This is a genomic window from Chitinophaga niabensis, assembly GCF_900129465.1.
GTDB lineage: Bacteria > Bacteroidota > Bacteroidia > Chitinophagales > Chitinophagaceae > Chitinophaga > Chitinophaga niabensis.
In genome coordinates, this window is sequence record NZ_FSRA01000001.1 from 1,730,144 (window position 1) to 1,787,814 (window position 57,671).

Genomic DNA, 57,671 nt, shown 5'->3' on the forward strand with positions numbered 1-57,671 from the left:
AAATGATACATTTGACACCTTTCTTGAACAGGCCACATGTTTTCTGAACTGTGAAGGTGAACCGAAATCAGCACCTCCACACCAGGGTATTCGCCTCTGTGAACGCTTGTCCTCCAAACCCATCTTTTTAGACCTTTATGATTCCGTTCGTGAAGCAGGTGTCACGAGTAACATGGGCACACTCATTGTAGGTGCCAGTGGAACTGGTAAAAGCATGCTGGCCAATACGATGCTGCATTCTCTCTATAATCAAGGCGCACATTGCGTTACAATTGATATTGGAGGTAGTTACAGGGGGCTTTGTTCCATGTTGGGCGGGTATTACTTTACATACGAGGAACATGACCCGATCAAATTTAACCCCTTCTATCTTTCAGAGGGGGAAATGCTGGATACGGAGAAAAAAGAAAGCCTGAAATCTCTGCTGGTAGCTCTCTGGAAGCAGGAAAATGAAAGTGTTTACAGAAGTGAATATGTAGCCCTCTCCAATGCTCTGAGTGGGTACTTCCTGTTCCTGGAGACAAATCCTCAGGTATTTCCATGTTTCAATACCTTTTATGAATACCTGCTGAATGAGTATCAGGGAATCCTGAAATCCCATAATGTCAAAGACAGGGACTTTGATCTCAATAATTTCCTATATGTCCTCAGGCCATATTACAAAGATGGAGAATTTGACTTCCTGTTAAATGCAACAGAAAACCTGAACTTGTTACATCAACGCTTTATCGTCATAGAATTAGATAACCTGGCCGGGCATCCGGTTCTTTTTAGTGTTGTAACGCTACTGATCACTGAGGCTTTTATATCCAAGATGAGAAAGCTAAAAGGATTAAGAAAGGTATTGACGATTGACGAAGCATGGAAAGCTATCATGAACGCCGGTATGGCTGGTTTCATGCAATATGCTGTGAAAACCTTCCGCAAGTTTAACGCTATTCCCAACATCATCACTCAGGAGATAGATGACCTGATCAGTTCTCCTATCATTAAAGAAGCGATAATTAACAACTGCGACGTCAAGATCCTGCTCGACATGCGCAAATTCATGAACAAATTCGATAAGGTTCAGGACACATTGGGCCTGTCTGAAAAAGCAAAATCAATGTTATTGTCTGTGAATAAAGACCAAAGGGAAGTGTTTATTGATTTGGGAGGACAAGTGCAGAAGGTGTATAAAAATGAACTGTGTCCGCAGGAATATTATGCGTTTACTACTGAAGGTAAAGAACGCGTGATGGTGATGGAATATGCAGAACGCTATGGCAGTATGGAAAAAGGAATTGAACGGCTTGTTGGCGAACTTAATAGCAATTAGGAAATGAAAGATTTTAGAAAAGACTTTGATGCTGCTCTTGTGAGAATGTGGGGGAAATTAGAGAAAAAGGGTTACCAGCCAATAAAGTATCAGTTTCAACGGCTCATGGGAAAAGAAAAGGGTGACCTGCTGAGTAATATCAGATCGGCGTGGAAGGAATATGCGGCGGATGCGAACAATTTCAACAATGATGGAACGCTGAAAAACAAATCGAATCTTTTTCCAACCTTTCTGTGTGTACCCCTCCAGGGCAGGGAAAAAGAAGAGGTGCTAGATTCTCTCGATTTTACGCTGGACTATACTCCGGAAAAAGGGTTATGCATTACAAATATGTACATGATGAGAACTTACAAAAACCTTGACCATATTGAAATAAACATCAAACATAAGCCTGACGACCCTCCAGCTGTTAAAGACCTTAAGAAACTTATGGATAAAACAGATAAACAGCGCATCAGAGCGACTGGAGGGAGCATCATTAAAGAAGTTGATTTAACCAGAGCAAGAAAAGTTAGCATGCGAACGTAAAATGGAAAAGGAATAGATGAAGATGAAAGAACAGGAAAGGAAGAAGCGATGAAAGACTATCGGAAAGAAACAGAAGGAGAACTGATGCGCTTATGGAACAGATTGGGCAAGAGCGGTTTCCGGTTTATCAAATTACAATTTGATTTCTTCACAGAGACGGAAAGCAATGCCACTTTACAATTTATCCTGTCTGAGGTGAAGAATCATATGGAAGCTCAAGGGCGCTTTAATGCCAATGGTACTTTAAGAGACACTGCTGATCTTTTTCCGTTCTGTTTATATGCGCCTCTTCCAAAGGTGAGGCCAACCAATGTGACAACATTTGTCGATTTTAAACTTGATTATTCTCCTGAACACAGGTTTCACGTATCGGAGTTAGTTGTTAAAAAGGAATATGATGATTATGAGTTTACAGAGATAAAAGTCCGGATTAAGCCAGGCGAGATACCAACTACCCGGCAATTAGCTCTGCTCACCGACAAAGCAGATAAGGAAAGGATCAGAAAGAAAGAAAAAATGGCTACCACTACTGTTAACGCATCAGACGTTAAAATGAAACTAAAAAGACGAATGTAATAATATAGAAAAAAGGAGGTGGAAATGAAACGGTGGGGATTGGTTATCCTTTTGATGACAGCAATGGTGATTGCGCCAACACAAAAGAGCCATGCTATTTGGTGGCTGGTGGTTAAAGCAGCGGTAAAGAAAGCAATAAAGGCAGCAGATCTCGCCATACAGCGGCAACAGAACAAAGTCATCTGGTTGCAGAATGCGCAGAAGGTGATTGAAAATACGATGTCTAAACTGAAGCTGACCGAGATCAGTGACTGGACAGCCCGGCAGCGAAACCTGTATAAAGAATATTTCGAAGAACTGAATAAAGTAAAGCTGCTGATTACCTATTATCAGCGCATCCGCGAAATTACTGCTATGCAGATTGCGCTTGTAGAGGAATACAAGCAAGCCTGGAGACAGATCAGAAATGATAAACATTTTACTCCCCAGGAAATCATCGATATCGGCAGGTATTATGATGGTATCCTGAACGAAACCATACAGAACCTGGAACAGCTGGGAATGGTGATCAATTCATTCAAAACCCAAATGAGTGATGCAAAGCGCCTAATGATCATTAACCAGGTAGCTGACCAGGTAGAGCAGAATTTTACTGATCTGAGGCGCTTTACTGCCAGCAACAAATCCGAAAGCCTGAAGCGTGCGCATAGCCTTCAGGAAATTGAAACCGTGAAAATGATGTATGGATTGGAAAGAAAATAATTGTGATATGGATAGTGAAATGGTAATATCAAAGAAAGCTGTGGCAGAATTGGAGCAGATGTTTGAAGATAAAGGATACTCAAAATTTGCACTTCATGACGATGCAAGGCATTTAACAATTGAGGGCCGCCTGGGAGAAATATTATTGGAGTTTATAGAAAACACACCATTAGATAACTTAGTCGCAGAAATTGAGTGTGTTTCCAGTTGGGGGGCATCTGACAATGAATTCACTGCATTAAACTTTATTGTTGATATCAGTAGTAAATCTGGCCCAAATGTGATGGAAATGGGAATTCATAAGCACAGTCAGTATTTATCGGTAGCTAAATCATTCTTCATAAAAAGCTTAGATGATATTCCTACCAAGGAGCGGGCGACTAAAGAAGCAGAAGCACTTTTTAAATACGTCAGTAAGCAAAAGAAGTGCATAAAGATGTGAGATGGATCAAACAGTATAAAGTATTGAGAATTTAGGTACGAATGAAAATGGAAAGATGATGAAAAGTGTTGTTGTGATGTTTGTATTAATAGTTATTTGTGCCGCTGGCACGAATGCACAGGGTATATTTAATCAGAAAGGGACGCAACTAAAGCGGCTTGCAGAGCAGGTTGCCTTGCTGCATACTTATTCCGGCTATTTAAAAAAGAGCTACCGGATTGCCAGGGATGGACTGAATACCATTACCGATATTAAGAATGGAGATTTCAATATCCATAAGACCTTCTTTAATTCACTGAAGGCTGTTAATCCGCATATACGGAAGTATTCCAGGGTGGCAGAAATTCTCCTGATACAGGTACAGACGCTGATCTCTTTCCGCAGGACAATGATTCTTATTGAACGCTCAGGTATGTACGGGGAACAGGAACTGGAATATATCAAAAGGGTGTTTGATAAAGTAATTGACAGCTGTGCACTGATCCTGGAAGAACTGGATGATCTGGTAAAAGATGGCCGTCTGGAACTAAAGGATGACGAACGCATACAGCGCATAGATCATTTGTATAAAGAAATGGTTAGTACCCATGCTTTCAGCAAGGAGGTTTGCAGGGAAGCAATTCATCAGGTATCCTGCATGGAACATGAGAAAGAGGAACTGGAGCTGGAGAGGCGTCTCCATGGTGTGGATATAAAATAGGCTCTGGGATTATTATAAGGGAAATGTGGAAGAGATATGAGGTGTATAATAATAATGCTGCTATTGTCCATAGTGGGCAACGGCAAGACCAGGGCACAGGCGAACGAACTCGCCCAACTCGCCCTGAACATAGAGAAGCTGGCACAGTTCAAAAGCATTCTCAGAGATCTGAAGAAAGGCTATGAAATTGTAAGTAAGGGTTATGGTACTGTAAAGAGTTTAACGGAGGGGAATTTCAATATCCACAAGGTTTTTCTCGATGGCCTAATGGAAGTGAGCCCTACAGTGAAGCGGTATCGGAAAATTGCAGGTATCGTTGAATATCAGCTTGTGCTGGTGCGGGAGTACAAACGGGCTTTTCAGCAGTTCAAACAAACCAATCTATTCAGTCCTGATGAAGTTGTTTATCTGGCCAGGACTTATGATAACCTGATCCGTAGCAGTCTCCGGAACCTGGATGAACTGGCTATGGTCATCACCTCAGGTAAGCTTCGAATGAGTGATGATGAGCGGCTGGCCGCAATTGATCACCTATTCGGAGAAATGGAGCAAAAAGTATTCTTCCTGCGGGATTTTAATCTCAAGGCAGGTAGCCTTGCATCGGGCCGGACAAAGCAACGGCAGGATATTGCAGGGATGGAAATGATTTATGGGTTAAAGAATTAAGCATAGCGGTATGAGGAAGTGTGGAAGAGCTGTATTAGTAGCAGCAGTGTTGTTGGGATTGCCATTACTCGGGCAGGCTCAGGATGTGGCCGATAAGATACATAGCCTGAACGGTATCCTGGATAAATTATTGGAAACCATGATGCCAATGTGTAAGGATCTGATCAGTGTCGCTATGGGCATTGCAGGTTTTGGGGCTTTGTGGTATATCGCTGGCCGATGCTGGAAACATCTGGCCAACGCAGAACCGATAGACTTCTATCCTTTGTTCCGCCCATTTGTCCTGGGATTTTGTATCAGTTTTTTCCCGTTGTTGCTCGATACAGTAAATTTTTTGATGAAACCCATTGTAACCGGCACAGGCGAAATGGTTCACAATACTGATGAAGCAGTAAAGGTACTACTGGAACAAAAGAAACAGGCAATGAAAGGCACTGTTGGATGGGAAATGTATGTGGGAGAAGATAATAATGGGGACAGAGAAAAATGGTACAAGTATGCATATGGCGATAAAAAGGAACACTGGACTGAGTATATAGATCATAGTCTCCAGTTTATGACGGCAAAGGCTATGTACAACTTCCGGCAGAAGGTAAAAGAATGGATGTCGGAAATTTTAAAAGTACTGTTTCAGGCGGCTTCATTATGTATCAATACCATCCGGACTTTTCAACTGATCGTACTGGCCATCCTCGGCCCCCTTGTTTTTGGTCTGGCAGTGTATGACGGCTTTCAGCATAGTTTGACCGCATGGTTGAGCAGGTACCTGAATGTGTTCATGTGGCTACCAGTCGCAAATATCTTTGGTGCCATCATCGCTAAAATCCAGGAAGAGATGCTCAAGCTCGACCTCGATCAGATAAAGAATTCCGGGGATACCTATTTCAGTGCCAGCGACACCGGTTACCTCATCTTCATGATCATTGGGATTGTAGGCTACTTTACAGTACCTACTGTTGCCGGTTATATCATCAATGCCGGTGGTGCCGGGGCTATGGTATCTAAAGTTACCAGTGTGATGTCCAGCATACCAGGGGCGCCGGTTTCTGCTGCTACTTCTGCGATTGATACTATGAAAAGCTTTCAGGACGGCAAGAAATACGATGCCGGTACCGGAATCTCAGGCGCTATCGGCCGTGCATTTAAGACTGACGATGGTGATGGGAGTTTTCAGCACAGCAAACTGTCTGGCCGGGCGAAGTGAGTAATGTAACGTGACTGGATAAGAATTAAAAGCACTGTGAAAATGAAATGTGTGATGGAGAAAGACAGGATATTTTTAAGTGACGCCCTTCAAGGGATGAAACAGCTTCCAGATAACAGCATTCAATGCTGCGTAACCAGCCCCCCTTACTGGAAAGCACGTGACTATAATATTGATGGACAATATGGCATGGAGGCATCTCCGGCATTATACGTTCAACAGCTTGTTGCAGTCTTTAATGAGGTGAAACGGGTTCTTAAGCCAAACGGGACGCTGTGGCTGAACGTAGCCGATGTATATTGGACTGATGCTCACCGAAAAGGTAGAAATGGCCATCACAATCCAAAATATAAAAAGCCGGGCCAGTCCAATGCCAGTATAGACGTTCAGGATTCCATCTTCGACAATCTAAAAGCAAAAGATCTGATAGGTATCCCATGGATACTTGCATTTGCTTTGCGTAATGCGGGGTGGCATTTGAGACAGGATATCATCTGGCACAAACCCAATGCTATGCCTGAACGTGTTGTTGACCGGTGCGCAAAGAGCCATGAGTATCTATTTCTTTTCAGCAAGTCTGCACGTTATCTGTTTAATCCAAAGGCCATTCGTGAACCAGCTGCATATGACGGTCGGAAAGATACCATTTGCAAAGGCTCTCCTAAATATAGAGGCCAGAATATAACATTCAGTGGAAATGCCCATCCCAGGTGGCAGCTGGATGATAACGGCCTTTTTGTGAGAAATAAAAGATCGGTCTGGAGCATCCCTTTAAAACCATTCTCAGGGCCACACGTTGCACCATTTCCTGAACAATTACCATTGACCTGCATTATTGCGGGAACTGACGAGGGAGATACTGTTCTTGACCCTTTTATGGGCGCGGGAACAACTGCCATTGCCGCTAAAAGACTGAAGCGGTATTTCATAGGATTGGAATTGAATCCGCAATCTATCAGCATTGCGGAAAAAAGGCTTTTGGATTCATTTGGCTTATTTCAAAAAGGCATGTACTAATAGCAGAATACTATGAAGAATACAGAAATGAAATTTCCTCTTGCCCGGTCTAAAATAATGACATATTGACAAAGTAGTCGAAATGAAGTGATAAATAATTGAACTGTGAGAATGAAATGTGTGAGTGATGTTCAAAATGATGAAAAATGTAGATGTGGCCTTCCGCTACATTAGAGCTATAAGTTTGTTAACAGCTGGTGGCTGTATAGTGATCTGTTCATTGATCATTTATAAAAGCTATGAGTTGGCCGGTAAAACCCAGGACAGGATCTATGTGCTTGCCGGAGGAAAGGTATTGGAAGCCTTTGCTTCAGAAAGAAAAGACAACATTGGTGTAGAGGGCCGTGATCATGTAAAAATGTTTCATTTCTATTTCTTCACCTTAAGCCCAGATGAAAAGGCCATTCAGCAAAATATCAATAAGGCTTTGTACCTGGCAGACCGATCTGCCAAGAGCCAGTATGATGACCTTAAGGAGCGGAATTATTACAGCAATCTTATCAGCGGCAATGTCAATCAGACTATTCAGGTAGATTCCGTAATGCTGGATACTCAGCAGTACCCCTACTACTTCCGCTGCTTTGCCAGCCAGGAACTTACCCGCCCAACTTCAATCGTGCAACGTAGGCTGGTCACAGAAGGTTTTCTCCGGAATGTCAGCAGAAGCGAAAACAACGCGCATGGATTCCTGGTGGAGCGCTGGAATGTAATTGAAAATACGGATGTCAATATTAAAAGCAGGTAACAGTCATGAAAAGGAATATAGAAAAGCCATTGTCAGACCAAAAGGCCAAAATCGCCAGGCAGATTGCAGCGCGGGTCATTTATGTGCAACAGAAATGGGCAGGTACTATGACTTCTCTTGCGGGTAAGTTCAGTATTTCCGCGCAAAAAAAAATACTGGTAACAGGTACTGCACTTGCAGCGGTTTTTTGCTTTAGCCTCATCATGAGAACATTTTCTACTGGAAAAGTTTCGAACACCAAGGATATTCTCCCTGTATCAGGCGCCCCGGTGCAGCAACAAAAGCAGAACAGAGCCAGAAATGCAGATTGGGAAAAAATCCGGGAAATGAATCCTGCTTTAGTCGATTCTCTTTGGGCAGCATTTATTAATAAACAAAAGAACATTAAACTCAATAACAATGGAAAATCAAACTAAAGAAATGCAGCAGCGGAGGTTTCAGTTTATGCTCCCTGTGCTTGTTATCCCCTTTCTTACTTTATTGTTCTGGGCGCTGGGAGGCGGTACCGGGAATAATGTGGTGGCACAGGCTCCAATAACAAAAGGTATAAAAACTGAACTGCCCGTAGTTAATATAAAGCAAGATCCGGCTAACAAAATGAGTTATTATGACCTGGCTAATGCCGATTCTCTTGCAAATAATGAACTGAAGAAGAATGACCCTTATTACCAGGGCAATGCCAGTACTGGAATAGCAGATCAATTAAATATATACGGGCGCATAAATCAGCCCGGCATCAATACTTCCAGCTTTGGCGGAAATGGTTTTAATGCCAATGAAGCAGCAATTTATCAGCGGGTCAATGACATTAATACCGCCCTCAATCAACCAGCTATGCAGCCTTCTGTACCATTTAATCAGGGAATGAATCCTTATGCCGGTCAAGGCGCTACAAAAGCAGACCTGGACAGGCTGGAACAAATGATGAAAATGATGGAATCCGGAGAAAGAAAGCCGGATGCTGAAATGCAGGAGGTGAATACCATGCTGGAGCGCATTATGGATATACAGAACCCCGGTGTTGCGCAGGAAAAAATACGTGCTGCCTCTAAGAAGAAAAAAGAACAGGTATTCCCAGTATCTGCTGAATCGCGTCCCGAACCAGTGGCATTATTGAAAACTGAGGCTAGTGCACACAATGAGGCGTCGGCAGAAGGATTCTTTTCCCTGAAGCCGCGTAAATCCAACGAAGAATTTCCTTCCAATACCATTAAAGCTGTGGTACATGGAACACAAACCCTGCTTTCTGGTGCGGAGCTGAAAATGAGGCTGTTAAAGCCCGCCTTCATTAATGGGGTTAAAATTCCTAAAGACAACATTATAACCGGTATCGCGACCCTGAATGGTGAACGTCTGATGGTTAGTGTGGAGCAGATCCAGTATGGTGATCATTTGTTTCCTGTGAGCCTATCAGTATTTGACCTCAGTGGTCTGGAAGGTATCCGTATTGAAGGGGCTATGTCGCGTGATGTAGCAACACAATCTGGTGCAGGTGCCCTTCAGGGTATAAACCTGCCAATGCTCGAGCCTTCTATTGCTGCCCAGGCCGCATCCGCTGGTATTGAATTTACCAAAGGTCTGATCGGCAAAAAATCGAAACTTATTCCTTTTACCGTAAAAGCTGGCCATAAGATTTTGCTGAAGGATGAAAACCAGCGCAGTGAAGTACAATAGCAAATAACATAAAAACAATTAAAATGAACATGAAAAGGAAATGTGTAAAAAGGATGGTATGGATATTCATGTTATTCTTTACAGTATCGGCAGGTGCCCAGGATGCTGTTAAATTGAAGTCTGTTGCCGCCCCGATTTCGATTGCGGTTGGAAGGTACAAAGCTACCAACCTTATCTTCCCATTCGGAATCAAAAGCGCCTACTGGGTAAATAAAGACTTATCGGTATTGCAGATTGATGGGCTGGAAAACGTGCTGATGGTGAATGCTAGGAACGATTCTTTAAAAGAGACGAACCTGACTGTAGCAACGAATGACGGATCGCTGTATTCATTTAATGTCAGTTATACCACCAATCCTAACGTGTTAAATCTAAAGGTGAACGAATCAGGTAGTACCGCACAGGCGTCCGGCTTGTTAAGCCCTGATGACCTCAACGAAGTCAGGATAAACAGTCTTGCAGAGCGGCTGGCTACAAAGAAAGCCGTAATAGGTAACATCAGGGACAGAAATTTTGATATCGCTATGGAACTGACAGGTATCTATGTTGATGGGGATGTACTGTATTTTCAACTGGCTTTAATGAATAACAGCAACCTGAGGTATACCGTTGATCAGCTCCGCTTCTTTATCAGGGACCAGAAGAAGTCCAAACGCACATCTTCACAGGAGGTTCAGGTAATACCATTATTTGTATTCGGAAACCGAAAGATGATAGAACCGCAGTCCAGTCAGGTATTGGTTTATGCAATTGAAAAATTTACCATACCTCTCAATCAAAGCTTAAATGTCCAGTTGCTAGAAAAAAATGGTGGCAGGAACGTTTCTATTAAAATTGGAAACAGGTCGATTATAAAGGCAAAGCCTGTGAATTAAACAGTTTATCAACTGCAAACAACTAAAACAAATAGATTAATAAAAAATAATAACATGGAAGAATTGAATTATGTGGGCGTAGAAAGAAGGGTTTTTTCTACCGGTGTGGGTAACGATTTAGATTTACCACTAAGAGTTAACATGGAAAAGGGTTTGGACGAATTCTCATTGCCATACACAAAAACCTATGGCGAAGTCAAGGCAGATGCAGAATATAACTTCAAAAAAAGCGATAAGGGGAATTATTTTTTCAATTCAATGGAAGTTACCGCGAACATTGGGGATGAAAAGTTCTCTCAGAAATTTTACGTGGATAACACCTATGATCCAAAGCTCCGGGAACAATATCCTGACCTAAATGCAAATTTTACTTTGAAAGAGGCTGTGAATTTCCTGTGTGGCCGTTTTGTAATGAAACTGCATGTTTCGAGAAAAATAAAAGATGATACTAAGGAGTTTTCAATTGCAAATTCTACAAAGGTCATTGAGCCTGCATTTTTGGAGATAGACCTTACAGATAAGGACAAGTACGGTAACTATTTGGTAAAAACGTTTAAAGGCGATCATCTTGACGCTTTCGAAAGAAAGCTCAACGAAATGCCATTGAAAAACCTTCAGAATCCAGCACAGAAAGCAGCCTTAATGAAATCATTAAGGAGAGGTGACCCTAAAATCCCAGTGACTTTTGTAGCTGATGGAAAAGAGTACAAACGGTATATCGAGTTCAATGCCAGGTATAAAAATTTCAAAGTATCAGACAGCTATCTGTCAGTTAAGGAAAAGAAAGAACAGGAAAAGGAGTTGCAGCAGTCTGTACCGGAGGTTAAGCAGGATAATGCCAAGGAAAAGCAAAAAGGTTCAAAGCAAACAAAGCCCTCTTCCAGTGCAAAGGTCACTGGAAAGCCTGCAGCAGCAAAGAAGCAGAATATAAAAACTGGAAAGGCTGCTTCCACAGCATCGGTGCCGAAGAAGCCGGCAATAAAAAATGGGAAACCTGCTTCTAAAAAAAGACGAGGCTCAAAAGTTGGGGGCTAATCCCCCAACCCCTGTACATGTGGCACCAGTAAATGAAGCAAAATGGAAAATCTAAATGATAGGATAGCTGATGATCTTAGGGTTTGGGAAGAAAGGAATGTGGCAGATGCCAAAATTTACTCACCTGAAGAACGTGCAACTACCAAATATCAATCCGATCAGCTAAAGGAGCTTAAAAAAATATACCTGAAATATTACGCGATCAAGGAACACCGGAGTGATATCGCGCTGAAAAACCTGAAGAACAAGATAGAATTAATGGAAAGCAAACTTCATAAGGGGTATTTCTCCCGGCTTTGGGAAAAGATTAAGGATGCTGTTCGATTCCGGGGTTTTGTAAAAAGTATCCAGGTGAGGAATGAGCAGGATTATGATCAGGTCAGGTCTTTTCTTAGCCAGACAAACCAGGGTCAAGATTTCAAACCTCAGTATATTTTAGGGGCAAGGGAAATTAAGATTCCAAATAACGACTATTATCAGATGTCCCCGACTGAAATTATGAATTCCAGTTTTGACCTGACAAGAAGTGACGATGGTTTTAACATGACCTCTTATAAAGTCCGGATTTTATCTACAGTTGATCCTTCAAATGTAAAAGAAGTAACGTTTCAGCATAGGTCTCACCAGTGGTTGAATAGAGAACAAATATATGGCTTGGCATCAGGAGAACCAGTGTTACATGTTGATCATAAGGGGAATAGAGTATGGCTTAAGCTGAATCAATTTGATAAGGATAAGGACGGGAATACACAGATGATGCGTGTTAGCGGTGATGACTTTAACATCAGGGATGCCATTCAACATTCAGCACTTAAAGATAAGCTATCGGAAAACGCTGAAGCGGCCTTGACGAAAAAGCTTCATAACGGAAATGTGGTTGATCTGACTGTTTCCCAAAATGACGGTGATCGTGTATTTCGTGTCCGGGCAGATCCTTTAGGAAGATCACTAATCGTAAAATCACTTGGGGCAGGGAATACTACCGTGAAAATGGGTAATACCGGCAGCTCATTAAAAGTGCGTTATAAGGCAAATACCGGGCAGAAGATCCCCGCCAACAAAGCCGGGCAAGCTGGTAAAACACCAAGGAAACCGCATATGAAAGTTGTAAAAAGATAGTGAAGATGGAAAGTTGTGGTATTCTTATGAATTTCTTTTCGGTGTCCGAACATGATTGTAGAATAGGTAAAGGGCACCTCGCACTATACGTGGCACTTTTTCTGCATTGGAGAAAGTCAGGTTACCCCGTTCCTTTCAGAACCTTCAGCCAGCAAGTCATGCCGCTGGCAAAGATTTCAGCTGCTTCTACCTATCACAGGCTGCTGAAGGATTTATGTGAGTTTGGTTACATCGGGTATACGCCTTCCTTCTATAAAGGCAAGGCTAGTGAACTGTACTTTAATTGTGAGAGTGAAAGAGTGAAGGATGAGAAAGGAGCAGTTGATTACGCTGGAGGATCTGGATAATTTCAAAGTGGAATTGTTAGACGGTGTAAAGCAGTTATTAAAAGAATGCAAAGGTCAGCCTGCAAAGCAATGGATCAAGACCTCTGAGCTGGTAAAGAGCTACAAATTTTCCCCTGGTAAACTTCAAAAAATGAGAGATCAGGGCCTACTGGCATTTACCCGCATCGGAGGTGACATCTATTATGATCAGGATGATATCAAAGCTATGTTTGAGCAGCTTAAAACTCCAGCATTGAAATGACAATGGTGATGAACAACAGAAAGGGGCATGGCAAAGACGTGCCCCCTAACAAAACCCATGTGCTGATATACTTTATCCAACAAGGAAGCACCGCTGTGGAAGGTACCTCATTTTATGAATACTATGACAATCTCAAATGGAAAAACCCGCAGGGCATTACTCTTACCAACTGGAAGACGGCTGCTTGGCAATGGATATGGTATTTATAATCTTAATCTTCCCAACGTTTCATATGTCTGCTTTTTTAACCCTATAAATTCAAATTTTAACTAAATTATTATATGAAAAATTTAACCATTGTTTTGTTAATTGTAGTTAGCCTGTTCATTTTTATGAGCGGCTGTTCCAGGAAAGATCAGGATTTTCAGCGGGAAAAACCTTTGACGGCATTTCCTGCCCCGGAAAACCTTCAGTTACTGGACCTCCGGCTTCAGAAAATCATCAAAGCGGTACAGAGTAAACCTACGATCACGGCCGACTTTTGTACTTCAATTGATGGTAAGGGAGATTTAGCATGGAATAATTCACTGATATCCCTGCGTGGGAACACTGTTGTTGCCCTCATTCCCTTAAAACAGGAGGAAGAAAACAGTTTTGAGCGGTTTATGGCCGTTGAACTGGATAGCGCCCTTCGGTTCAGGATTTTTGATGCGAACAGTTTTTCTACCTATGCATCAAATGCAAAGGCAGGTGATCCAACCCTATTTGAAATCAATCACGCTTTGAACGCCTTAAACAATATTGGTTTCGGGCGCAAGGTATACCTTACAAAAGGCTTGCCCCAAGCGGAACTCAAAAAGCTGGAGCAGTACAAAGGAAGTAGGAAAATGGCACCCATCCAACAAAAGAAACTGGCAGCTGTCATTACGATAACGAATTGTTATTCCTGGTCTGCCTGTACCGGGGACGGGAATGGGAATTGTGTTGGGGAGATCTACTATTTTACAGAGTGTGTAAGCGAGACCATCTGGTTTAAATCCGATGATGTTGGTTACGATATGGGGGGAGGTTACGAAACTGGTGGCGGAGGGGCTGACCCAAATATCCCATCGTCGCCGGAGGATTTGCAAAAAGTACAGGTATTTCCTCCACAAGTTCCAATCAATGATCCCAAAAAATACCTCTCCTGTTTCGATACCTCTCAGCCTGCAAAAGTGATTATTTATGCGGATCAGCCGGTGCCAGGTACATCGGAACCGTTTAGCATTCTTGGTGGGATTGGCCATGCATACATGAGTTTCGAGCAGAATGTGAATGGGAATACCATCAGACGCACAGTTGGGTTCTATAATGGGACAAAAGTAGATCCGTTTTACAATAAATCGGCTCCCGGTACACTTGGTAACGATTCCACGCATGAGTACAATGTCAAATGGGAAACCAACCTTACATCAGATCAGTTTGATAAGATGATACAGGCTACCATTAGCCATGCCCCTGAGTATAATATCGAAAGTTATAACTGTGCTAATTTTGTGCTCGATGTGACCAGTGCCGGGGGCATTAATCTGCCCCGTACCAAAGGGTGGTGGTATACGGGCAGCGGCCTCAACCCTGGCGCTTTAGGCGAAGACCTTCGCAAGCAGCCCGGCGCTGTCAGTGGCAAGGGTCATACAGAAAATAATGTGGGGGAATGCCAGTAGTTACGGTGATACTCCCAATGAATTTTTCTGATGAGACCTTTCCTTTTATGGCCGTTGTATAATTTCTTATTCATCAATATGTAGCAAAGCCGGAAGTTCTTCCGGCTTTGATGCTTTCTACCATCACAGCTCTACGCCACTTTCTTTAGTTTTCCAGCACTGCTGAAAAGCGTTTTCCGGGCTATTTTCATGTTACCTGATATGCGGATCTTACGCACTTTACAATAACGCATCGTTGTCCTGATGTTTTTATGCCCTAACATTTTACTTACATCTTCAAGAGGCACATTGCAGATGTTGAGCATGATATCTGCGAAGGTGTGGCGGCCTAAATGCGTTTTAAGCACACGGTTTATTCCGCATATGTCAGCGAGTTCTTTTAAATAGCTATTGTACTTTGTATTGCTCGGAATGGGGAACAGCCTGTTATTGGCAATACAAAAAGGATCATTTTGATATTTCTTGATGATATCTTCAACAACCGGGAGAATAGGCACCTGTTCGGAAATTTCCGTTTTCCCTCTATCCTTAATTAGCCATCTTTCTCCATTAAGGCCAACCCTAATTATATTTTCAGGCGCAAGGTTTGCGATATCCTGAAAGGCAAATCCTGTGAAGCACTGCACAATAAATGCATCTCGTATTCTATCCAGCCTTTCAATATCTATTTTCTTATTATAGATTTTGAAAACTTCAAACAATTCAAGCGGTTGAACTTCCTTATCCCCACCACTGGATTTATATCTGGAAATCGGATTTTCCGGCAGCCAATTTTTATTCTCAGCTAAATAAAGCAATTGCTTTATTTTCTTGATTTGCCCCTTTGCTGCTAGTTCCTGTAAATTGGAAATCCGTCTTTTCTGTATCGTACCTTTAAGGAAGTCTAGCCTTTTGACGGTAAGGTATCTATAAATATCTTTTCCAAAATTGTTATCTATGCTACTAAGCTTAATGGGGTATTTGTCTTCGTCATTCTCTTCAGTAGCCAGATCAACAGCTTTTATTTCTCCATTTTTGCTCACCCGGAACTTTCCAAACTCAATGATTTTTTTCCTGGTGGCTTTCCATTGCTTTAATGTTTCTGAGGATTTATTCTCAGCTTTTACTTCTTCTTCAAAGTCCTTTATTAATAGATCAGCTACTTCCAGAAGCGTATGTTCTTCCACTACTGGAACAGGAACCGGAACTTCGGATTTGCGCTCTACTGTTACTGGCTCACCCTCATATTCCTGCTTTAACATGGCAGGCGTTACCTTTGGGTGTTTTCTACTTAACACAAGAAAAAAGGCAGCAAGTTCCTTCTTCATCTCCTTTAAATGATCGTTAATATCATTCCAGTCTTCCGCAGGCGCAAATACTTTTTTATTCTTCTGATCCCAATGATCAGGGGCAACATATTTACCAGAATCAATTTCAGCGCGGCCCAATCCTGTAATAGTAATTCTTACATAGATGGGAGCTTTCCCATCTTCCATTCTGTTCAGCCTGTGCCATAACAGAATTGATAACTTTTGTTTGCTTTTCAAGTGTACTAATTTTAAGTGATCAATCGGTTCTTCCCGCTGGGTTGTGGGAAATCACAGAGAGGACTTAAAACCATAACAATCAACTATTTGCAAACTATTCGGTTACCAAATTTACTCAATGATGTGCAAACAATACGGTAACCGAACCGGTAACCGTTTGATGCGATTTAATATGATCAGATTTGATTTGATTATTATAGTGGAAGTAGACGTAGATGGGATATAATGCAAAGAGGCGCATTATAGTGCGCCTCTTGTGATTCCGCTGGGACTCGAACCCAGGACCCATACATTAAAAGTGTATTGCTCTACCAACTGAGCTACAGAATCATCGCTGTGATGACCATCAAAGCGGGTGCAAAAATAGGAATATTTTTATTCCTTCCAAATTTTTGTAAAAAAAGTTCATAGTAAATGCACGCCGTTGTACTTAGCGCGCTTTCAGATTGAAGGCAACGATCTCATTGATCAGTTGTGTTCTTCCTTTCTCCGGCCTTTCCAGGAACACCATATGTGTGCCCTCAGGCAAGGTCACAAATTGCTTGCGCGGGGAATTCACCAGTTTCTCCTGTAAAGTGGTAAGGTCTTCCGGTCTGCTCCAGGTATCATAAGCACCCCTGATGGCCAGCACAGGCACAGAAACATCTTTTGCATGCCACATGCCTTTTCCCTGTGCAGTATAAAAGCTCTCTGCCCTGTAACCACCGGGTACTTCCAGGATACTATCTTCATTAAAGCTCACCGCCGTTCTTGCATAAGCTTTTGCAACGGCGGTATCATACCATTGCGATTTATCTGCTACAGGTATATAGTTGTTCCAGTTCTCTATCAGTTGTGCAGCCGTTGCCCTGCGCAGCACCTGTGTGGAAGCATAATTAAACTGGGAGGTATCAGAAGGATTACGGAATAATTTGGTGAAGATCCAGGGCGCCTTTACATTATACAGGCTGTTGAGCATAATGAGTGATGCGGTCTTATAAGGATAGATGCAGGAATAATATCCCATCCAGCTGCCACCTGTGGCCCAACCGAACAGCGCCACTTTTTTCCTGCCTGTTTTTTCCCTGATAAAATCTACCACCGCATCAATATCCCTGGACACTTCGGCAGAAGAGGCCGCGATCACCCAGCGTTTGGTAGTATCATAATCAGGACGGGTAGAATTTTCCCAGCCCCGTGCATCCATAATAAATACATGCAGCCCTGCTTTAGCCAGGTCTTCCGCAAAGGAACCTCCGGCCACCGGCAGATCGAATGAAGCAATACCACCGGCTCCGCCACCATGTAATAAGAGGATAGGAGGTTTGCGGCTACGCTTGCGTGTAGCCACTTCCCGGATAGCGATGCGTACGCCGGGATCACTGGCAACCACATAATCTGATCGCTGAACCGTTTGGGCTATGGCAGTTTGTTGTAATAATACCGGAAGGAGGAGCAAGGTTTTCCACATAATACAAAAATAACGTATTTTACAGTAATCATGAACGATCAACATATCAGACCGGTAGCGGAAACGGATCTTCAGGTATGGATGCAGCTGGAACGGGATACATTTACGGAAACCTTTAAGCCTGTTTATTCAACACAAGACCTGCAACACTTTCTCCGGGAAAAAAAGAACGACAACGCTTTAAAGGCAGAATGGGAACAAAAGGATTCCTTTTTCTACATCCTTTGGGAAGGAACTGCAGCCGCAGGATTTATTAAACTGAACCTCCACCGCCAGCCGGATAACGGCACTTTGTTACCCACTCCCGTGATGGAGCTGGAAAGGATCTATGTGCGCAGTGAATTCCAAAGTAAAAAGTTCGGCAAACAGCTGATACGTTTTGCTTATGAACAGGCTGCCAAACATTTCGTGCGTACATTATGGTTAGGCGTATGGGAGCATAATTTAAAAGCCAGGAAATTCTATGAGAAAGAAGGGTTCTCTGCCTTTGGGGAACATTCCTTCAAAGTAGGTACCCAGGTAGACCGGGACCTGCTGCTGGCCAGGCTCCTCTGAGCCAGTGAAAAAACTACAACAAATAGAGAAAAAGAGCCTAAAACCACGTGTTTTTTTGTACGACCTTGAGACCGATAAAGCGCTGCGGCGCTTGTTTTTGTTCCACTTATGCAAACGATTGCGAATTACACGTATAAACTGATCTCATGAAAAAGATGGCTTGCCTGCTGACGATGCTCATTACCGTTCAGTCTCTCATGGCACAAAACAACACAACAAATGATGCACGTATGAAATGGTGGAGGGAAGCCCGTTTCGGGATGTTCATCCACTGGGGCGTATATGCTGTTCCTGCCGGTACTTATAAAGGCTTTCCCATGGCAAGGGGTGGGGGAGAATGGATCATGAACCGCAGCAAGATCCCTGTGGCAGAATACCAGGCTTATGCCAAACAATTCAATCCCGTTAAATACAATGCAGAAGACTGGGTGAAGATGGCTAAAGATGCAGGCATGAAGTATATTGTGATCACCGCCAAACACCACGATGGTTTTGCCCTCTTCAACTCCAAAGCCAGCAAATGGGATATTACAGATGCTACGCCTTATGGGAAAGACCTGCTCACACCACTGGTGGCAGCCTGTAAAAAACATGGCATCAAGCTGGGCTTCTATTATTCCCAGGCGCAGGACTGGAATAACCCGGGCGGCTCTGTGGCCCGTAAAGAAATGCGCGAGGGATGGCCTAACCCGGATTCTGCTAAAGTGGATGCTTATACAAAAGCCAACAACGGGCATTTTGATCCTGCCCAGATGACGCAGACCTTTGATCAGTATATTGATAATGTAGCTGTACCGCAAGTGAAAGAATTGCTGACTAATTACGGGGAAGTAGCTGTACTCTGGTGGGATACCCCTACTAATATGACGGACGACGCTGCCACTAAATTACAGGCACAGCTTAAGTTACAACCCAACATCATCACCAACGACCGCCTCAAACGCCCTAATTTCCAGGGAGATTATAAAACACCGGAACAAAAGATCCCCAACCTGAGTGAACTGGACGGGCGTGATTGGGAAACCTGCATGACCATGAACGGCACCTGGGGATACAAAAGTTATGATCATAACTGGAAGAGTGTTTCCACAATGGTACGTAACCTGGTAGACATCGCTTCTAAAGGCGGCAACTATTTACTGAATGTTGGACCCACTGCAGAAGGGGAGTTCCCCGCAGAAAGCATTCAAAGCCTGAAAGGTATCGGCGAATGGATGAAGGTGAACGGCGAAGCTATTTATGGCACAAAAGGCAATCCTTTAAAACCCGTACAATGGGGCCGCATCACCCGGAAGCAAAACACCCTCTACCTCGCTGTATTTGAATGGCCCGCAAATGGAAAACTGGAAGTGCCAGGCCTGAAGAACAAGGTAAAAAGCATTAGTGTACTTGGTACAAAAAACACACTCAAATCCAATACCAGTGGGGATGTTCTTACAATCGACCTCAGCGGTAAACCCCTGAACGACATTGCTACCGTGATCAAAGTACAGGTGGACGGAAATTTGTAGGATTTATTGGTTTGTTCAGATATTTGACTTTACTTTGTATCTCAAAGTGAAAAAGAGGGAGTAAGATCCCTTCTTTTTTACCCTTATACTTTGAAATGCAAAGTGCTTTTAAACTATCATTATGCAAACTGTAAAAGACAAATTACTGAACTACAGGTACATCAGCCTGCTTGCCCTCTTACTGCTTAATTTTATCGTTTACGTCATCGGGAACACTTATTCGGAGAATGAGGACCTGGTGATGCGGTTGTTTTTTATTCACTACATCTGTGCAGTAGCTGCCTTTATAGCGAGGGCTTTTACGAAGAAGGAGGAGCGTAAAGGTACCCTTACGCCGGTGTTGTTATTATTCCTCGTCAGCGCCTACAGTCTTAACAGGGTAATGAATATTTTCCATGAGAACACAGCCTGGTTCAGTGCCGTATTGGTTATTACCGGTATCAACCTGCTTTTATTCCATTTTTATGAGAATATGCCAAAGCCTGTACGTGCCATTATGTGTTTTGTGCTGGGCGTCAGCTTTGTTGTCATGATCTACCTGGCCTGTTACCTGGTACCTATTTATGGTATGGCCGTTCCTGCTATACTGGCCCTGGGTATTTCCATCCATGCTTTTATTCCTTTATTCCTGCTCATCCATATCTGGTACCTGTTTTACATGCACATCCGGTACCACTTCAAAGCCGGTAGGTGGAGTGTACTTTCCGGGTTTACTTTTTCCATTATTGTGATCACCGTATTCACCATGGCCATGGCCAGCGAAGTGAAACAATTGAACCGCATCTATAACAGGACCAGTGCAGAAGGTATCAGTGCTTTACCACCATGGGCCGAAGCGGCAAAAAAAATGGATGGCAACTGGATTGAAGACCGGGTACTGAAAGCTGATTTCATTTACCTGCTGCCCCGGTGGTTTGATTGGAGGCTCTTTGATATGCCCTCCCGTAATTTCAACGATTCCCGCCTGCACGACCCATTGGTGGTGATCGCATCGGGTTTCATTCCAAAGATCATAGCGTCTAATGAAGAGCGCATTAAGATCCTGGAAACATTGTTTGATGCCCGTCATGAAGCACAGGAGCGGCTTTGGTCCGGAGAAGACCTTTATACGGATTATGTGAACACAAAAGTGCGGATCTGGCCAAAGCTGCACCTTGCCTACACGGAAAAGGTGATCACTGTAGTGAATCCCGGGAGAGAAAGATGGAGAAGTGAAAAAGAAGGTATTTACACTTTCCATTTACCGGAAGGCGCTGTGGTAACCGCTCTTTCCTTATGGATTAACGGGAAAGAAGAAAAAGGCATTCTCACAACAAAACATAAAGCAGATACAGCTTACCGGGAAATAGTGGGAGTGGAGCAAAGAGATCCCTCTGTGGTACACTGGCAGGAAGGGAATACCGTAAGCGTGAGGGTTTTCCCCGTGCTTTCAAATGGTTCCCGCCAGTTTAAGATCGGATTTACGGCACCATTAAAGGTCAGCGAAGATAAGCTGGTATATGAAAATGTTTATTTCGACGGGCCAACCGCTAAGCGCGCTGCAGAAGACCGTACGATAGAATTTGTTACGGAACCGGTAAAACCTGATCAGCCGCTTAACTATGAAGGCAATTACAGGGCTGACTGGAAACTGACGTTTAAGAACGAAAATATCCAATCGAATACTTTTGCTTTTAACGGAAAAGGATATACTATTAAACCTTATATACCGGAGCGCGAGCCCGTACAAACCAATGCCATTTACCTGGATGTGAACCAGGCATGGTCTGAAAGGGAATTGCATGAAGTATTGCTGCTTATTGGCAAAACACCCGTATATGTATGGGCCGGCGAAAAAATGGTGCCGGCTACCAAAGAGTTATTAAAAGACCTGCTGAAACAACGTTTCAGTCTCTTTCCGGTCTATAAGATAAAGGATCCTGCCAGCGCTTTGCTGATCACCAAAAGCACAAGCGTTTCCCCCACGCTGGATGAGCTGGAAGGCAGCAGGTTCAAAACAGAATTGTCTGCCTGGCTCTCACAGGAAACGCTGCCAAAGATCAGGCTGCTGGACCTGGGTACACAGTTATCTCCTTATCTGAAATCCCTCAAGGAGTTCCGCGTATTCCGCTATGAGAAAGGAGGGCTTCTCTTACTGAAGATCTTAATGGATACCAGGACCTTTGCCAGCGATACAGAATCAGATAATAAGGTGGTGATGGATGAAGCGAATATTGCCATAGAACAAAACGCAGACAGTGTTACTACAGGCGATGCCCCGGACCATCTGATGCGCCTTTTCGCTTATAACCACATCCTCCAAAAAGCAGGGAAGGGCCTGCTCACCGGAAAGGAAGGGCAGGACAGCCTGATACCCATTGCACAGGAGGCTTACGTGGTTTCTCCCATCAGTAGTTTAATTGTACTGGAATCGCAGGCAGATTACGATAAGTTCAAGATCAAAGACAGTGATAACAGCCTGAAGAATGCTTCTATGAAATCTAACGGCGCCGTGCCAGAACCGCACGAATGGGTCCTCATCATACTTGTGTTACTCACCTTCACCTATGTTAAACTCCGCCCGAAATGGATCAAAGTAAACGTTTGATCCCCGCCATTCTGGGTGCCGGACTGATCGCAGGCATATACGTTCTCATTGTGCAATACGCATTGAAGGACTATATTGCCTGGCGGTCTCCCGGATTCCTGCTGGGATTGATAGCCATCCCTGTTGCCTTGCACAGGGACCCGCTGCAAAAGAAAAGTCTGCGTTTTTATTATACCGCATTGATATTTTGCATACTCGGATGGGTCCTGCCGGTGAAAACCCTGCTCTATGCCTCCGTGGTATTAGCCCTCTGTTTCCTGATCGATAATGTTTTGGGGAAGATCAACCTGCTGCCTGTACTGGCCATGGCATTGATGGCGCCCATTTGTGATTATATCACCAATATCTTCACTTTCCCCATACGCCTGCAATTAACGTCATGGGCCGGCACTTTGCTGCAAATGATTGGGGTGGCTGCTAACGTGGAAGGCAATACTATTTTCTTTGGTGGTAATGAATTCTCTGTAGATGCTGCCTGTATGGGTTTGAACATGCTGATCACTTCCATGCTTTGCGGGATAATGATCCTGGGTTTCTACCAGAAGAAAATGGACCTGCACCTTTCTTTTATAAAAGTAAGCCTCTTAATGGGCATCATTGCCCTGCTGAACATCATCGCCAACCTGTTCCGCATGGTACTGCTGGTGATACTGGTGATATTGCCGGAAGATCCGATGCACGGCTTCACAGGCATCATCTGCCTGGCGGTGTATGTGATCTTACCGCTGGTTTGGCTGATCCCCCGGATGGTAACCCATTCAGGCAAAGCCAAAACAACCCATGTTCCTGCACACACTGTTAATACCTTACAGGTGATCATGGCACATGTTTGCCTTGCTGCCTGTGTGGGAATGGTAGCCTGGAAAACCATGCTGCCGGGCCTGAACCAGGTGATCCCTGTAAACCTGCCGCGGGTAAAAGGTTTCAAAGTAACCGCCATGAGAGATAATGTGGTTAAAGTGGAGAATGATACCGCATTGATCTATGTAAAGACCATTCCCGGTTTTTATTACAGCGATCATCATCCCACTATTTGCTGGCGGGGCAGCGGTTTTGAATTTAAACATATCAGGGAAGAAAGAATAGCCGGGAAAACAGTGTCTACCAGCATCCTGCAAAAAGGAACACAGCAGTTATATACTGCCTGGTGGTATGATAACGGCACCAGGCAAACCGGTTCCCAGCTAAACTGGCGCTGGGATGCTTTGCGAAGCGGTACCCGGTATGCTATTGTAAACGTTAGCACGCAGGATAGGAAAACGCTGGAAAAAGAAGTAGCCAGGCTCTTAAGGCCGGAAGAAAACATTGTTACTGCGCTGCAGCATTAGGATCCTGTTTGAACATCCCGGATAACAAAGCATACAGCTCCGGGTGGTGCTCCTTCATCGTATCCGGCTTTACGAAGAAATATTCACTTACTACCGCCAGGAATTCACTCTGGTTCATCGCTGCATAAGGATTGATATCGGACTCTCCGGTTTCAATCCTTTTGATCTCCTCATGCATCACTTTCAGCCAGGGAATACTGTAACTGTTCCGCAATAAGGATTCCGGCATACCGTCCACAGCACCGTCCGTTTTATCCACCAGGTGAACGAATTCATGAATAGCGGTATTACTCTTACCATTATGCTCTGAAAATCCCTGCCGCAGGGCAGACTGGGAGAGGAGCATTTGTCCGTTTAACGGCCCGCTGCCCACCATGCCCAGTATATTCCTTCTGTCACCCTCAAACTGGTATTTTTCATCAAAAGTATCCGGGTACAGGATAACATTAGTAAGATTGCGGTAACGCCATCCCGGAAAGGAAAAGATAGGGATCACGGCGCTGGCTGCTATCAGCACCTTATCTAATATTTCTACTTTTGTCCCTACACCTTCAATGGTCACGCTGTCCATGAACTCACTGACTTCTTTTACAAAGCGCGGTTTGTCTTCCACTCTCAGCTGCTGATAGTATCTGACGTTGCTTTCCAATATGCCGGCGATTGTGGCCTGATGTTTGGATTGGGTCTTTGGTTTACGGTAAAACCACCAGAAAAGCAGCGCGAAAATAACAATAGGTATTACGAATGCCATAGATCAAATGTCAACCTTTTTCGCGATATATTGTTTATCTTCCTGAACCATTAAAAACTGACCCATGCCCCGCTGGTTACGCATCTTACTAATTTCTACAGGCAGCCTGATAGGGCTGGTCATTATACTTTGGCTTATCCTGGCGCTTGTGATCCGGAATAATAAACAACGCATCCTTACAGAAATTTCCAGCCAGCTAAGCAGCCGCATCAATGGTACCCTGGTGATCAGGGATATGGACCCTTCGCTGATCCGCAGTTTTCCGAATGTATCTATCACTTTAAAAGAGGTGTCCCTGCAGGATAGTTTATTCGAAAAGCATAAACGCCCGCTGCTGGCCATAAAGGAAGTATATGTGAAAGTGAATACCGCTGCTATCCTGCACGGGGAAGTAGATATCAAAGAAGTGAAACTGAAAGATGGGAATATCAGCATCTATACGGATAGCACAGGTTATTCCAATACTTATCTCTTTAAGGGGGATTCCACCAAAAAGAAAACAGGCAAACAACCTACTTTCAGATATTTCAGCATGGAGAACATTCAATTCTCCATGGAAAACCTGCAAAAGTTTAAACACTTCCTGTTCGATATCCGGTCGCTCAGCGGTGAAATGGATTACGAAAACAGTGGCTGGACCTGTAAGCTGAATACGGACATGCACATACGGAACCTGGAATTCAATACCACTAAGGGTAGTTTTGCACAGAATAAGGTGCTGCAAAGCGATCTTACGCTGCAATACAATACTACTTCCAAAACCTTACGCATTCCGCCTCAGTTATTGCAATTCGACAAACAGCCTGTTTCTTTCGGTGGTGAATTCAATTTCAGCCAGCAACCTGCAGCATTTGTATTAGCGATCAAAGCAGACAAGATACCGTTCCGCCAGGCTGCCTCTTTACTCACACCAACCCTTTCCCATAAGATGGACAGCATCGATTTCGGGAAACCGATCGATGTACATGCAGATATCAGGGGGCATATGAAATTCAGGGATACCCCTTACGTAAGGGTTACCTGGGATGTAAAAGATAATATCCTCACAGCAAAAGCAGTTACCTTAGAAAAATGCAGCTTCAACGGTGCATTCCTCAATGAAGTGGTGATTGGCATGGGGCACAACGATGCCAATTCCCGGCTCAGCCTGTTTAATTTCAAAGGGGAGTACGACAGTATCCCCGTTACTTCTGATACGCTCAGGATCATCAATCTCCAAAAGCCGGTACTTACGGGACGTTTTAGATCCAAATTCCCGCTTACCCGCCTCACACATATTGTAGGCGCCCATCTTTTTGAATTCACAAAAGGCGAGGCCGAAGTGGATCTTGAATACGCCGGTACCTGGAATCCGAAAGATACCGTGCCGGGATTCGTAAACGGTATCATCCAGATCAAAGACGGTGCATTTACTTACGTACCCCGTAACCAATCGTTCCAGCAATGCCTGGCCACACTTGATTTTACGGGGCAGGACCTCTACTTCCGCAACATCCGTTTGCAAAGCGGCAGCAGCGCCGTAACAATGGAAGGAAATATCCGCAACATCCTCAATTTCTATTTTGCTGCACCGGAGAAGATAACGCTGGACTGGTCTATTCATAGCCCGATGATCAACCTGAATGAATTCCAGTCATTCTTTGGCAAACGGCGTAAACATGTATCTAAAAAACAACCTGTACACCATGCCAAACCGCGGATCATGAAGCAACTGGATGTGGTGTTGGAAGCCTGCAGCGTGAACATGAATGTAGTGCTGGAAAAAGTAAAATACCGCCAGTTCAATGCGAGTAATGTAAAAGCAGGTATCCAGCTCAGTCAGACAGGTGTTAAGCTGGATAATGCCGTACTGCAGGCAGCAGGAGGACAGATCAATTTCAATGGTGCCATCTTCAATGCCAGCAATGGCAACGACCGCTTTACGGTAGATGCCAGGGTAAACAAGGTACAGGTAGATCAGCTATTCCGTGCCTTCGAAAATTTTGGGCAGGATGGCATCCAGGCAAAAAACCTGAAAGGTGTATTCTCGGCTACCGCAAAAATAGGAGGAGGGATGAAGGAAGACGCAAGCATCAAACCTCATACGATGTTCGGCTCTGTAACCTTTGACCTGAATAAAGGTGCCCTGGTAGGTTTTGAGCCCCTGGAAAAATTAGGGAAATTCATTTTCCGGAAACGGGATATGTCCAACATCACTTTTGAGAACATGCACAATACCCTGGATATAAAAGGCAGCAAGATTGTGATCCACCCCATGGTGATCGCTTCCAGTGTGCTGAACATTCAGCTGGAAGGAACGTACGGCATGCCCAAAGGAACGGATATACAGATGAAAGTGCCGCTCCGTAACCCCAAGAATGATGACCTGTCCGGCGATGCCGTTGAACTGACCAAAAAGCAGAAAAAAGGTATTGTTGTTAACCTGCGGGCAGTGGATGGAGAGGATGGGAAGGTGAAATTTAAACTAGGGAAGGGGAAGGACGATGATTAACCCCATATTGAGCAAATAACTACACAAACAACCTGGGGAAACCTGTGCTGGCCATATCGGACTCTTTTTTGCTGCATATTCTGTAAAACAATGAATTATGGAACAGCAATCTCTGAAAGGTAAAAAAGTGGCCGTCCTCGTAGCAGATGGATTTGAAGAATCAGAATTCACCGTTCCGGTGGAAGCCTTGCAGAACGCAGGCGCTGAAATAGAAGTGGTATCCCTGAAATCAGGCCATGTGAAAGCCTGGGCTGAAAAGGAATGGGGAGATGAATACCGCGTGGATAGAACAGTAGACAAAGTTTCTTCTGAAGATTATGATGCACTGGTGCTTCCGGGAGGTGTAATGAATCCGGACCTGTTACGGGTGAACAAAGATGCCGTAACATTTGTCACCGGCTTTACCGAAGAAAAGAAACCCATTGCGGCTATTTGCCACGGCCCATGGACCTTAATAGAAACCGGCGCATTGCAGGGCCGCACGGTTACTTCCTATCCATCCATTAAAACAGACCTTATCAATGCCGGTGCAACCTGGGAAGATAAGGAAGTGGTGGTGGATATGGGGCTTGTTACCAGCCGCAGTCCGAAAGACCTGCCCGCTTTCTGTAAAAAGATGATTGAAGAGATTGCCGAAGGGCAACATTTGGCCAGGTCCCGTGGTGTTCACTCACTGGGATAATGGTGGGCCTGCTGATACGGTAAGAAGTTGTGCTGAATAGCACCCCGGATGTGTAATTTCCTACCCATTATCGTTACCGTAAACTAATGATAACTTGCTGTAGATCAAATGATCTTAAAAACAGCAGGGTTTTAGTATAAAATAACACAAAACAAGTATTATGGAGCATGATATTCACCACCCACGTCCGGAATCATTGTACGACAGTTCAACCGTGATCAACGTCAGTAAAACCGGAAGAATGATCTCTGCAGGAGCAGGTGCCGCGTTATTATACCTGGCCTGCGCTAATTTTTCCAAATCACCGATGAATAGCATCTACAAAATGCTGGCAGGAGGGTATCTTCTTTACAGAGGTATTTCCGGCAATTGCCCCATTTCTGCGATGGTAGAAGATAATCTCAACCCACAGCATGCACGTGCCGTAAATATCCGCACAAAATACATCGTAAACCGTCCAAGGAGTGAAGTATACGCCTACTGGCGCCAATTAGACCATTTACCCGCTTTTATGGCCCATTTGCACGATGTGGAAGTAATAGACGAAAAACATTCCCACTGGACGGTGAAACTCACCGGCGGTCTTGAGTTGGAATGGGATGCAGAAATTGTGGAAGAAGAGGAAAATGAATTACTGGGCTGGCGTTCAACAGAAGGTGCTGCTATTTCGAATGCCGGTAAAGTGATGTTCCGCGATGCACCGGATGGTGCAACGGAATTACATGTAACGATCAGTTACAGACCACCGGCAGGTTATGCAGGAGCAGGGCTGGCCAGGTTGCTGAATCCGGCTTTCGCCGCTATGGTGAAGAGCGATATCAGGAATTTTAAAAATTATGTAGAAGGTAAAAGGGAGCATAGCTAATTCTAAACTATACTGCGAATTAAACAGTCCACTGATATACTAATTGGTGGACTGTTTATATTATCGGGGTTTTCCATCCCCTCTTTTCTGATTTTCAGGCTCTTCTTTAATAACTAAACAGGGAAGGGTATGTTATTAAAAAAAGTTCTAAAGAGAATTGCTGAAAATCGACTCAAAGATTCTAATGTTCTTTTGCGGAATAAACGTTATAACGCGGCGATATATCTGGCAGGGTATGCAATTGAATTAATGCTTAAGCTAAAAATTTGCCACATATTTAGATTTAAACATGGATTCCCGGAGAATGAAATTGAATTCAATACCTGTAAAGATGCAGCGAGCTTTGCATTTTTCTCAACGGCTATTGCAAAACTAAAGCAGATAAAACATCATAATTTAGCTGAACTACTCAGGTATTCAGGAAAAGAGATTACTATATTTACAAAATGTTCCAGTGAATGGGCAGGTATATTAAACTGGGGGCCAAATCACAGATATTCTTCAAAAATTGTAAGGAAGGCCACTGCAGCTGAGTTTATCAGAAACTGTAAAATTATCATTGAAAATCTTTAAATTTGTGAAAATTAAATTATGGCAAAGAAAAGTCAGCATGTAGTTCCTTTTGGAAATGGTTGGGCAGTACTTGCAGAAGGCCGTAAAACAGTTTCCGTAATTACAACCCGCCAATCTGAAGCTATTTCCTATGCTAAGGGCATTGCTAAAAAACAACTTGCTGAGGTGATTATTCATGGCAGGAACGGAAAGATCAGGGAGAGAAACAGCTATGCGCTCCGGTAGACTACATTTTAAAAATATCCCAATAAGAAAAAGGTTCCGCTATAACACGGAACCTTTTTAATTTTCATTCATTTTACGGGCGGGAATCTACTTCGTCGTCCTCTTCTTCTTCCTCCTCATCCTCCAGTTCATCTTCCAGTTCGTCCTCATCTTCTTCAATGTCATCTTCATCCTCATCCTCATCGTCTTCCTCTTCATCGGGGCCGGGAGCATCTTCTATACTGTCCCGCACTGCTCCGGCAAAGTCGTTTTCCTCCAGGTCTTCATCCTCCGCCTCCTGTACTTCTTCTTCCCGTTTTTCTTCGGATATGTCTTCATAATCAACAAATTCCTCATTTGGCACCTGCGGCGTCATTTTTTTAGGCGATTGCATAAGTAGAAATTTTAGGATGAACAGATTTGTTTCCACTGATTATGCCGCAAAATCTGAACCATGAGAAAAACGGGTAATTCTTTACTCACCCTGCGCACATACCTTGCGTACGATATACTATATTTGCGATATGTACGCCATCGTAGACATCGAAACCACGGGAGGCCATGCCAGCGCCGGAAGTATCACGGAAATAGCCATTTTTATTCATGACGGGATGCAGATTGTACAGCAATACGAAACCCTCGTGAACCCAGGCATGCCCATTCCCCGGTATATCCAGGCCCTGACCGGCATCACAAACGAAATGGTGGCTGATGCACCTCCTTTTGAAGAGGTGGCACAGCAGGTTTTTACCCTCCTCCAGGGCCAGATCTTCATTGCCCATAACGTTAATTTCGATTACTCTTTCCTCAAATTCCAGCTGGAGGCGGCAGGTTATAAACTGCAAAGCCGGAAACTCTGCACCGTACGCCTGAGCCGTAAGGTTTTCCCGGGATTTCCCTCTTACAGCCTGGGGAATTTATGCCGGCAGCTGAATATTAATATCCAGCAGCGCCACCGGGCTACCGGCGATGCCTTGGCCACCGTACAGTTATTTGAAAGGATCCTGGCAGCAGATAAAGATGGCGCTATCGCAGCCGCTTTAAACGTCCGGTCCAAAGAGCAATGGCTGCCCTTGCATCTGCCGCAGGAACAGGTGGTGGACCTGCCCATGTCTCCGGGAGTTTATTACTTCCACAATGAAAAGGGGAAAGTGGTGTATGTGGGGAAAGCGAGGAATATCAAGAAACGGGTTACCAGTCATTTTACAGGGAATAGTTCCGGCCGGAGGAAACAGGAATTCATCCGGAACATACACGGCATTTCCTTTGAAAAAACGGGTACGGAACTGATGGCTTTCATCCTGGAATCTGTTGAGATCCGCCGTTTATGGCCGGTTTATAACAATGCACAAAAAAGAATAGAGTCCAGGTTCGGGTTCTATGTTTTTGAAGATCAGGGCGGTTACCTGCGGCTGGCCATTGAAAAGCGAAGGAAATATTCCACACCGGTTTATACTTTTAATCTGCTCACAGAAGGGCATCAGCGCATGAGAGAACTGGTGCGCGAATTCAAGCTCTGCCCGAAACTCTGTTTCCTGCAAACGGATAATGATACCTGTGTTGGTGTAACGGAAAAATCATGCAAGGGTGCCTGTGATAAAAAAGAAAAACCCGCTAAGTACAATCAGCGTGTAATGGAAGCTATTGAGCACCTGAAATCAGAACAGCCCTCTTTTGTAATCGTGGACAGCGGAAGGGAAGCAACAGAACGCAGTTGCATCCTGATGGAGAAAGGGAAGTTCTATGGTATGGGATACGTTCCGAGGGATGTGGCCGTTACGGATAATAATATGTTGAAGGACTGGCTGACGCAGTATCCTGAAAATGAATTCATCCTCAATCTGCTGCGCCAGCATGCGGGTGCGCGTAGTGCGGTGGGAGGATAAGAACAATGCAAGCCCCCGCGTTTAAAACAACTCATTCGTATTACTCACACTATCTTTCCAGCCTGCAGCGATCTTTTCCTGCACCATAACCGCTTTTTCTTTCTCTGCATCCGCAGCATCCGCACAGGTCTTCACCTGGATCTGCCCCTTTGAACCTACACGCCCCTGCCGGATGAACAACTTTCCGCCACTCACCGCAATCTCCCAGAACTTCGCTGTTTTCCCTTCTCCGGAAATTAACCGCGTAGTGCCCGCTGGTGTTGCTTCCTGTGGTATCAGAGAGGAGAGAGGCGCCGCTTCCGGCAAACGGTCCAGCCGTTTGAGGATCTCTTCCATTACCTTCTGTGGTTGCAGCAGCCAGTCCTTAGCATACACTGTAATCGTGCGCCAGCCAAAGCTTTCGAGTATGGCAGGCCGTTGATAATATTGTTCCAGCACATCGGAATGCTGATAGTAATTATCATCATCCACCATAATACTCAATGCATATGCTTTATCACTTTCCTGCGCTTTCACTGCCAGTGAACATTTAAAGCCGGATTGCCCTACCTGTTCAGATACGGTAAATCCCTGCTGCTCCAGTTGCTCCCTGATCTCCTGCAATATCACGGTATCCCCGGAGCGGTGACGCCGCGTTTGCTTATCACTGGATAATCCATCCAGTATACTACGCGCCATATTCATATTACCGGTGCTCACCGTTTCAGCATATTGCAGGAAACGGCGTAAGTAATTAGCACCCGCATTATATACATTCGTGATCTGGTGATGCCGTATACTGCTTACAATGGCCATATGCTGTTTAGCACGACTGAAAATAACGTTCAGCCTCTTTTCCCCGCCACGTTTATTGATCGGCCCGAAGTGCATGGACATTTTGCCTCTTGCATCCGGCGCATAACAAACACTCATGATAATAATATCCCTTTCGTCTCCCTGCACATTTTCCAGGTTCTTCACAAACAATCCTGTGAATTGTCCTTCATCCGTCCGCTCAGTAGCATCATCCAGCAGTTCATCGAACTTCTTATCGTTGGCGGCCAATGCTTCCAGCGCGGCTTCAATGGCATGTTGCTGCTCCTGGCTAAAAGCCACAATACCAATGCTTTCCGGCGTACGTTTCATTAATAATTCCCGCACCAGGTGTGCTATGTAAGTGGCTTCAGCAGTGTTTCCCCTTTTGGCATACGTGCCGTTCGGCAGATGATGGAAACTGATGCTGCGGTCAAATAATGCAGATACAGAAAACAGCGCATCGGATGGTTGTTGTATGCTGATAGGTGGTTTCTCTCCGTTATGGATACTGCGGTCAGGAATAGTGAGCAGGCTCGCGCCATAGAATGCATGATTGCTGTAGCTGATCAGTGTTTCAAAATGGCTGCGGTAATGCCATCCCAGCATCACGCTGTTCATTTTCCGGGCACCCTGTGTAAGCAGGCTGTCTGCATCAGCACTGAGTATTTCATCTTCTTCATCGTTCCTCTCCAGGTCGTCCGGATCACCGGCTTTGGCAGTGAAGAAATCAGTAGGGGGCATCTGCCTGTCGTCTCCCACAATGATGGTTTGCGGTGCGCGGTAGAGAGAGGGCACACCTTCTTCCAAAGTGATCTGGCTGGCTTCATCAAAGATCACGGCATCAAAGAAGGGCTGGTCCAGTGCAAGGGAATCACTCACGCTGAGCGGGCTCATTAACCATACGGGTTTCAGGTCTTTCAGCACCAGGCCGCTGCTGCGGGACGTGAGTTCGCGGATGCTTTTATACCGCATGCTTTTAGCAAATTCATTCTCCAGGATCTTCCTGCCTTCGCCGTAATTCTTTGCAAAGGGCTGTTCTTCTTCCGGTACCTGTGAAAGTGCTTTGTTGCTCAGCTGTACATGCTGCCCGAATCGCTGCCGGATATTGGCCCTTATAAAAGCCGCATTCACCTTCAATAATTCCCCGTAGCAATGTTTCACCTGTTCTACTGCTTTTTCTATCACCTGGCTGCCGGTATTGGCAAAGGGTTTATTCTGCTGGTAGATCTGTTTCAGTGTTTTATGTGCCATACCGGCTTCCATTTCCACTGGCGTCCAGGGAAGTGTGCGTAGCGCGAGCTTCAGGCCGCCGGGCATTTCCAGGTAATTGCCTAATACCGGCAACAGTTCTTCCAGGGCAGGGGCGTTCAGGTTGATGGAATCCAGGAGGTCTGTGAGTTCTATGAAATCCTGCACAGGAGGGTCCTGCAATGTTTTGGATAAACTGATGTCCAGCTTATGAATGGTATCATGCAAGCGGGCCAGTTGTTCTACTACCTGCTGTGCCTGCGGATGTTGCAGGAGGTATTGCATGGGGGCTTCGTTCAGGCGCACACGTAATCTTTCTATGGTCAGCCAGGTAAGATCGATGTTCTCAATGCGGTATTGTTGCCGGATGGTTTGGCGTGCCTGTTCCGCAGAACCGGCAGCATCATATTCTGCCTTGAGTAGTAACAGGATGCTGCTGAAAGCAGGTACTACGGCGTGTTGGGACAGATCATAACTTTCCTGCATTTGCCGCTTCAGCCTGCGCCAGCTGCCGTAAAGGAAACGCCAGAAAGAATCCTGGTGTTTTTCTGCAATGGCAATGGCCTGCAGGGTATCCTGCTCGCTGAACTTCCGGTGCCAGTGTATATTCTGTTGGGCTGCCTGTTCTGCAGCTTGTTGTAAAACTTTACTTTCTTTTACGGCCTGTTCAAATGCATGTGCTTCAGGATTCTTTGCATCTATCAGCAATAAGTTACCGCTTTCTGCCAGGGGCAATAATAAGGTAGCATTCAGCACCAGCTGGCGCAGTTCTTCAATGGTCTTTGCATGCACGTCAACAGAAGAAATAACACGGGTCACCAGGTCCAGCAACGCCCTGCTATTGGCGATCAGGCTATTGAGCAACTGATGGGGCTGCTCGGCAGCAAACACCTGTTCATTCACTTTACTGAGCGGATGTGTGGCAAATACAGGATCTGCACCACTTTCTTCCAATGCTTCTCCCAGCAGTTCCACAATGTTGCCGAACTGCAGCCATTGTTTATAATGGGGTACGTTCTCTTCCACGGCAGGTGCTACGGTTTGCAATAAAGGCTTCAATACCAGTACCCGCTCTATCAGGGTACGTACGGCTATCCCTGCATTTTCTGTTTCATGTGCATGTGTATCATGGAACTGCTGCAGCAGTTGTAATTGCTGCGACAGATCCTGCAGTAAAGCATTTCGCCGTACGGTGATATTGTGCAGGTTTTCCGCCGGGCGCAGGAATGCTTCGTAGGTAAGTTTCAGGTCTTTAATGAAAGCACGTTTATCCGCCTGGCTGTCGTGAATATAGCAGCAGAGTTCATCCAGCCCCTGTTGTTTTAAACGATGGAACACCACATCCAATGCTGCTCTCTTTTCGCATACAAACAATACCTGTTTGCCACGGGCTACGAAGTCTGCAATGAGATTGGTGATCGTCTGGCTTTTACCTGTGCCCGGAGGTCCCTGGATAATATAACTTTCACCTTTCCGTGCCTGCAGGATGGCTTTGGTTTGTGTGGGGTCTGCCTGTATCACATGGAACCATTCAGCTTCCGGGAAAGCTGCGATGTCCTCTTCTTCCTGCACGGGTTTGGGATGTGCGCTGAACAGCTGCTCAAATACCTCATGCTGCTGTGGCTGATCTATCACAGAATTATAATCCTGCACCAGGCTCATTTTCTTGTAATTGAAATTGCCCAGTACAACGTGGCAGGTTTCAAAATCCCAGCGGTAAGGATTATCCGTGCCTTCGGTCACTTCATAGGATTCATGATCAGGCAGCGGTGCTTTCTGTAATTTCTTCTGATATTGATTAACGGTATCCCTTGCTTCTTTGTAGATCAGTTTGATCCTGGGTTTCTGCATGTATTGCAGCACAATGCCCCTGTTGGCGCCTTCTATCTGTTTCTGCAGTGTTTGATAGAATTGGTCCATGCTCATTTCTTCCAGGTCTATCATGTCCGGCAGTTCAATGCCGTACAGGTCGCGCAGTTGGTTGGCGAGAACGGGATTTACTTCTGCATGATTGTCTGTGATGCTGAGGGAATACTGGTCTTCACCTACCTGTTTCTTCTTTTTCAGTTCAACGGGGATCAGCAGCAGCGGGCTCATCATACTTTCTTCCGGGTCTTCGCGCAGGTTATGCCATTTCAGGAAGGCCACCACCAGTTTCAGCTGGCTGAAACCATATTCCTGGATATCTTTCTGTGCTTCCAGCCGTACTTTATTCAGCACACCCGGCAGATACGGATGATCTTCAAAACGCAGGTACTTATTGAGGGACAGGTCTTTCATGCCAATCACTTTCTCTGCGATCTCTTCATTCCAGGTGAATAACAGTTCAGGGCGGATGCTTTGATGATGTAATACCATGGGCACGCTGCTCAGGGTAAGGTTGGCAAAGCGGGAATTGGGCTTATAGTAGAGCAGGCGGTTCCGTCTGCTCACGTCAAATAAACGGTTCCGTAATTTATTGAGGATGAAACCTTGTCTTTCTTTTCGTTCCTGGTATTTCCATCCTGCCATCTGGCCCAGGTCCAGTTGTTTTTCGCTGTCAAAATCCCGGTAATGTTCCAGGCGGTGGATCAGTTCATGCAGGTCCTGCGCTCTTTGTGTACGGTTCAGTTCCGTCATTTCCGTGATGATGGTACCGAGTGCCGGATGAATAGGGCGATAGGCTAATGGATGTGTGCGCTGCACCACCAGTTTATCTAATCCTTCAGGTGCATGAAGATCAATCCCTAAGGCAATGCTTGCCAGGATCAGCCCCAGGCAAAAGATATCTGTCTGCGCATCATGATGCCCCAGTAACATTTCATAGCTGCGGTATCCGGGAATGTATGCGCCATGCAGCAGTGGCTGAGATACATCTTTATGTACCTGCAGGTTGATGGCTTCCGCCTGGTCCGCCAGGAGCTTTACCTTATCTACGATCTGAAAATGTGGATTATGGTTATTGTAGAGCGCAGCTACTTTTTCATAAGCATCCAGCGGGGGATGTGCCAATGCTGTGTTCAGTATCACGGAGCGGTTTTGCACCTGTAATACATCCTCCTGGCCGAAGGGTGCAACAAGGCCGCTGTCGTGCAATGCTAAAACAGTTTTGAAAAGCGGTAACACCGCTGCGATCACGTCATCTGTTGTGTAGGCTCCGTTCTGAAAGGCAGTTTCAAGGAACTGCGGAAAAGATATAGTCGTCAATGTATACGTTTATGCTGAAAATGCTGCTCTAAAATAATCATTTAATGTGGGTGTTTCCGTTTCGTTGTTGTTTTCTTCCGCCTCCTTGTATTCCAGTTGCTCAGGGCGGGCGGGCAAATTTACTTTGCTGTAAAACAACACCTTATGAAAACTTCCCTGATGCTTTGCCTCCTGGCGGTTTTAGCCTTTAATAACGCCGTTGCACAACGAATTATTGGCAGCGTGAAAGATAAAAACGATCAGCCCCTGGAAGGCGCCAGTATTTCCATAAAAGGTACTGCTGTTGGCACAAGTACTGATTCCAGCGGCAATTTCAGCTTTGAGGCCAATATTACCGGCGAAACAATGCTCGTGGCCACTTACATGGGCTACAAAGCGAAAATATTACCGGTCACCAAAGGTGTTCCGGTTCACTTTATACTGGTAAAAGACCCTGCCACATTGGACCCTGTAGTGATCTCCGCAGGCAGTTTTGAAGCCAGCGATAAAAGTAAAGGTGCCGTAATGACGGCTATGGATGTAGTATCCGTTCCCGGTAACGGAGGAGATGTGGCCAATGCCATCCGTACGCTTCCCGGCGCACAGCAGATCGGTGAAAGGGAAGGGCTTTTTGTGAGAGGTGGTTCGGGTGAAGAAACCCGGCAGTTTGTGGATGGTATACTGGTGAACAGGCCTTATTATGTAACGCTGCCAGGCCTGCCGCAGTTCAACCGCATTTCTTCTCCCTTTCTTTTTAACGGGATTGTATTCAGCAGCGGCGGGTATTCTGCTTTATATGGCCAGGGCCTCAGTGGCGCATTGGTAATGGAGTCTACAGATATGCATGATAAATCATCTGCGGTTATTGGTCTTTCGCCCACGCTTGCAGTGGCAGGTATGCAAAAGCTGGCAAAAAATAAACGCAGCAGCTGGGGTTTCTATTCCAGGTACATGAATAACAATGCCTACACAAAGGTGATCCCGCAGGAGCAGGACTTTGCAGCAGGCCCGGCTTACCTCATGAATGACCTCAACGTCCGTCTCAAAACCGGGAAAACAGGATTGCTGAAAGTTTATGCGAATTTCGGCTACAATAAAACGGACTTCACAAAAGATGATATCGATAGTGCCGGCCTGCGTAAACGTTTTGCGGCGGAAGACAGGAACCTGTATGTGAACATCAGCCACCGCAGCCAGCTGGCAAAGAACTGGCAGCTGGACCTTGCCACCGGATATAATCATAACACCACGGACATACGGAATAACCTGCTGGATGCGTCCAAAGCAGTAGTGATCATTCCGGACACACCCTATGTGAACAAGAACCAGCATCTTAAACTGGGTGAAGATTACTTCACAGGCCGTTTTGTGCTAAGCCATTTTTTTGCGGGGCATCATGTATTAAAAGCAGGAGCGGAGTACCAGTTCACGCACGACCGGTTCATGGACGATCAGTACTATGCTTCCTTCGCGGAATTTGAATGGCGGCTGGCACACAACCTGGCCTTGCGTACAGGCCTGCGTTTTGAGTATGATCAATTGCTGAAAGCAGCAGAACTGGCGCCGCGTGTAAGTATGGCATATCGTTTACCGAATGGTGCATCCCTCAACGCCGCTTATGGGATCTTTTACCAGAAACCGGAGAACAGGTTCTTATTGGATCATCATAACCTGCCCCAGGCAAAAGCTACCCATTACATCCTGAACTACCTGCACCGTGCCAATGGCCGTTTATTCAGGGCAGAGGTCTTTTACAAACATTACGACCGGCTGCTGAAAACATACCCCACAATTAGTATGAACGGCAGCGGCGATGCAAAAGGATTTGAACTGTTCTGGCGGGATAGATCATCCATCAAAAGCCTGGATTACTGGGTAAGCTATTCCTACCTCGCTACCAAACGCGAGCACCTGGAATTCCCTTACCAGATGGAGCCTTCTTTTGCTGCACCGCATACTGCATCCCTGGTGGCCAGGCGGTTCATAGAACCTATCCGCACCAGCGTAGGCATCTCTTATTCCTATGCAGCCGGCAGACCTTATTACGATCTCACACCTTATGGAAAGATCCGTGATCAGGGCACCACAAAGTCATACAATGTACTGAACCTGGGGCTCTATCACATGTTCACCATGTTCCCGAAATGGAAGGAAAAGGATTTCACCGTGATTGCTGTTGGCGTGAATAACCTGCTGGGTACTAACCAAGTATTCGGATATGAATACAGTTATAATGGAAGCCGGAAAGTACCTGTTACGTTACCGGCTGCACGAAGTTTTTTCCTTGGCATCTTTATGAGCCTGGGAATAGACAGAACAGAAGATTTTATGAATGATAACCTTTAAAACAATAAACCATGAAACAAATGATCTCCCTGATCGCCGTATTTTTTATGCTGAACACCGTAAAGGCACAGGATCAGCAACTGGCAACCGCTGTAGCCAAATTGAACACTGCTGCATCCATTGCAGATTACCAGCAGCTGGCGAATGAATTTGGCAGAATGGCTGCTGCAGAACCTGCACATTGGCTGCCGGCTTATTATGCGGCATACAGCAACACTAAACTTGCTTTCCTGCAAAAAGATGCTGAACGGGCCATGCAGTTCAGCAACATCGCAGAAGAGCAAATTAAAAAAGCAGAAGCCATTGTGAAACCCGGGGGTAATCAGAAAGAACTCGCGGAAGTATATACCGTATACAGCTTCATGAACAGGAGCAGGGTAGAAGCAGATCCGATGACGAACGGCCGTAAATATGGCCCCATAGCCGGGGCACACCTGGGCAAAGCCAGGCAGCTGGACCCCACCAATCCGCGTGCCTTATACCTCGAAGGCCTGGTCAAATTCAAAACACCGGCTATGTGGGGTGGCGATAAAAAGAAAGCGAAGGAATTATTTGAACAGGCACTCAAACAATTCGAAGTAAAACCTGCATCAGCCGTTGCACCGCAATGGGGAAGAGCAGATTGTGAAAAAATGATTAAATAACCTTATAGCGGTTCCGTATAAAAAACGGAACTGCTAAATTTTACGATCATGAAAGCATCAACAGAAAGAAAGATCATGCGCTGGTTCCACATCATCATCAGCATTCCCGTGATAGGGTATATTTATGGCCCTGTGGCAGAGATTCCGCGTGCGGCCTTTGCCGTGAAATTCATCATCTTCCCCCTGATTGTTTTAAGTGGTTTATGGATGTGGAAAGGACATCTTATTAAAAAACAACTCCGTAACTTAGGATAATACTATGGAATCATTTCTCAGAAAACATGCTATCCGCATCGCCATCACCATCGCTTTTGTAATAGTGGCATGGAGCATAAGGGCTGCACTGTTCGACCCTATGTCCCTGGGGCGGCACCTGTTATTTTCCATCCCGGTGATCATTGTTACACAGATCATCTGGACCATCCTCTCTGCCGTTCACCGCCTGTTAAACCGGTTCCTCCCGTTTTCCAGAAGCATCTATGCCCGTGTGATCCTGCAGGTTGTAATAGGGATTGTGCTGGTATATATTTTGAGGACGATTGTTTTTGCATGCCTGGAACAGTTACCGCAATTTGAGCTGTCCAACCTGGGCAGGGCCATGATTGCCACCATCAATAACCTGGTGTCGCTGGCCGTGAATATGGCCCTGATCAGCCAGCATTTTACGGCTGTATGGAAAGAAGGGGTAGTGAAAGCAGAAAGACTGGAAAGGGAAAAAGTGCAGCTCCAATACCACCAGCTGAAGAACCAGGTAGACCCACATTTCCTTTTCAATGCTTTCACCTCGCTGGACAGTCTGGTGAAAGTGAACCCGGACCTGGCTTCCCGCTTCATTGGTCACCTGGCTAAAGTATACCGGTATGTATTACAGAACAGGGATAAAGAAGTAGTAAACCTGCAAACGGAACTCGATTTCCTCGCGCATTATATCGCTTTACTGGAAATCAGGTTTGATAAAGCGCTGGTGATTGACATCCGGGTACATGAAGCAGCACGGGAGAAAGGTATTGCCATGGTAACACTTCAAATGCTGATAGACAATGCCGTGAAGCACAATGAAGTACACCCCGGAAACCCTTTACACATTCATATTTCGGAGAAAGACGGTTACCTGGAAGTAACGAATAACAAACAGGTCCGCAGGCAGTTGGCACATTCTGATAAACAAGGACTGGAACAGTTAAAAAGCCTGTACACTTTCCTGAGCGAACGGCCTGTAATAGTGAAAGATGAAACCGATACGTTTACCGTAGCATTGCCCTTATTGTAAACCAACCCATATGCAAGTACTGATCCTTGAAGACGAACCGCTGGTAGCTGCACATTTAGTGAGACTGGTACATCAGCTGCAGCCAGACTGGCAATTATCAGGCCCCCTGGCAAGTTTACGGGAAGCAAACGCCTGGCTGCAACAGCACCCGCATCCTGATCTGATCCTTGCAGACATCCAGTTATCAGACGGTATCAGCCTCGATCTTTTCAATCATCTGCAGCCTGCCTGCCCGGTGATCTTCACCACAGCATATGATCATTATGCCATCCGGGCATTCAAGATCAACAGCATAGATTATTTATTGAAACCGGTGGATGTGGAGGAACTGGAGAATGCGTTTAAGAAATTTGCACTGTTACGGGAAAAGTACAGTAACCCGGTATACCTGCAGGAACTCATGCAGTTTGTGCAGCATCAGCAACGCAAACAGGCCTTTAAAGAAAGCTTCACGGTTCATTACGGGCGCAGCGTGTATGTGGTACCGGTAGGAGAGATCGTATGTTTTACGAAACAGGAACTGATCTATCTGCACCAGGCGGATGGCAGGCAATGGATCACCGATTTCCGTTCGCTGGATGAAGTGGAAGACCTGCTGGACCCGCAGGAATTCTATCGTGCTAACCGGCAGTGTATTGTGCAGAAGGCTTTTCTAAGTGGCTACCGCTCAGATGATACAGGGAAATTAAACCTGCAGCTGAAGATGGCAAAACCGCTGCCCGTAATGGTAAGCAAAGATAAAGCAGCCGCTTTTAAGGAATGGATCACACCGTAAACTGCAGTTCACTCAGCCCTTTGTACAATCCTTCATCTTTGACCATCAGCTCTTCATGCGTACCTTCTTCCACGATCATTCCTTTATCCATCACCAGGATCATATCTGCTCTGCGCACGGTGGACAAACGGTGTGCGATCACAATAGAAGTACGTCCCTGCATCAGTTTATCCAGCGCATCCTGCACTAAACGTTCTGATTCTGAATCCAGTGCAGAAGTTGCTTCGTCTAATATAAGGATCCGCGGATCTTTCAAAACAGCCCTTGCAATAGCTATCCGCTGACGTTGCCCGCCTGATAACTGCACGCCCCGTTCCCCCACAATAGTTTGCAAACCCTCAGGGAATTTCTGGATGAACTCCCAGGCATTGGCTTTCTTCGCCGCTTCCATGATCTGTTCTTCTGTAGCATGCGGATCGCCGTAAGCAATATTCTCCAGGATGGTTCCCCCAAAGAGGAATACATCCTGCGGTACAACCGCCATCTGGTTACGCAGCACAGAGAGGTCGTAGGCGGAAGCTGTTTTACCATCAAAGAAGATAGCGCCGTTGGCCGGATCATAAAAACGCAGCAGCAGGGAAACAATGGTAGATTTACCAGCCCCGCTCGGCCCTACCAGTGCTACCTGCCATCCGGGTTGCGCATGGAAGCTAACATCCTGCAATACAGGAATATCTTTCCGGGAAGGATAGGAGAAGCTCACACTTTCAAAACGGATGTCTCCTGAAATGCCCGGCGCTTTTTGTTCAGCGGAAAGCAGGTGAATATCTTCGGTTGGTTCATCGTGGATCTCCAGGAGGTTTTCAGATGCACCAATAGCTTTTTGAATACGGGTATAGATCTCTGCCAGCCCGCTGATGGAACCACCAATGAAACCGGAATAGAGGATGAAGGAAAACAGTTGCCCTACTTCCAGTTCACCTGCAGACATCATCAGTGCCCCTTTCCAGATAACCGCTACCATAGCGCCAAACAAGCCGAGGATAATAAAAGACACAAAAGCGCCCTGGTAAACGCCGGCCTTAATACCTGTGCGTGCGGCTTCGTTGGTTTTGGTCCTGTACCGGCCTATTTCAAAATACTCGTTGGCGAAAGCTTTTACATTAAAAATGCCCTGCAGGGTTTCCTCCACAATAGTATTGGATTCGGCCACCTGTGCCTGCACCTGTTTGGAGAAGCGCCGGATGAATTTACCAAAGAACACCGCCAGCAAACAGATCACCGGCAGAATGGCCAGCATAAAAAGGGTGAGTTTGCCGGAAGTAAGCGCCAGCAGGATGATGCCGCCGATGATCATGAGCACCTGCCGCAGGAATTCTGCCAGCGTGGTGGTGAACATATCCTGCAATTGTGAGATATCTGAGGAGATGCGGCTGTTCAGTTCTCCCACCCTGCGTTCCGCAAAGAACTTCATGGGGAGTTTGATCAGGTGGCTATAAGTGGCCTGCCGCAGCGCGGCGAGTGTTTTTTCTGTAACGGATACAAAGATCCGGATGCGGAAATAGGAAAAGGTGGATTGAAGGATCAATACCGCTATGAGGACCAGGCCTATCTGCTGTATATGTTGCATCATCGGCCCTTTATGGCTGGTATCTATCAGATCGCCCAGGAGTTTGGGGAAAGCAAGACTGGCAGCGGAGGATAATAACAACATGATCAATCCCAGTCCGAATTGCCAACGGTAGGGTTTAGCATATTGATAAAGCCTTAATGCATTGCGAATACCTGAAAATGTGATCTTTGCACGTTTTGTCTGTTGCTCCATACGGCTGCGAAGTTAGCGTTCCTTAGGGAGAAGACGATCCTGGCGGATAAATATTGTATCAGGCCTTTGCTTTGATCCATAAAGCAATGAGGATCTCTGCTACTATAATCCCGCCATACAACAGGGAGCCCGTTTCAAAATCCCCTGTTATCCAGCAATAAAAGAGCGCCGGAACAGAAAGCCCCCCTGCCAGGCAAAGGGCGAATTTAGCATATACAAAAAAGGAATAACTCCGAAAAGCATTATTGGTTGGGGCCACCACCGGTTTACGCAGTTTGCGGAGGCAATAACCGTTTTCCAGTATATCAAACAGCCAGGCCGCCAATTGCAAAGCAGCCAGCAGCCAGAAAAAATACTGCCCCACATCGGTTTTGTACCCCACAATGATGCAGAGAATGGCAATGGAAGGGTAAAAACCCGCCATGAAAAGGAAATCTACCCACAAATGGGCACGCAGCGCTTTTCGGGCAACAGGAGAGAGCCCCTTCATAATGTTGCAAAGCTCCTGTTCTGATGAAGGGAATTGCAGGTCCAGGATGCTGAACGGGATCTCTACGCCGGCTGCATCCCGGTAGCTGAACTTTTTGCCGAGCAGCAGCATCCACAAAGCAGTGAACAGCATCAGGGTGAAGGAGAGCATAAAGTATAACATCATCTTATTTCCTGCTTTGTGTTAAGAGATCAGATACGCCGCGCATATCTTTCCGGGAAGTGTTCACCTGCTGATGTACAATGATCCGCGCGGTCTTATATTCCTGCCAGTTAAAGTCTTCCAGCAGGAACTTAGCGGCGGCCTGTGCGCCGAGGATGAATAATTCCCTTTGCTTTTCATCTGAGATATTAAAGTCCAGCCAGTTGTATTCACTTACTTTGATCACGCCGATCCCTTTGCGGAAAAGACTGTTTTTTAACAGGAAGTCCTTATCATAATAATACCGCACGGTATTGAAAAGCTTACCCATATAAGCGCCCAGGCTAAGGTTATCTGCCTGGTTCCGGGTATTGTCAGCGGGTTCCGCATCATCCAGTTCAATACCCAGCGTGGGTAAACGGGGAATGGTCACCTCCGGGTTGTATAATACGTTGATGGGGAAGTTGGATAATACGCCGCCGTCCACAAAACGCACCGCTGTGGGAATGTCTTTTGGTTCCAGCAGCAGGTGATTGCGCCAGTTGGTTTGAATAATGGGCAGGTCCCTTGGAATGTTGCGGATGATGTGTGATTCAAAGAAGAGTGGAATACTCATGGAGGCCCGCACAAATTCTGCCGGATGGATCTCGTGTTTGTTTTCCCGGAACAGGTTCCACATACGCGGAAATTCAATTTTATTCTGGGTGATGATATCAGAGGTGATCAGGGTGATATCCGGTTTTAAACCTTTGAGCGGATTGTCGCCCAGGTTCTTGTCTATCTGGATCCCAGGCCTCAGGTGTAAACCCTCCGGGATCTTTTCCGATACTGCTTCCAGGTCGTCAATATTATTCACCCCGTTCTTTTCCATGATCATTTTGATCCATTCCGTAAAGTTCCTGCCGGGATTGATGCCAAAGCCGCGGTTCTTGAGCCGCTGGATCAGGTAGCCGAAATATCCTCCTGCCAGCCCCAGGCTCATCAGCACAATGCCCGTTAAGATAAAACTAACAAGGGCTACTCCGCTGAACACCGGGTAATGAAAACGCAAACCCACACTCAGGATGTCCAATACAATAAGCAGGGCAAGGATAATACCCAGCCAAAGCCCGCAGCGTTTGATACGTTTGGCGAAGTTTTCTGTTTTTACCACCCATTTAATGAGCTTTTGGGCGAAAGGGTGACCATCTACAAAATCAAAGAACGGTTTCTCACAGAGGTATTCCAGGATCCTTTCAGAGCTGGTCCGTTCGTCCGCTTTCACAACAGCCATCAGGGTGGTATTGATAGCTCCCGCGCTGGTGCCCGCCAATCGCATGAAGCGGATCCCCACTTTTTCCAGCACATAGGTATAACCTACCAGCGCAATACCCAATACACCACCGCCTTCCTGGACCAGGTTTACGTATTGATATCCCTCCCCATCCAGGGTGTCTGAGATCTCCAGTTTTTTGTAATTGCGGGAGGAGCCGGGTTCATCAAACCTTTCTGCTAATTGCTGAAGTACCTGTAACACGGCAGGTGCTTCCGTGAAGTATTCAATAGGAACTTTCTTTTTTGCAGGCATGCTTAAATTTAAGCAATATTCTACTCAAATGTGCGAAAGCCGGGATGCTGCGCGAGTGCCAGCATTTCCTTGTCGCCACTGCTATCGCCATAAGCATAAATGGTAGCGTAGGTAGTAAGGTGTACGGCTTCCTTGATCCGGCACACCTTTTCATTGCCATTGCAGTTCTTGCCCACCAGCCTGCCTGTTACCAGGCCATCTTTGATCTCAAGGACAGAACCCAGGCAGGGTATCTTCAGGGTTTCGCTCCAGGGGGCTACCCAGTTCTCTGCAGAGGCCGTAACAATGTACACATGATGGCCTTCGGACTGGTGCCAGGCGATTGCATTCAATGCTTTGGGGCGTAACAGGGAAGGTAAACGAAGCCGGCAGAAATCATTACATACCTGCTGGAATACTTCTACGGGCATATTCCTGAAATAGAAGCGGAGCACTATCTCTTTCATCTGCTGATTGGAGATCACTTTCATTTTGAACAGCACCAGTAATGGAGATAGCAGGGCCATACCCAGGTAAAGCGCAGCGCCGCCCTTTTGAAACCGGATGATCTCAAAAAGGGTGTCTTTTGCTGTTATGGTACCATCAAAATCAAAGAAAGCGATCACGTTCTTCATTCAAAAAAGCTCTTATTCGTTGGCAGATAAATGATTACGTAAAAACTCAACACCCAGAGGAGAATGTTTATCTGGATAAATCTGTCTTTGTATAGGATAGAAGTTGGCGAACCTGTATTGTTCTCTACATACGCTATTTGTAAATATCGCATTAATCCGGCAATTACGAAAATGCTCGTATAATAAAGGCGGTATGTTTTGAAACGGGCCATGGTATGCTGGTCCATTGTGTACATAAGGTAGGTGACAATGATCACCGCAGACACCAGGGCCAGGGAGGTATTCAGGAAGTCCATATTGTACCCTTTGGAAGCTACCCGCATATCTTTTCCGGAAGCCATCTTCAGTACAATGTCGTCCCTTCTTTTGGCGATAGCCATGAACAGGGCCAGGAGGAATACCATCAGCATGAGCCATTCGGATACGGCTACTTTGGAAAGTACGCCACCTGCTTTTACCCTCAATACAAAACCAACGGACACAATGAAGATATCCAGGATGGAGATGTTCTTAAGCCCAAAGGAGTAAGCGAGGTTCAGGAAGAAGTACAGGCTGAGTATGAAGGTAAATTTCTGGTCAATGAAATAAGCAAACCCAAAACCGCCCATCACCAGTAAGGCAAAAATGATCAACGCAGCATTTTTGGAGACCTTGCCGGATGCCAGGGGGCGTTTGCTTTTGGTAGGGTGTGCCCGGTCCGCCTCCATATCCCGGTAATCGTTGATGATATAAATACTGCTGGCCAGAAGGCTGAAACAGATGAACCCGCCGAATACTACGAGAAGCTTTTGCGTATTGAAGATATCGCCCACGAAAAAAAGGGGGATGAACAGGAATAAGTTCTTCGCCCAATGCTTTGGCCTTAATAGTTTCAGATATTCCACGGGATTAAACATTAATGCGCGGCAAGATACAATGAATCTCAGGAATATACTACCAGACCTGTGAATTACTGTGTAAATCGCTTGTGATCAAATATATAGTGTAGTTTATTTCAAAATCTACATTTATATGAAAGAAGAAGGGATGATAGTTTGATCTTCAAGTTATTAGGTGTAGAAATGGTGCGGATTCGCTACTGGCGGAAGCTGCTGAAGATCAATGCTGTTTACAGTTATTTTAAGGACTATCCCTGTCATTTCTGCCGCATGGGATGTTCTTTTGACAGGTACCCCACCTTAATACGGGATGGCTACGGGATTGATACGGGATTGATACGGGAATGATACGGGATTGGTGGCTGTCAACTATGATTTTTGCTACCTTTTGACCTGCACCCGCACCTTAAAATCCTATCAGTGGCCCTGCAATACACCGTTGGAAAAATACTGCTTAACACACTCATTCCCAATAAATAAACCCCTCTTCTTTAAAGTCAGACATTGGGTTTGGAAAACTACACATTATGCCTACCTTTGTATAACCAGCAAAACCAGTTTAGCCGGTTAGTATTTACAGATGTCTGAAGCGAAAACCATACAAACCATGCGCCTGGACGGCGGAATTGCCTGTCTCAACTTTGTCAATACAAAAGACAACCGGAGCAAGGAAACCGGCATGGACTACCTCAGCCACTACCGCGATCTGCTGGACCTCTGTGAACGGCTTGAACTTATGCCGGCTAAAACCCGCCAGGTATTGGAACGCCTGGCCAAAGCCTACCCCGATCAGGCCCGCCAGGAATTCGATAAAACCATCGCCCTCCGGGAATTGCTTTACAGGGCATTCAGCCAGCTGATAGAAAAAGGCAAACCACCGGAACTGGAATTACAGCAATTGAGTACACAGCTTGCCAATGCTTTGAGTTACCTTGAGCTGCATTTTGACAAAACCAGCAAAGAAATGAAGCTGATCTATACCCGCCCGGCACTGGAGCAGCCTTCATGGTTAATGTTGCAAAGTGTAGCTGAATTATTGACTGGCAAAGAGTTATCTCTTTTGAAAAAATGCCCGTCCTGCTACTGGTTGTTCCTGGACAGGAGTAAGAACAAGTCGCGGAAATGGTGCAGTATGGCTACCTGTGGAGACGTCTCAAAAGTTAAACAGGCTTATCACCGCAAGAAAAAAGAACGAAAGAAACCATGACCACCAGCTCCAAAAAAACAAAACTCATCATAGCCTTAGGGCTTGTATATATCATTTGGGGATCCACCTATTTAGGAATGAAAATAGGGACTGAAACAGTTCCGCCATTCCTGCTGTCTGCCATGCGGTTCATTTTATCCGGCACCATTATGTTGAGTGTGGGTTTCTGGCAGGAAAAGGAAATGCCTACCCGTAAACAATGGCTGAATGCATCGCTCATCGGGATCTTACTGATAGGCATTGGCAATTCAAGCGTGGCGCTTTCCGTGAAATACATGCCCTCAGGCCTTGTAGCCCTTTTTATTGCTGCCTTGCCTGCATGGTTCATTGCGCTGGACTGGGCCTTTTTCAGTAAAGAACGCCCTAAACCCCTCACGCTATGGGGGTTGGTACTGGGTTTTGCGGGCCTCTTTTATATTTTCGATCCTTTCCACCTGTTCTCTGCAGGCAGCGGTGCCGCAAGGTCTTATCCCTTATGGCCCATCCCGGTTTTAACGGTTGGTTCCATTGCATGGGCATTAGGTTCCCTGCTTTCTCCAAGGCTGGATACGCCGAAACAATTTACCTCTTCCGGCATCCAGATGCTGGCAGGTATGGTTTCATGTATAATCTTAAGTTGTTTGCTGGAACGGCATGATTGGCATACAGTTGAGACAATGACAATAAGGGCATGGTCCGCCATTGCCTATCTCGTGATCTTTGGATCCCTGGTAGGATATACTGCTTACAGCTGGCTGGTAAATAATGCGCCTGCACATTTAACAGCTACCTATGCATATGTGAATCCGGTGGTAGCGATCTTCCTGGGTTGGCTGATCGTAGACGAGGTGCTGACCTGGCAATCGGTGATTGGTTCCGTGATCGTAATTGGCGGGGTGGTATTGATGACGGTGGGCAAAGTTAAAAAGAAACACTGATCACTTGGTTAGTTCCACTTCAAACTGGAGGATATGCTCGTTTTTAAGCAACAGCTCATTTAATGCTGTTAACCTGGTAATTGGGCCGGTTAATTCATATTTTCCTTCCAGCACCACCATCTGGTTTTCCCGTGTTTTGGTAGTGGAAAGCGCCTTCACCAGAAGCCGGTTACTGGTAAACATGGTTTCCAGTTCAGCGGTTGAAATGGAATCTTCCCGGTATTTGATAGCATAGTATTTCCGTTCCCTTTCTTTCATGATAAACTTCTCCACGAAGGTAAGGCCCCACAGCACCAGTAAAGAAATACCCACTGCTGCCCAGGCCAGTCTATATTCCCCCACACCAATAGCCATACCGATGGCCGCAGAGATCCAGATCACAGTGGCGGTAGTGATACCATCTATGGTAAATCCTCCCCGGAATATCACACCGGCGCCAATAAAGCCAACACCTGTAAGGATATTGGAAGCAATACGGTCTCCTGTGGCAGCACCGCCGATCTCCACGCTGAGGATCGTAAATAGTGCAGAACTTACACAAATAAGTGCAATGGTACGGATCCCGGCAGCTTTGCGCTGAAATTCCCTTTCCAGCCCCAGGATGGAACCAGCCGCCAGGGCAATCAGTAAACGGGTGAAACCTATTTCCTGGAAAGATGGGTCCAGCAGTAATTCATGGATTTTTTGCATACTCGGTAATTTAATCAGCAGGCGCCCGGCAGAGGCGTGCCATTCACAGACAAAAGTTGGTCCAAACGGATCAGCAGCCCGTTGTCCATCCGTAAATATTCCACTTTATTCAAAGCATAAAGGTCCTCTATGCGGCCGGAAACGGTTTGTTCCTCCCCGTTTTCGTCCCGGAACACCAACAGGCAAATGGTATGCATGGTAGCCCAGGCTTCCAGGCGATCATAATAATCGCAATCTATAGGCTGATATATTTTTTCTGACCCTTCCATAAAAAATGCTTTGTAAAGTTAACGCCGGTCAGCGTATTTTTGCAGCACCAAAAAAATACGTAATCTATTAAAATAATCCGGCATGTTAGAGTCTACATTTAATTTCCCGAATCAAACCGCTTTCTACAAAGGTAAAGTTCGGGACGTGTACACCATTGAAGATAAGTGGATGGTGATGTTTGTCAGTGACCGCATTTCTGCATTTGATGTGGTATTACCCCGTCCCATTCCCTACAAGGGCCAGGTGCTGAACCAGATAGCGGCAATTATGCTTGATGCTACAAAGGATATCGTACCTAACTGGGTAAAATCCGTACCGTTGCCAAGCGCTACCGTTGGTCTGAAATGCGAAACCTTCCCTGTGGAAATGGTTGTACGCGGTAACCTCACCGGCCATGCATGGCGTACTTACAAAAGCGGCCAGCGTGTACTTTGCGGTGTAACCATGCCGGAAGGCCTGAAGGAAAATGATTATTTCCCCACACCGATCATTACGCCAACCACCAAAGCACACGAAGGTCATGATGAAGATATCTCCCGCGACGAGATCATTGCCAGCGGTTTAGTAAGCAAGGCAGATTATGAGCAGCTGGAGAAATACACACTGGCATTGTTCCAGCGTGGCCGTGAATTAGCAGCTAAACGTGGCCTCATCCTCGTAGATACCAAATACGAATTCGGTAAGATCGGCGACACCATTTACCTGATAGACGAGATTCATACCCCGGATTCTTCCCGTTACTTCTATGCAGAAGGATACGAAGCCAAACAAAAAGCCGGCGAAGCACAAAAGCAGCTGAGCAAGGAATTTGTAAGGGAATGGCTGATGGAGAACGGCTTCCAGGGCAAGGAAGGCCAGCAGGTACCGGAAATGACAGATGCTTTCATCGAAAGCGTAAGCAACCGTTACATTGAGCTGTTCGAGAACATCACCGGGCAAACATTCAAAAAAGAAGATGTAGCACCAGCTGATGCAGAGAAAAAGATCATCGACACACTGAAAAGTTTATAAATAAGAAAGGGGAGCAGCAATGTTCCCCTTTTCATTTTAACTATACCGGATACAATCCTTTAGTTTCTTCTCCTTTTTGATCTGGATCTTCTTTCCGTTCACCGTGATCACCTGTTCCTGCACCAGTTCATTCAATACTTTAAACAAGGTTTCGTAAGTAGTGCCCGCATAGGATGCCATATCCTGTTTGGTGAGGAGCATTTCCGTTCCAAAGAAATCCCTGATCTTCAGCAGGGCATCTGCAATGCGGCCTTTCACATCCATATGCACCATGTTCCGCATACTATGTTCTGCCACCTGTAATTCCTGCGCATATAATAACATCATCTGGTAAGTAAGTTCATTGTTCACGGCCAGCGTGGTGCGAAAGAATCCTGCTGTAATGAAACAGGCGCTGCCCGCTTCCAAGGCAGTGGCAGTAACCGGGTTCAGCTGTTGCGGCCCCATTCCCCTGTGCCCCAGCACATCACCTTCTTTAGCAAATTTGATGATCAGTTCCTTTTCTTCGCCCCATTGTTTATGCACTTTCACCTTGCCTTCATGCAAAAAGTAAAAGCCGGTAGCAGGTTCTCCTTCCTGGAAAATGCGCTGCCCTTTTTTGAAATGAACAATGCCGGCATGTGTGGCGATGGCGCCACTCCATTCCGGTAAACTATGCCTGCACAGGAAACAATTTGGATGACCATTCATTGTTTAAATCATATAATTATGGCAAAATTACTTAAATAATCACTATAAAATATTGTTTATGCAATACTTTTGCTGGTAAAATCATGCAGGTATGAGCAAAGATGAGTCCATTCCCGTTGCACCTTCCCTGGTGGATGATATCCATATAACAGAAGAAAACGTGGTTTCCAAACGGGTGTTCTTTTTAAGTATCCAGGTTGTACTGAATGCTATTGTGATAGGCTTTGTGGCTAAGGCCCTCGTGGCATTGATCAACCTGATCACCAATATTTCCTTTTACGGCCGGTTCTCTTTTGCGGAACATGGTCCTGCTGCCAATCAATTAGGCATCTGGGTAATTGCCATCCCCGTGATCGGCGGATTACTGGTTGGGATCATTGCCCGTACCGGTTCTGCAGCTATCAGGGGGCATGGTATTCCCGAAGCAATGGAGCAGGTACTCACCAATGAAAGCAGGATCAAACCAATTATCACCATCCTCAAACCCTTGTCTGCCGCCGTTTCTATTGGAACGGGAGGTCCTTTTGGTGCGGAAGGCCCCATCATTGCCACCGGTGGTGCATTTGGATCTTTTGCAGGGCAGATCATGCATATCACCCCCAGCGAGAGGAAGATCATGCTTACGGCTGGTGCTACCGCCGGTATGGCGGCCATTTTCGGAACACCCATTGCTGCTGTGCTGCTGGCCATAGAATTACTCCTGTTTGAATTTTCGCCACGTTCCATTATCCCTGTAGCATTAGCTTGTGCAACAGGTGCCGCCATGCACTACCTCTTATTTGATACGGCACCGGTATTTGTCATGCCGGTAATTCCATCGCCCACTTACCAGGATATGCTCTGGTATCTCTTGCTGGGTGCAATGATCGGCGTAATTGCAGCAGGGGTTTCCAAAAGTGTATATTTCATAGAAGACCTGTTTGAAAAGCTCCCCATCCACTGGATGTGGTGGCCGGCTATAGGAGCAGTGGCAGTAGGGGTAACGGGGTACTTTGCACCTTATACCCTGGGTGTGGGCTATAGTAATATCACCGATCTGCTCTCCGGTTCTTTGCCTTTGCAATTGGTGTTGGGCCTCTGTTTCCTGAAATTCATTTCCTGGTCTGTATCCCTCGGCAGCGGAACATCCGGTGGTACGCTGGCTCCTTTGCTTACCATAGGAGGGGCCACGGGCATAGCTTTGGGCATGCTGGTGCTCAGCATTTTCCCGGAAAGCTCCATCAACCTGCCTACCTGTGCATTGATAGGAATGGCGGCCATGTTTGCCGGAGCTGCCAGGGCATTACTGACCTCTATTGTATTTGCATTTGAATGCACTATGCAGCCACATGGGCTGTTACCCTTGCTGGGCGCCTGCACAGCTTCTTATTTTGTATCCTTTTTTATGATGAAGAGCTCCATTATGACGGAAAAGATTCATCGCAGGGGTGTTTATACACCAGATAAATATGAGCCGGATGTATTGCAGCACCTCTCTGTGGAAACGGTGATGGAGAAACAGGAACAGGGCCGGCCCGCAAATTTCCAGACGATCTATGTGTATCCTGAAAGCAGGCTGGGCCTGGCAATAGACATCATGGGCCGCTACAATATCAACACCCTGCCGGTCGTAAATAAAGAGAATAAACAGGAAGTGCTGGGCATGCTCGATGCACAGATGATCCTGAGAGCTTACCGGCAAAACCGCAGGGACAATGATGCATATCAGCGCGCTATTTCCATTAAACGCAGCGGTTTTAAGCTCATCCTGCAGGGGCGGCAGATATTAAAGTATAAAGGGAAAAACTGAGCGCATGGGATCAATGCCTACATTTGTAAAGCATTATGAAACACCTGGCAGTTTTAAACAAGTACTTCGTCCGATATAAATGGCGCTTCCTTCTTGGCATGTTGTTCACCGCTGTATCCGTTGCGTTCAACGTTTTTCAGCCCGTTCTCGTGCGGCAGATCTTTGATCTCCTGGAGCAGAACCTGAAAAACTATCCCATGATCAGCGACACGGGGTTGAAAGAGGCTTTCAGAAGTTCCTTTTCCAAAAGCCTGGCTTTCTACGGGGTGTCTATCCTGGGCCTGGCATTGTTAAGCGGATTTTTCATGTTCCTGCAAAGGCAGACCCTCATTGTTATGAGCCGGTATATCGAATATGATCTCAAAAACGAGGTCTATCAGCATTACCAGCGCCTGGACCTGAACTTCTTTAAAATGAACCGCACGGGCGACCTCATGAGCCGTATCACGGAAGACGTCTCCCGGGTACGCATGTATGTAGGCCCGGCCATTATGTATGCAGCACGCACCATTATTATGATGGTAATGATCATCTGGCTCATGTGGGAAGTGAACCCTATGCTCACCCTCTACACCTTATCGCCGCTGCCTTTGCTGGCCATCACCATTTACTTTGTGAACCGGGTGATCCACAAGAAAAGTGAACGCATTCAATCCCAGTTATCCAATATCACCTCCATTGCGCAGGAGAATTATTCCGGCATCCGGGTGATCAAATCATACGTACAGGAAGAACCCAGCGCCCGGCATTTTGAGGAAGCCAGCGAAGCCTATAAACAAAGCTCTATCAGTCTTGCCAAAACCGATGCCCTCTACCAACCCGCTATGGGACTAATGATAGGGCTGAGTGTGATCTTCACCATTTTCATTGGCGGTATGCAGGTGATCAATGGGAATATCACCGTGGGTAACCTGGCGGAGTTCGTATTGTATGTGAACATGCTCACCTTCCCTTTCTTTTCTATTGGCTGGGTGGCTTCTATGATCCAGCGGGCTGCGGCATCACAGCAGCGGATCAATGAATTCCTGGATGAAAAGCCACAGATCAAAGATGAGCCGGGTGCTATAGATGTTACGCTGAAAGGGGAGATCCATTTTTCAAACGTATCCTTCACTTATCCGCATACCGGCATCCAGGCCCTGAAGAACTTTGAACTGAAGATCAAACCCGGTCAGAAAATAGCGGTCATCGGGCGGACCGGTTCCGGCAAAAGCACGCTGGCCCAGCTACTCATACGAATGTATGATCCGCAGAGCGGGCAGGTAAAGATGGATGGGGAAGATATCCGGAACCTGAAACTCAACAGTTTGCGGATGCAGATCAGTTACATACCGCAGGATGTGTTCCTGTTCTCAGATACCATCAGTAATAATATCCGCTTCGGCGAACCCACAGCTACAGAGGAAACCGTACAGCAGGCAGCCAGGCAGGCTTCCGTGGAAAAAGACATCCTGCAGTTCCCCGAAGGTTTTAACACGATAGTGGGAGAGAGGGGCGTAACCCTCAGTGGTGGCCAGAAACAGCGGGTGTCTATTGCCCGTGGCCTGATCCGCAACCCCAACATTATGGTGTTCGACGATTGCCTTTCTGCCGTAGACGCCCGTACGGAAAAGGAGATAATAGGTAACCTGTATGCCTATCTGGAAGACAAGACTGCCATCATCATCACCCATAGGATCTTCTCCTTATTTGCATTCGATAAGATCATCGTTCTGGACGAGGGAAAGATGGTTGAAAGCGGAACGCACGATGAATTAATTGCACTTAACGGATACTATGCAGAGCTATATGCCAGGCAGCAAACCGGGGCTGAAGAAAGTGTAAACGGGTAGTTTTCATACCGTTGTATGTCGCTGCCATCAAGGTTTACGCGAAATATAAGATGTTTTTTCAAAATCATTTAAAAATATTTTGATATTTGTAAAACAATAGTATATTTGTTGATTATTGATCATTCAAACAGGATTTGATTCGTTAACACTTAAATCTATCAACTGTGGCGTACGAAAACAACAATCAACAGGAAAGAAACAACGACAGCATCTTTTCCAAGCGATTGAAAGCGGGTAAAAGAAGAACTTATTTCTTTGATGTAAAAACAACTCGGGGTAACGATTACTTTCTTACTATCACAGAAAGTAAAAAACGTTTCAACGACAACGGTTACGACAGGCACAAAGTATTCCTGTACAAAGAAGATTTCAATAAGTTTCTGAACGCTTTAACAGAAACCATCAACTATGTGAAAACTGAGTTGATGCCAGATTTCGATTTTGATGCTTACAATCACGACTATTCAGAAAATCGTGAAGAAGAGCAGGATGGTGGAGAAGGCACTGAGTCTGCCGGACCACGCGCTGAAGTATCTGCACCTGCAGCAGAAGCAGTGGAAATAGCAGCCCCCGCTCAATCCAGCGAGGATGTAGACAAATGGTAATACATTCCCTGTCAACCAAATAAGAACTCTTTTAAACCTCCGGAATACACCGGGGGTTTTTTATTTTAAAGCACCTGGCCGGGAAATATTCCATTCAATGCCCAAATATTCCGTTCGATCAGGTTCATTGTGCAACATTAAACCACATCACTTAGTTTTGTTTGTATGAAAATGCGCTACCGTTACTGGATCTGTCAGGTTGTGGGATGGCTTTCCTTCACTTATCTCTACAACAACATTCGTACAGATGGGTTTGCCTTCCGCCTGGATGTATTTAGTGACCTTGAGTTCTATGGCGCTATCCTCAGCGGTATCTTTTACACGCATCTCTTACACCTGTACCTGCGCAGGCAAAACCTGGTCCGTTACCGCTTCGGCGCTTTGTTCCTGAAATTATGGTTCAGTGTGTTCCTCACATCGCTGGGCATCACCGCTACCTTCCTCACTTATGAGATCATCATAGCAGGTGGCTGGGATAAATTCATGGTATCCATGGATGCTGCTAAACAAACATTCGCCAGCAGAACTACCACCTTCATCGTGATCATGGGTATTATCTGGATGGTATGGCACCTGGTGGTATGGGGCTGGGTGATCATTTATTTCAGTTCCCTGCAAGGCAGGTTCAAACGCATAGGGCTGGAAGCAGAAAACCGTTTGAAACAGGCAGAGCTGGACACACTGAAGTCTAAACTAAACCCGCATTTCCTGTTCAATGCCCTCACCAGCATCCGCAGTCTCATAGCTGAAGATCCGCTGCGTGCACAAAACGCAGTAGGAGAACTGGCGGAAGTACTCAGAAGCGCCATGTTGGTGGAACATCAGCAACAGATCTCTTTTGCAAAGGAACTGGAAGTAGTGCAGCATTACCTGGCTATTGAAAAGATCCGGTTTGAAGATCGCTTACAGGTGCAGTATGAAATTGATCCCGCCGCATATGAGCAATCCATGCCGCCTATGTTATTACAAACCCTTGTGGAAAATGCCATCAAACATGGTATCTCCCAAAAGGCGGCAGGCGGAGATATCAGGATCAAAGCACAGATGGAAGACAAACATTACTGCATTCACGTGGAAAATACCGGGAAGATCTCAGAAGATACTTTGCAGAATGGGTTCGGCATAACGGGGACCATTAAACGTTTAGCGCTTTTGTACGGGAACAAAGCAACTTTCTCTATCCGTAACACAGGGCAGCATACCGTACATGCTACCGTAAAATTACCCAGAGCATGATAGAAGCAGTGATCGTAGATGATGAAAGGCTGGCACGGAAAGACCTGCGTACTGTATTACAACAGTTCCCTTTCATTACCATAACGGGTGAAGCATCTAATGTGGCAGAAGCTTTGCAGCTCATTGAACGTACCCTTCCGCAGCTGATCTTCCTCGACATTGAAATGCCGGAAGCAAATGGATTTACGCTGCTGGAACAACTCAAAACTGTACCTGAAGTGATCTTTACCACCGCATATGATGCCTATGCCATCAAGGCATTTGAAGTAAATGCCCTGGATTACCTGCTGAAGCCCGTCACTGTAAAACGTTTGGCCGAAAGCCTGGAACGGTTGCAGGAGGTAACAAGACCAACAGTACCAACAACGCAATACCCCGACCTCCGGGAAAAGATCTTTGTGAAAGATGGGGAACGTTGCTGGTTTGTTCCCCTGGGAGACATCCGGCTGCTGGAATCAACCGGAAGTTATACACGCATCTGTTTC

General features: G+C 45.7%; 53 protein-coding genes and 1 tRNA gene (2 of these 54 running past the window's edge). 40 read left to right on the forward strand and 14 right to left on the reverse strand.

What is annotated here, in order from left to right; all coding sequences use genetic code 11:
- From BUR42_RS06530 to BUR42_RS06620, 17 genes are all read left to right on the forward strand, one after another.
- On the forward strand, positions 1-1,318 hold the 3' portion of the coding sequence (locus BUR42_RS06530; RefSeq protein ID WP_074238455.1) for a TraG family conjugative transposon ATPase. 1,124 nt of this gene lie to the left of the window's left edge; only the last 1,318 of its 2,442 coding nucleotides appear in the window; its start codon lies off the left edge, out of view; the stop codon is at positions 1,316-1,318.
- Positions 1,319-1,321: 3 nt separating this feature from the next.
- Positions 1,322-1,846, forward strand: a complete 525-nt coding sequence (locus tag BUR42_RS06535; protein ID WP_074238456.1) for a hypothetical protein — start codon at positions 1,322-1,324, stop codon at positions 1,844-1,846.
- A 48-nt stretch (positions 1,847-1,894) separates the two neighbouring features.
- The gene (locus tag BUR42_RS06540) at positions 1,895-2,422 is read left to right on the forward strand and encodes a hypothetical protein (RefSeq protein WP_074238457.1); all 528 of its coding nucleotides are present in this window, start codon (positions 1,895-1,897) and stop codon (positions 2,420-2,422) included.
- A gap of 24 nt (positions 2,423-2,446) precedes the next feature.
- The gene (locus tag BUR42_RS06545) at positions 2,447-3,124 is read left to right on the forward strand and encodes a conjugal transfer protein TraI (protein WP_074238458.1); all 678 of its coding nucleotides are present in this window, start codon (positions 2,447-2,449) and stop codon (positions 3,122-3,124) included.
- Positions 3,105-3,566 (forward strand): hypothetical protein, encoded by a 462-nt coding sequence (locus tag BUR42_RS06550; protein WP_074238459.1) that lies wholly within the window; start codon positions 3,105-3,107, stop codon positions 3,564-3,566. The genes BUR42_RS06545 and BUR42_RS06550 overlap by 20 nt, the downstream gene beginning before the upstream one ends.
- Positions 3,567-3,624: 58 nt before the next feature.
- Complete coding sequence (locus BUR42_RS06555; protein WP_159442227.1) at positions 3,625-4,266, forward strand: hypothetical protein; 642 nt, start codon at positions 3,625-3,627, stop codon at positions 4,264-4,266.
- Positions 4,267-4,302: 36 nt separating this feature from the next.
- Positions 4,303-4,932: a hypothetical protein gene (locus BUR42_RS06560; RefSeq protein WP_074238461.1), complete on the forward strand. Its 630-nt coding sequence runs from the start codon at positions 4,303-4,305 to the stop codon at positions 4,930-4,932.
- A 10-nt stretch (positions 4,933-4,942) separates the two neighbouring features.
- Entirely contained in the window at positions 4,943-6,136 is a 1,194-nt protein-coding gene (gene traJ / locus BUR42_RS06565) for a conjugative transposon protein TraJ (RefSeq protein ID WP_074238462.1), read from the forward strand.
- Between the two features lie 54 nt (positions 6,137-6,190).
- On the forward strand, positions 6,191-7,153 hold the full coding sequence (locus BUR42_RS06570; RefSeq protein ID WP_074240478.1) for a DNA-methyltransferase: 963 nt from the start codon (positions 6,191-6,193) through the stop codon (positions 7,151-7,153).
- Positions 7,154-7,292: 139 nt separating this feature from the next.
- On the forward strand, positions 7,293-7,898 hold the full coding sequence (traK, locus tag BUR42_RS06575) for a conjugative transposon protein TraK (protein ID WP_234979617.1): 606 nt from the start codon (positions 7,293-7,295) through the stop codon (positions 7,896-7,898).
- A gap of 5 nt (positions 7,899-7,903) precedes the next feature.
- Positions 7,904-8,314 (forward strand): hypothetical protein, encoded by a 411-nt coding sequence (locus BUR42_RS06580; protein WP_074238464.1) that lies wholly within the window; start codon positions 7,904-7,906, stop codon positions 8,312-8,314.
- Entirely contained in the window at positions 8,298-9,572 is a 1,275-nt protein-coding gene (gene traM / locus BUR42_RS06585; RefSeq protein WP_074238465.1) for a conjugative transposon protein TraM, read from the forward strand. The genes BUR42_RS06580 and traM overlap by 17 nt, the downstream gene beginning before the upstream one ends.
- A 23-nt stretch (positions 9,573-9,595) precedes the next feature.
- On the forward strand, positions 9,596-10,447 hold the full coding sequence (traN, locus tag BUR42_RS06590) for a conjugative transposon protein TraN (protein WP_074238466.1): 852 nt from the start codon (positions 9,596-9,598) through the stop codon (positions 10,445-10,447).
- Positions 10,448-10,501: 54 nt separating this feature from the next.
- Positions 10,502-11,482, forward strand: coding sequence for a hypothetical protein (locus BUR42_RS06595; RefSeq protein ID WP_143197361.1), 981 nt, complete (start codon positions 10,502-10,504; stop codon positions 11,480-11,482).
- A 42-nt stretch (positions 11,483-11,524) separates the two neighbouring features.
- Positions 11,525-12,601 carry a hypothetical protein gene (locus BUR42_RS06600; RefSeq protein ID WP_074238468.1) on the forward strand — a complete coding sequence of 359 codons (1,077 nt, stop codon included), beginning with the start codon at positions 11,525-11,527 and terminating at the stop codon, positions 12,599-12,601.
- A 306-nt stretch (positions 12,602-12,907) separates the two neighbouring features.
- On the forward strand, positions 12,908-13,189 hold the full coding sequence (locus BUR42_RS06610; protein ID WP_074238470.1) for a helix-turn-helix domain-containing protein: 282 nt from the start codon (positions 12,908-12,910) through the stop codon (positions 13,187-13,189).
- A gap of 281 nt (positions 13,190-13,470) precedes the next feature.
- Entirely contained in the window at positions 13,471-14,832 is a 1,362-nt protein-coding gene (locus BUR42_RS06620; protein ID WP_143197362.1) for a hypothetical protein, read from the forward strand.
- A gap of 131 nt (positions 14,833-14,963) precedes the next feature.
- On the opposite strand, the gene BUR42_RS06625 is transcribed toward BUR42_RS06620, so the two are convergent.
- From BUR42_RS06625 to BUR42_RS06635, 3 genes are all read right to left on the reverse strand, one after another.
- Positions 14,964-16,358 carry a site-specific integrase gene (locus BUR42_RS06625; RefSeq protein WP_074238472.1) on the reverse strand — a complete coding sequence of 465 codons (1,395 nt, stop codon included), beginning with the start codon at positions 16,356-16,358 and terminating at the stop codon, positions 14,964-14,966.
- Between the two features lie 257 nt (positions 16,359-16,615).
- Positions 16,616-16,688, reverse strand: a tRNA-Lys gene (locus tag BUR42_RS06630).
- 100 nt (positions 16,689-16,788) lie between these two features.
- On the reverse strand, positions 16,789-17,808 hold the full coding sequence (locus tag BUR42_RS06635) for an alpha/beta fold hydrolase (protein WP_074238473.1): 1,020 nt from the start codon (positions 17,806-17,808) through the stop codon (positions 16,789-16,791).
- 30 nt (positions 17,809-17,838) lie between these two features.
- Between BUR42_RS06635 and BUR42_RS06640 the strand changes: the two genes are divergently transcribed.
- From BUR42_RS06640 to xrtN, 4 genes are all read left to right on the forward strand, one after another.
- Positions 17,839-18,363, forward strand: coding sequence for a GNAT family N-acetyltransferase (locus BUR42_RS06640; RefSeq protein WP_074238474.1), 525 nt, complete (start codon positions 17,839-17,841; stop codon positions 18,361-18,363).
- A 146-nt stretch (positions 18,364-18,509) separates the two neighbouring features.
- Positions 18,510-19,874, forward strand: coding sequence for an alpha-L-fucosidase (locus BUR42_RS06645; RefSeq protein WP_074238475.1), 1,365 nt, complete (start codon positions 18,510-18,512; stop codon positions 19,872-19,874).
- Between the two features lie 121 nt (positions 19,875-19,995).
- Positions 19,996-22,461, forward strand: coding sequence for an XrtN system VIT domain-containing protein (locus BUR42_RS06650; RefSeq protein WP_074238476.1), 2,466 nt, complete (start codon positions 19,996-19,998; stop codon positions 22,459-22,461).
- Positions 22,440-23,789, forward strand: coding sequence for an exosortase N (gene xrtN, locus BUR42_RS06655; RefSeq protein ID WP_074238477.1), 1,350 nt, complete (start codon positions 22,440-22,442; stop codon positions 23,787-23,789). The genes BUR42_RS06650 and xrtN overlap by 22 nt, the downstream gene beginning before the upstream one ends.
- Here the strand turns inward: xrtN and BUR42_RS06660 are convergent.
- The gene (locus BUR42_RS06660; protein ID WP_074238478.1) at positions 23,770-24,540 is read right to left on the reverse strand and encodes a M90 family metallopeptidase; all 771 of its coding nucleotides are present in this window, start codon (positions 24,538-24,540) and stop codon (positions 23,770-23,772) included. The two genes, xrtN and BUR42_RS06660, sit on opposite strands and share 20 nt — an antisense overlap.
- Positions 24,541-24,604: 64 nt before the next feature.
- On the opposite strand from BUR42_RS06660, the gene BUR42_RS06665 reads away from it, so the two are divergent.
- The 5 genes from BUR42_RS06665 (at position 24,605) to BUR42_RS06685 (ending at position 29,376) form a co-directional block, all read left to right on the forward strand.
- Positions 24,605-27,031, forward strand: a complete 2,427-nt coding sequence (locus BUR42_RS06665) for an AsmA family protein (protein ID WP_074238479.1) — start codon at positions 24,605-24,607, stop codon at positions 27,029-27,031.
- A gap of 97 nt (positions 27,032-27,128) precedes the next feature.
- Positions 27,129-27,713: a type 1 glutamine amidotransferase domain-containing protein gene (locus BUR42_RS06670; protein ID WP_074238480.1), complete on the forward strand. Its 585-nt coding sequence runs from the start codon at positions 27,129-27,131 to the stop codon at positions 27,711-27,713.
- A 160-nt stretch (positions 27,714-27,873) separates the two neighbouring features.
- Entirely contained in the window at positions 27,874-28,578 is a 705-nt protein-coding gene (locus BUR42_RS06675; protein WP_074238481.1) for an SRPBCC family protein, read from the forward strand.
- Positions 28,579-28,707: 129 nt separating this feature from the next.
- Complete coding sequence (locus BUR42_RS06680) at positions 28,708-29,151, forward strand: HEPN domain-containing protein (RefSeq protein ID WP_074238482.1); 444 nt, start codon at positions 28,708-28,710, stop codon at positions 29,149-29,151.
- 18 nt (positions 29,152-29,169) lie between these two features.
- Positions 29,170-29,376, forward strand: a complete 207-nt coding sequence (locus BUR42_RS06685; protein ID WP_074238483.1) for a DUF2188 domain-containing protein — start codon at positions 29,170-29,172, stop codon at positions 29,374-29,376.
- A 73-nt stretch (positions 29,377-29,449) separates the two neighbouring features.
- Here BUR42_RS06685 and BUR42_RS29730 read toward each other — a convergent pair whose 3' ends face one another.
- The gene (locus tag BUR42_RS29730; protein WP_159442228.1) at positions 29,450-29,749 is read right to left on the reverse strand and encodes a hypothetical protein; all 300 of its coding nucleotides are present in this window, start codon (positions 29,747-29,749) and stop codon (positions 29,450-29,452) included.
- Between the two features lie 130 nt (positions 29,750-29,879).
- Between BUR42_RS29730 and BUR42_RS06695 the strand changes: the two genes are divergently transcribed.
- Positions 29,880-31,241 (forward strand): exonuclease domain-containing protein, encoded by a 1,362-nt coding sequence (locus tag BUR42_RS06695; protein WP_074238485.1) that lies wholly within the window; start codon positions 29,880-29,882, stop codon positions 31,239-31,241.
- Between the two features lie 21 nt (positions 31,242-31,262).
- Here BUR42_RS06695 and BUR42_RS06700 read toward each other — a convergent pair whose 3' ends face one another.
- Positions 31,263-36,470: an AAA domain-containing protein gene (locus BUR42_RS06700; RefSeq protein ID WP_074238486.1), complete on the reverse strand. Its 5,208-nt coding sequence runs from the start codon at positions 36,468-36,470 to the stop codon at positions 31,263-31,265.
- 144 nt (positions 36,471-36,614) lie between these two features.
- On the opposite strand from BUR42_RS06700, the gene BUR42_RS06705 reads away from it, so the two are divergent.
- From BUR42_RS06705 to BUR42_RS06725, 5 genes are read left to right on the forward strand one after another with little or no spacing between them, the layout of a single operon-like run.
- Complete coding sequence (locus tag BUR42_RS06705; protein ID WP_074238487.1) at positions 36,615-38,795, forward strand: TonB-dependent receptor; 2,181 nt, start codon at positions 36,615-36,617, stop codon at positions 38,793-38,795.
- Between the two features lie 11 nt (positions 38,796-38,806).
- Positions 38,807-39,439 carry a tetratricopeptide repeat protein gene (locus BUR42_RS06710; RefSeq protein ID WP_074238488.1) on the forward strand — a complete coding sequence of 211 codons (633 nt, stop codon included), beginning with the start codon at positions 38,807-38,809 and terminating at the stop codon, positions 39,437-39,439.
- Positions 39,440-39,487: 48 nt separating this feature from the next.
- Positions 39,488-39,694, forward strand: a complete 207-nt coding sequence (locus tag BUR42_RS06715; protein ID WP_074238489.1) for a hypothetical protein — start codon at positions 39,488-39,490, stop codon at positions 39,692-39,694.
- Between the two features lie 4 nt (positions 39,695-39,698).
- Complete coding sequence (locus BUR42_RS06720; RefSeq protein ID WP_074238490.1) at positions 39,699-40,709, forward strand: sensor histidine kinase; 1,011 nt, start codon at positions 39,699-39,701, stop codon at positions 40,707-40,709.
- 10 nt (positions 40,710-40,719) lie between these two features.
- Positions 40,720-41,484, forward strand: a complete 765-nt coding sequence (locus BUR42_RS06725) for a LytR/AlgR family response regulator transcription factor (protein ID WP_074238491.1) — start codon at positions 40,720-40,722, stop codon at positions 41,482-41,484.
- Here BUR42_RS06725 and BUR42_RS06730 read toward each other — a convergent pair.
- The 5 genes from BUR42_RS06730 to BUR42_RS06750 are packed head-to-tail and all read right to left on the reverse strand — an operon-like array spanning position 41,474 to position 46,945.
- On the reverse strand, positions 41,474-43,249 hold the full coding sequence (locus tag BUR42_RS06730) for an ABC transporter ATP-binding protein (protein ID WP_074238492.1): 1,776 nt from the start codon (positions 43,247-43,249) through the stop codon (positions 41,474-41,476). The genes BUR42_RS06725 and BUR42_RS06730 overlap by 11 nt on opposite strands.
- 58 nt (positions 43,250-43,307) lie before the next feature.
- Positions 43,308-43,904, reverse strand: a complete 597-nt coding sequence (locus tag BUR42_RS06735) for a hypothetical protein (protein WP_074238493.1) — start codon at positions 43,902-43,904, stop codon at positions 43,308-43,310.
- A gap of 1 nt (position 43,905) precedes the next feature.
- Positions 43,906-45,447 carry a patatin-like phospholipase family protein gene (locus BUR42_RS06740; RefSeq protein WP_074238494.1) on the reverse strand — a complete coding sequence of 514 codons (1,542 nt, stop codon included), beginning with the start codon at positions 45,445-45,447 and terminating at the stop codon, positions 43,906-43,908.
- Between the two features lie 20 nt (positions 45,448-45,467).
- Positions 45,468-46,061, reverse strand: a complete 594-nt coding sequence (locus BUR42_RS06745) for an HAD family hydrolase (protein WP_074238495.1) — start codon at positions 46,059-46,061, stop codon at positions 45,468-45,470.
- Entirely contained in the window at positions 46,058-46,945 is an 888-nt protein-coding gene (locus tag BUR42_RS06750; protein WP_084185633.1) for a decaprenyl-phosphate phosphoribosyltransferase, read from the reverse strand. Before BUR42_RS06750 ends, BUR42_RS06745 begins: the two co-directional genes overlap by 4 nt.
- Before the next feature lie 574 nt (positions 46,946-47,519).
- Between BUR42_RS06750 and BUR42_RS06760 the strand changes: the two genes are divergently transcribed.
- Together BUR42_RS06760 and BUR42_RS06765 are read left to right on the forward strand one after the other, a co-directional pair.
- Positions 47,520-48,146: a CGNR zinc finger domain-containing protein gene (locus BUR42_RS06760; protein ID WP_074238498.1), complete on the forward strand. Its 627-nt coding sequence runs from the start codon at positions 47,520-47,522 to the stop codon at positions 48,144-48,146.
- Positions 48,143-49,063 carry an EamA family transporter gene (locus tag BUR42_RS06765; RefSeq protein ID WP_074238499.1) on the forward strand — a complete coding sequence of 307 codons (921 nt, stop codon included), beginning with the start codon at positions 48,143-48,145 and terminating at the stop codon, positions 49,061-49,063. The genes BUR42_RS06760 and BUR42_RS06765 overlap by 4 nt, the downstream gene beginning before the upstream one ends.
- On the opposite strand, the gene BUR42_RS06770 is transcribed toward BUR42_RS06765, so the two are convergent.
- Complete coding sequence (locus BUR42_RS06770) at positions 49,064-49,753, reverse strand: MgtC/SapB family protein (RefSeq protein ID WP_074238500.1); 690 nt, start codon at positions 49,751-49,753, stop codon at positions 49,064-49,066.
- A gap of 14 nt (positions 49,754-49,767) precedes the next feature.
- Positions 49,768-50,022, reverse strand: coding sequence for a hypothetical protein (locus BUR42_RS06775; RefSeq protein ID WP_074238501.1), 255 nt, complete (start codon positions 50,020-50,022; stop codon positions 49,768-49,770).
- 82 nt (positions 50,023-50,104) lie between these two features.
- Here BUR42_RS06775 and BUR42_RS06780 point away from each other — a divergent pair, with 82 nt between their 5' ends.
- Entirely contained in the window at positions 50,105-51,034 is a 930-nt protein-coding gene (locus tag BUR42_RS06780) for a phosphoribosylaminoimidazolesuccinocarboxamide synthase (RefSeq protein ID WP_074238502.1), read from the forward strand.
- A 36-nt stretch (positions 51,035-51,070) separates the two neighbouring features.
- On the opposite strand, the gene BUR42_RS06785 is transcribed toward BUR42_RS06780, so the two are convergent.
- Positions 51,071-51,724: a Crp/Fnr family transcriptional regulator gene (locus tag BUR42_RS06785; protein ID WP_074238503.1), complete on the reverse strand. Its 654-nt coding sequence runs from the start codon at positions 51,722-51,724 to the stop codon at positions 51,071-51,073.
- A 91-nt stretch (positions 51,725-51,815) separates the two neighbouring features.
- Between BUR42_RS06785 and BUR42_RS06790 the strand changes: the two genes are divergently transcribed.
- The 5 genes from BUR42_RS06790 to BUR42_RS06810 form a co-directional block, all read left to right on the forward strand.
- A complete protein-coding gene (locus BUR42_RS06790; RefSeq protein ID WP_074238504.1) occupies positions 51,816-53,513 on the forward strand; it encodes a chloride channel protein in 1,698 nt (565 codons plus the stop codon).
- 35 nt (positions 53,514-53,548) lie between these two features.
- The gene (locus BUR42_RS06795) at positions 53,549-55,345 is read left to right on the forward strand and encodes an ABC transporter ATP-binding protein (RefSeq protein WP_074238505.1); all 1,797 of its coding nucleotides are present in this window, start codon (positions 53,549-53,551) and stop codon (positions 55,343-55,345) included.
- Positions 55,346-55,509: 164 nt separating this feature from the next.
- Positions 55,510-55,950, forward strand: a complete 441-nt coding sequence (locus tag BUR42_RS06800; protein WP_074238506.1) for a DUF3276 family protein — start codon at positions 55,510-55,512, stop codon at positions 55,948-55,950.
- A gap of 165 nt (positions 55,951-56,115) precedes the next feature.
- Positions 56,116-57,186, forward strand: coding sequence for a sensor histidine kinase (locus tag BUR42_RS06805; protein WP_074238507.1), 1,071 nt, complete (start codon positions 56,116-56,118; stop codon positions 57,184-57,186).
- Positions 57,183-57,671: the 5' portion of a LytR/AlgR family response regulator transcription factor gene (locus BUR42_RS06810; RefSeq protein WP_200798227.1), read on the forward strand. Its footprint extends 225 nt past the window's final position; 489 of the gene's 714 nt are visible here — the first part of the coding sequence; its start codon is at positions 57,183-57,185; its stop codon lies beyond the right edge, outside the window. The genes BUR42_RS06805 and BUR42_RS06810 overlap by 4 nt, the downstream gene beginning before the upstream one ends.

Bases quoted from the DNA above. Each gene is read 5' to 3' on its own strand.
- BUR42_RS06535 (WP_074238456.1), top strand. From the start codon at position 1,322: ATGAAAGATTTTAGAAAAGACTTTGATGCTGCTCTTGTGAGAATGTGG.
- BUR42_RS06540 (WP_074238457.1), top strand. From the start codon at position 1,895: ATGAAAGACTATCGGAAAGAAACAGAAGGAGAACTGATGCGCTTATGG.
- BUR42_RS06545 (WP_074238458.1), top strand. From the start codon at position 2,447: ATGAAACGGTGGGGATTGGTTATCCTTTTGATGACAGCAATGGTGATT.
- BUR42_RS06550 (WP_074238459.1), top strand. From the start codon at position 3,105: ATGGATTGGAAAGAAAATAATTGTGATATGGATAGTGAAATGGTAATA.
- BUR42_RS06555 (WP_159442227.1), top strand. From the start codon at position 3,625: ATGAAAAGTGTTGTTGTGATGTTTGTATTAATAGTTATTTGTGCCGCT.
- BUR42_RS06560 (WP_074238461.1), top strand. From the start codon at position 4,303: ATGAGGTGTATAATAATAATGCTGCTATTGTCCATAGTGGGCAACGGC.
- traJ (WP_074238462.1), top strand. From the start codon at position 4,943: ATGAGGAAGTGTGGAAGAGCTGTATTAGTAGCAGCAGTGTTGTTGGGA.
- BUR42_RS06570 (WP_074240478.1), top strand. From the start codon at position 6,191: ATGGAGAAAGACAGGATATTTTTAAGTGACGCCCTTCAAGGGATGAAA.
- traK (WP_234979617.1), top strand. From the start codon at position 7,293: ATGAAAAATGTAGATGTGGCCTTCCGCTACATTAGAGCTATAAGTTTG.
- BUR42_RS06580 (WP_074238464.1), top strand. From the start codon at position 7,904: ATGAAAAGGAATATAGAAAAGCCATTGTCAGACCAAAAGGCCAAAATC.
- traM (WP_074238465.1), top strand. From the start codon at position 8,298: ATGGAAAATCAAACTAAAGAAATGCAGCAGCGGAGGTTTCAGTTTATG.
- traN (WP_074238466.1), top strand. From the start codon at position 9,596: ATGAACATGAAAAGGAAATGTGTAAAAAGGATGGTATGGATATTCATG.
- BUR42_RS06595 (WP_143197361.1), top strand. From the start codon at position 10,502: ATGGAAGAATTGAATTATGTGGGCGTAGAAAGAAGGGTTTTTTCTACC.
- BUR42_RS06600 (WP_074238468.1), top strand. From the start codon at position 11,525: ATGGAAAATCTAAATGATAGGATAGCTGATGATCTTAGGGTTTGGGAA.
- BUR42_RS06610 (WP_074238470.1), top strand. From the start codon at position 12,908: ATGAGAAAGGAGCAGTTGATTACGCTGGAGGATCTGGATAATTTCAAA.
- BUR42_RS06620 (WP_143197362.1), top strand. From the start codon at position 13,471: ATGAAAAATTTAACCATTGTTTTGTTAATTGTAGTTAGCCTGTTCATT.
- BUR42_RS06635 (WP_074238473.1), bottom strand. From the start codon at position 17,808: ATGTGGAAAACCTTGCTCCTCCTTCCGGTATTATTACAACAAACTGCC.
- BUR42_RS06640 (WP_074238474.1), top strand. From the start codon at position 17,839: ATGAACGATCAACATATCAGACCGGTAGCGGAAACGGATCTTCAGGTA.
- BUR42_RS06645 (WP_074238475.1), top strand. From the start codon at position 18,510: ATGAAAAAGATGGCTTGCCTGCTGACGATGCTCATTACCGTTCAGTCT.
- BUR42_RS06650 (WP_074238476.1), top strand. From the start codon at position 19,996: ATGCAAACTGTAAAAGACAAATTACTGAACTACAGGTACATCAGCCTG.
- xrtN (WP_074238477.1), top strand. From the start codon at position 22,440: ATGGATCAAAGTAAACGTTTGATCCCCGCCATTCTGGGTGCCGGACTG.
- BUR42_RS06660 (WP_074238478.1), bottom strand. From the start codon at position 24,540: ATGGCATTCGTAATACCTATTGTTATTTTCGCGCTGCTTTTCTGGTGG.
- BUR42_RS06665 (WP_074238479.1), top strand. From the start codon at position 24,605: ATGCCCCGCTGGTTACGCATCTTACTAATTTCTACAGGCAGCCTGATA.
- BUR42_RS06670 (WP_074238480.1), top strand. From the start codon at position 27,129: ATGGAACAGCAATCTCTGAAAGGTAAAAAAGTGGCCGTCCTCGTAGCA.
- BUR42_RS06675 (WP_074238481.1), top strand. From the start codon at position 27,874: ATGGAGCATGATATTCACCACCCACGTCCGGAATCATTGTACGACAGT.
- BUR42_RS06680 (WP_074238482.1), top strand. From the start codon at position 28,708: ATGTTATTAAAAAAAGTTCTAAAGAGAATTGCTGAAAATCGACTCAAA.
- BUR42_RS06685 (WP_074238483.1), top strand. From the start codon at position 29,170: ATGGCAAAGAAAAGTCAGCATGTAGTTCCTTTTGGAAATGGTTGGGCA.
- BUR42_RS29730 (WP_159442228.1), bottom strand. From the start codon at position 29,749: ATGCAATCGCCTAAAAAAATGACGCCGCAGGTGCCAAATGAGGAATTT.
- BUR42_RS06695 (WP_074238485.1), top strand. From the start codon at position 29,880: ATGTACGCCATCGTAGACATCGAAACCACGGGAGGCCATGCCAGCGCC.
- BUR42_RS06705 (WP_074238487.1), top strand. From the start codon at position 36,615: ATGAAAACTTCCCTGATGCTTTGCCTCCTGGCGGTTTTAGCCTTTAAT.
- BUR42_RS06710 (WP_074238488.1), top strand. From the start codon at position 38,807: ATGAAACAAATGATCTCCCTGATCGCCGTATTTTTTATGCTGAACACC.
- BUR42_RS06715 (WP_074238489.1), top strand. From the start codon at position 39,488: ATGAAAGCATCAACAGAAAGAAAGATCATGCGCTGGTTCCACATCATC.
- BUR42_RS06720 (WP_074238490.1), top strand. From the start codon at position 39,699: ATGGAATCATTTCTCAGAAAACATGCTATCCGCATCGCCATCACCATC.
- BUR42_RS06725 (WP_074238491.1), top strand. From the start codon at position 40,720: ATGCAAGTACTGATCCTTGAAGACGAACCGCTGGTAGCTGCACATTTA.
- BUR42_RS06730 (WP_074238492.1), bottom strand. From the start codon at position 43,249: ATGGAGCAACAGACAAAACGTGCAAAGATCACATTTTCAGGTATTCGC.
- BUR42_RS06735 (WP_074238493.1), bottom strand. From the start codon at position 43,904: ATGATGTTATACTTTATGCTCTCCTTCACCCTGATGCTGTTCACTGCT.
- BUR42_RS06740 (WP_074238494.1), bottom strand. From the start codon at position 45,447: ATGCCTGCAAAAAAGAAAGTTCCTATTGAATACTTCACGGAAGCACCT.
- BUR42_RS06745 (WP_074238495.1), bottom strand. From the start codon at position 46,061: ATGAAGAACGTGATCGCTTTCTTTGATTTTGATGGTACCATAACAGCA.
- BUR42_RS06760 (WP_074238498.1), top strand. From the start codon at position 47,520: ATGTCTGAAGCGAAAACCATACAAACCATGCGCCTGGACGGCGGAATT.
- BUR42_RS06765 (WP_074238499.1), top strand. From the start codon at position 48,143: ATGACCACCAGCTCCAAAAAAACAAAACTCATCATAGCCTTAGGGCTT.
- BUR42_RS06770 (WP_074238500.1), bottom strand. From the start codon at position 49,753: ATGCAAAAAATCCATGAATTACTGCTGGACCCATCTTTCCAGGAAATA.
- BUR42_RS06775 (WP_074238501.1), bottom strand. From the start codon at position 50,022: ATGGAAGGGTCAGAAAAAATATATCAGCCTATAGATTGCGATTATTAT.
- BUR42_RS06780 (WP_074238502.1), top strand. From the start codon at position 50,105: ATGTTAGAGTCTACATTTAATTTCCCGAATCAAACCGCTTTCTACAAA.
- BUR42_RS06785 (WP_074238503.1), bottom strand. From the start codon at position 51,724: ATGAATGGTCATCCAAATTGTTTCCTGTGCAGGCATAGTTTACCGGAA.
- BUR42_RS06790 (WP_074238504.1), top strand. From the start codon at position 51,816: ATGAGCAAAGATGAGTCCATTCCCGTTGCACCTTCCCTGGTGGATGAT.
- BUR42_RS06795 (WP_074238505.1), top strand. From the start codon at position 53,549: ATGAAACACCTGGCAGTTTTAAACAAGTACTTCGTCCGATATAAATGG.
- BUR42_RS06805 (WP_074238507.1), top strand. From the start codon at position 56,116: ATGAAAATGCGCTACCGTTACTGGATCTGTCAGGTTGTGGGATGGCTT.